Genomic DNA, 54,125 nt, shown 5'->3' with positions numbered 1-54,125 from the left:
CGGGCGACCGCCCGGGCGATCGTGCGCCCCTCCTCGAAGGCCGACACGACGCGCGGGTCGACGTAGGAGGCGCGAGCGACGGTCGGGGTGTTCCCGAGGAAGGCCGCGACATCGCGCATCGTCGCCGTGACCGCGCGCCGTCTGGCGGTGGTCGACATCCCGTCCTCGACGCGAGCGGCGAGGTTCCCGGCGGCGAGCACGGTCCCGTGCCACGTGCGGAAGTCCTTCGCGGTCGCCTCCTGCCGCGTGACGTCGCGCACGTAGTCGTTGACGAGCGCGGGCGTGAGGCGGCGCCATCCGCCGTCGTCGCGGAAGGCGAGAAGCGCCGGCGCCCCGTCGCGCCGGCGCCGCATGGTCTCGAGGGCCGCGCCGACGCGCTCGTCGGCGATCTCGATGCGGTGCTCGACGCCGGACTTGCCCGTGAACCGGAAGACGAGCGCGTCTCCCGCGCGGCGCACATGCCCGCGCTCGAGCGTCGTCAGGCCGAAGCTGCCGTGGCGATCGGCGTACACGTCGTCGCCGATGCGGAAGCAGCCCAGGTCGAGGAGGCGCGCGGCCGTCGCGCACGCCCGCTCGACCGGCATCCCGTCACGGCCGAGGTCGTCGAGCAGTCGAGGCCGGGAGCGCCCGAGCGCCTCGCCGAAGTCGAGCACGCGGTCGAACTTCGCCGCGTCGCGACGCGCGCGCCACTCGGGATGGTAGAGGTACTGCCGCCGCCCCGCGTCGTCGGTCCCGACGGCCTGCAGGTGGCCGTTCTCGTGCGGGCTGATCCAGACGTCGCGCCACGCCGGCGGGATGACGAGCGAGCGGATGCGCGCGACATCGGCGGCGGGCAGGCGTGCGCCGTCCGCATCGAGGTAGGCGAAGCCGCGTCCGGACCGCCGACGCGTCCACCCCGGCTGATCGGGCGAGGTGCGGCGCAGGCGGACCATCCCGTCAGTCTGCGGCGCGCGGCCCCGTGCCCGTCAGGCCTTGACAACCTCCCGGTCGGCGCGTGCGATGACCGGCTCGACGGGCCGGGGCAGCACTCCCGTGCCCCACAGCGCCCCCGTCGCGAGCCACATCGGCGCGGCGAGGCCGAACACGGGGATGAGGCCGGGCGCGAGGTAGTACGCGCACAGCACACCGGCGAAGACGGCGAGGTGCACGAGTGCCGCGACGGGCCGTCCCGCGAGGAGCAGCGCGCTGCGCCGGACGACGGCGAGCGGCCGCTCGTCGAAGTGCGCCGCGAGCGGCCACGCCGTCACGCCGATCGCGAGGACGAGCACGACGAGCATCCACAGCATCCCGCCGACGAAGGTCGAGAAGGCGTCGGCGCCGAGCGCGCGCACGAGGCGCTCCTCGACGACGAGCACGACGACGGCGCCCGCGAGCATCCACCCCAGCGCGTTCGCCTGGCGCGCCTCCGCGTGCCGGGCGGCCGCGAACTCCCGGCGGAGCGCCCGCCATCCGGCGCGGTCGTCGTCCACGCCATCGATCGCGTCGCGCCGGGCGACCGCGGCGAGCGCAGCGGTCGCGGGGAAGGCGCCGGCGACGACGACGCCGCGGAGCGTCCATCCCCACCACAGCAGGTTGAGCCGCACGAGCCGGAGGACGACGTCGACGAGCCGCAGGTGCACGGCGAGCAGGCGCTTCATCCCTTCACCGACCCGATCATGACGCCCTTGTCGAAGTACCGCTGCAGGAACGGGTACAGCACGATGAGCGGCAGGGTCGACACGACGATGACGCCGTACTTGATCTGGTCGGCGTACTGCTGGCCGTAGCCCGCGCCGGATCCGCCGGCGCCGCCCGCCCCTCCCGCGAACGCCTGGTTCGACAGCAGGATGTCGCGCAGCACGATCTGCAGCGGCTGCTTGTCGGCGTCGCGCACGAAGATGAGGCCCGTGAAGAAGTCGTTCCAGTGCTGCACGAGGTAGTACAGCGCGATGACGGCGATGATCGCCTTCGACAGCGGCAGGGCGATTCGCACGAAGAACTGGAGGTAGTTCGCGCCGTCGATCATGGCCGCCTCGAACAGCTCGTTCGGCAGGGAGTGCTCGAAGAACGCGCGCGCGATGATGAGGTTGTAGACGTTGAGCGCCGAGGGCAGCACGAACACGAGCCAGTTGTCGAGCAGCCCGATGTCGCGGTACAGCAGGTAGGTCGGGATGAGGCCGCCCGAGAAGAACATCGTGAACGCGAAGAACAGCATGAGGGGCCGGCGCCACACGAACTCGGCGCGCGAGAGTGCGAAGGCCGCCGGCATGGTGACGACGAGGTTGAGCGCCGTCCCGACGAGGCTGTACACGAGGGTGTTGCGGTATCCCGTCCAGATGCGCTCGTCCTGGAGGATCTGCTCGTACCCGAACCAGCTGATCCCCTGTGGGAACAGCACGACCTGGCCGGTGGCCACGAGCGAGGGGTTGCTGATCGACGCGATGACGACGAAGTACAGCGGGTACAGCGTGACGACGAGGACGATCACGCACAGCGTCGCGATGACGAGCGTGAAGAAGACGTCGAGCGGGCGCTGGTGGCGCAGGCGCGCGAAGCGTGACATCGGATGGGCCCCTCTCACCACAGGCTCGTGTTCGACACGCGCTTGGCGATGTGGTTCGTCACCACGAGGAAGACGAAGTTGATGACGGTGTTGAACAGGCCGATGGCCGTGGAGTAGCTGAACTGGCTGCTCAGGATGCCGATCTTGTAGACGTAGGTCGAGATGACCTCGGACACCGGCAGGTTGAGCGTGTTCTGCATCAGGAAGATCTTCTCGAAGCCGGTCGCGAGCACGCCGCCCATGTTGAGGATGAGGAGCACCACCATGGTCGGCACGAGCGCGGGCAGATCGACGTGCCGGATGATCTGGAAGCGGTTGGCGCCATCGATGCGCGCCGCCTCGTAGAGCTCCGGTGCGACGCTCGAGAGCGCCGCGAGGTAGATGATGCTGTTCCATCCGCAGTGCTGCCACACCTCGGAGATGACGTAGACCGGCACGAACGCGTTCGGGTCGCCGAGGAAGTTGGCGTCCTCGACGCCGAAGAGCCCGAGGAACCGGGTGATGATGCCCGTCGTGGGCGAGAGGAACACCTGCAGCATCCCGACGATCACGACGATCGAGATGAAGTGCGGCATGTAGGTGACCGTCTGCATGAACCGCTTGCTGCGGTCGCGCGCGATCTGGTTGATGACGAGCGCGAGGCCGATGGGCGCGAGGAAGCCGACGACGAGGGTCGTCAGGCTGATGACGACCGTGTTCCGCATGAGCGTCCAGAACATGGGGCTCTCGAAGAACTGGATGAAGTACTTCAGCCCCACCCAGTCGCCGCCCGTGAGGCCCTTCGCGAAGTCGAACTCGCGGAACGCGAGCTGGATGCCGTACATCGGCACGTAGGCGAAGAGCGCCGTGAACCCGATGGCGGGCAGCAGCATGAGCCACAGCTGCCACGTGCGCGCCGTGTTCAGACGCGACCGCCTCGGGATCCACGGGAGCCGACGGACCCTGCCGCCCTCCGGCGGCAGGGTCGTCACGATGCGCGTCGTGGTCATCCGGCGATGAAGTCGTCGTAGTACGACTGGTGGATCTCGATGTTCTGCACGAGACCGGCGCCCTCGACCTGCGCGACGTAGTCGTCCCACTGGTCCTCGATCCCGCCCTGCGTGACCCACTCCGCGAACTTCGTCTGCGTGAGGTTGAGGATGGTCGTGTTGTTGAGGGAGATCGTGTTGAGGTCCTCCGCGCTCATCTTGATGAACTGCGTCGGGTAGACGTCCTCCTCGAGGTCCATGTTCGCGAGGGCGTCCTCGAGCGGCACCGTCTGGTCACGGGCCTCCTGCAGGTCGGTGGGCAGCTCCACCTCGATGTCGTCGCGGATCCACATGGGGCCGTTGTCGGCGAGCGACGACGTCCACTTCCACGTCGACGGGTCGCTCGTGCCGTCGGCCGGCGGCAGCACGCGGTACGTCGTGTCGTCGACCTTCTCGACGTTCGTGCCGAAGTCGCCGAACAGCACCTGGATCGACATGTCCTGGTCGTAGAACGCGTCGATCGCGGCGAGCGCCGCCTCCTTGTTGTCGGAGCTCGCCGACATCGCGATCTGGTTCGCGGGGAAGTTCTCGCCGTACCCGTCGTAGCTCCAGGCGACGGGCTCGGACTGCCCCTCCTCCGCGAGCAGCGGCGCCATCGCGGCGTACTGCGGGGCCAGCTGCGCGCCGAACCGGTCGGACGCCGTCCATCCCCAGCTGAAGCCGACGGCGGCGGTGTCGCCGTCGCCGCGTGCCGTGGACTGGTACGCCGAGTAGTCGTGCGTCATGACCTCCTGCGAGATGAGGCCCTCCGCGTAGGCGCGGTGGAGGAACTCCACCATCTGCCGGTAGCGGTCGTCGACGAGGAAGTTGCCCACCTCGCCGTCCTCGAGGAAGTAGCCGGCGCCGCCGCCGCTCGAGATCGGGAGGCCGAGGCTGCCGAGGAGCACGGAGGGCTGGAAGTAGCCGAAGCCGCCCGTGCCGACGGCGCTCCAGTCCCACGGGATCTCGTCGGACGGGTCGCCGTCGCCGTTCGCGTCCTCGTCGCGGAACGCGACGAGGACGTCGAAGAGCTCGTCCCACGTCGTCGGCATCTCGAGGCCGAGCTCGTCGAGCCACTGCTGGTTGATGTACTGGTGGATGACCGTCTCCGGCCAGAAGCGCTTGTAGCCGGGCACGCTGTAGATCTCGCCGCCCGACTGCGTCGCCATGTCCTGCAGGAGCGGCTGCGCCTCGAACATCCCCTGGACGTTCGGCAGGTCGTCGAGGTGGGCGGAGAGGTCCTCGAACAGCGTGCCGTAGGTCGCGAGGTCGGAGTCGGTGATGGCGTTCGTCCCGACGATGAGGTCGGGGATGTCGCCGGAGGCGAGGATGGCCGACTTCTTCTGATCCCAGTCGGCAGACACCTCCTGCCATTCGATGTCGACGCCGAGCTGCTCCTCGAGGTCGGCCGCCCACTGCATCTTCGACATCTCCTGCGTGAGCGGGTGCTTGATGACGAGGATCTGCAGGGCGCCGTCGTCGGAGCCGCCGCCGTCGCCGGCCGAGCACGCGGTGAGCGCGAGCGACGAGACGGCGACGACGGCGCCCGCCGTCGCGATGGCCCGGCGCCGCCGGGATGGGCTGCGGAAAGCACTCAGGTGCACGGAATCCTCCTCGATCGGGTGCAGGGGGCGGCCGTCGGCCGCCCCGCCGGTCAGCATAGGGAGACAGATTCAACGTTGTCAACGACAAGACAGGAATGGATGTGAGCGCTCACCGGGGAGCGGTCCCCCGGAGCCCGCCGCCCTCAGCGCGATCAGGCGGAGGCGCGGACGACGAGGTCGGCGCCCGTCTGCACCTCGCGGAGCGGCCCGTCGTAGCCCTCGATCCGGTCGACGAGCATCCGCACGGCCGCCTCCACCATCTCGTCGCCTCGCGGGCTCGCCGAGGTGAGGGCCGGCACGAGGAACGCGCCCTCGACGGTGTCGTCGAACCCCGTCACCGCGACGTCGTCGGGCACCCGCACGCCGCGTGTGCGGAGCACGCGCATGGCGCCGATCGCCATGGCGTCGTTGACGCAGAGGGCGGCGTCGAATCGGCGCCCCGTGGCGAGGAGCGCCGTCATGGCCTCGAACCCCGACGCCCGCCTGTCCCAGTCCGAGCCGAACGCGACGAGCTCGGGGGCGTGCCGGATGCCGGCGTCCGCGAGCGCGTCGCGGTAGCCGTCGAACCGCGGCCCACGGGGCGCCGAGCCCTCCTCCCCCGACCAGATGAGCGCGATCCGACGTCTCCCCTGGGCGAGGAGGTGCTCCGCGAGGCGGCGGAAGCCCTCGTACTCGCCCATCACCACGCGGTCGAAGTGCCGCGATGCGGACGCCCCGAGCTGCACGGTGGGCCGGTTCGGAGGCGTGACGTCGAGCATCTCGTCCGTCACGGCGTGCGGGCAGAGGATCACGCCGTCGACGTCGCGCGCCGCCGTCACGGCGCGCAGCTCGGTCTCGAGATCGTGGGCGACGACGAGGGTCGAGGTCATGCCGCGGCCCTCGATCTCGAGCACGAGCCGCTCGGCGGTCTCCGCGAAGTAGGGCTGGTAGAGACGGGGGACGACGATCGCGACCCGCCCCGTGCGTCCGGATGCGAGCTGCCTCCCGGCGGGGTCGCCGACGTAGCCCAGCCGGGAGACGGCGTCGAGCACGCGCGCCCTCGTCTCGGCGGAGGCTCCCGCTCGCCCGAGCACGACGTTCGACACGGTCTTCGCGGAGCACCCCGCCTCGCGGGCGACGTCGGCGAGCGTGACGCGGGTCATCCGATCACCGCCCCGAGAGTCGACTCCCTGCGCACGAGCTCGACCGGCAGCACACGGCGCGGCTGCGGCGGCCCGCCCGCGAGCCGCGCGTCGAGCGCATCGAGCGCGGCGCGGGCGAGGGCGCCGTAGCCCGGATCGACGGTCGTGAGGCTCGGCGTCGTGTACTGCGCGTCGTCGGTGCCGCCGAACCCCGTGATCGCGACGCGCCCCGGCAGGGGGACGCCGCGGCGGGCGAGCGCCGACAGCAGGCCGAGGGCCACCTCGTCACTCTCGCACAGGACGGCGTCGGCGTCGGGGTGGTCGCCGAGGATGGTCTCAGCGGCATACTCCCCGGCCTCGCGGGTCGAGGCCGGCACGTCGATCACGGCGAGGGGTGCGCTCTCCATGAGGCGCAGGGCCTCGGCGACGAGACTCGGGCGCGCGGCGTCGTGCGCGACGCCGACGAGAACCACGGCTCGACGGCGCATGTTGGCGAGGTGGCGCACGAGCACCCCCGCGGCGCCGGCGAGGTCGGAGCCGACCTCGTCGGCGCCCCCTCGCCCTCCCTGCACCGCGACGACGGGCCCGGTCGCGGACGCGGAGTCGGCACCCGCCCCCGCGTCGCCCAGCAGCAGCACGCCGTCATGGAGGACCCCGCAGGAGGCGAGGATGCGCGCGGCCCGCGCCGGGTCGCCGTGCGTCGGCTCGAGCGAGACCGCGAGGCCGCGGCGTCCCGCCTCGGCGACGAGGGCCTCGGCGAGCATGGCCGTCGTCGGCCCGTCGAGCGCCGTCACGCCGATCGCGATGCGACCGGTCCGGCCGGTGCGCATGGCGCGGGCCCCGCCGTTGGGCACCCAGCCGAGCTCCGCGATCGCGTGCGTGACGCGCTCGACAACCTCGGCGCGCGTGTGCGGCTCGCGGTTGACGACGCGGGAGACGGTCTTCACGGAGACGCCGGCGGCGCGCGCCACATCCGCCATCGTCACCGCCATCCGCTCAGCGTATTGCGTGCACGGAGGGTTTGTGATTGACAACGCTGAACCATACACTCGGTCGCGACCCGCCCACACCCCGGGAGCCACGATGAAGTTCTTCCCCGCCGACGCCGTGCGCGTGACCGACGGCCCGTTCGCCGCGGCCATCCGCACCGACCTCGCGTACGTGCTGTCTCTCGATGCGGATCGGCTGCTCGCGCCGTTCCTGCGCGAGGCCGGGCTCGCGCCCGACGCCCCGCCCTACGGCAACTGGGAGGACTCGGGCCTCGACGGCCACACGCTTGGGCACTGGCTGTCGGCGCTCGCGCACCTGCACGCCGCGACAGGGGATCCCGAGCCGCTGCAGCGCCTGACGGCGGCGCTCGACGTGCTCGAGCGCGCACAGGACGCGGTCGGCACGGGATGGCTCGGCGGCGTGCCCGGTGGGGCGGCGCTCTTCGAGGCGCTCGCCGACGGCGGGGTCGCCGCCGCGCGCTCGCTCGGCGCGAGCACGCACTGGGTGCCCTGGTACAACCTGCACAAGACGTTCCAGGGGCTCGTCGATGCGCACGTCGTCGCGGGCGACACACGGGCGCTGCGGATGGCCGTGCGGCTCGCGGACTGGTGGCTCGCGATCTCGCGGGGGATGGACGACGACGCCTTCGAGGCCATGCTCGACACCGAGTTCGGCGGCATGAACGAGGTGTTCGCGGAGCTCGCGGCGCTCACGGGCCGGGACGATCTCGCTGCCGAGGCGCTGCGGTTCGCGCACCGCGCCATCCTCGATCCCCTGCGCGGGGGCCGAGACGACCTCACGGGGCGCCACGCGAACACGCAGATCCCGAAGGCCGTCGGCTACGCGGCGACGCACGACGCCGAGCAGATCGCCGCCGCCGACGTCTTCTGGCGCACGGTCGTGGAGAGGCGCAGCGTCGCGATCGGCGGCAACAGCGTGCGCGAGCACTTCCACGACCCCGCCGACTTCGCGCCGATGATCGAGGATCGCGAGGGTCCGGAGACGTGCAACACCTACAACATGCTCAAGCTCACGCGCGCGCTCGCCGAGGGGCGGCCGCGACCCGAGCTGCTCGACTACGCCGAGCGCGCGCTGTTCAACCACGTACTGTCGGCGCAGCATCCGGACGGCGGCTTCGTCTACTTCACCTCGATGCGGCCGCGCCACTACCGCGTGTACTCGCAGCCGCATGAGGGGTTCTGGTGCTGCGTCGGGACGGGCATGGAGATGCAGGCGCGCTACGGGGAGTGGATCTTCGGCGTCGAGGACGGGGCGCTCGCCGTCAACCTCTTCGCGCCGGCCGAGCTCGACGCCCCTGCGTTCGGTGCGCGACTGCGGATGACGACGGCGTTCCCCGCGGACGGCCGGGTGTCGGTCGCCGTCGCTGCCGGGGCGCCCCGCTCGTTCGCGTTGCGGCTGCGGGTGCCGTCGTGGGCGGGGGCGCTCGACGACCTCCGCGTGGACGGCGAGCCGGTCGAGGCCGCGGCCGTCGACGGCGCCGTGATCGTCGAGCGCACGTGGTCGGATGGCGACGAGCTGACGTTCGGCGTGCCGATCGCGGTGCGCACGGAGCGGCTGCCCGACGGGTCGCCATGGCAGGCGCATCTCGCGGGGCCGCTCGTGCTGGCCGCGCGTGATGACTCGGGCGAGCTCGTCGGCCTGCGTGCCGACGGCGGCCGGATGGGGCACATCGCGGCCGGGCCGCTGCGGCCCTTCGCCGATCTCCCCCTCGTGGCGGACGGCGCGGGCGGCGTCTCGGCGGACGGCCCGCTGCGATGGCGGCTCGCGACGTCGGATGGCGACGTGGTGCTGGAGCCGTTCGCCGGCATCCACGACAGCCGGTACACGATCTACTGGCCCGTCGACGAGCCGGGGCGGCGGGAGGCGCTCGAGGCACAGGACGCGCATCTCGCACTGGATGCCGCCACGGTCGACGTCGTCGCGTTCGGCGAGCAGCAGCCCGAGTCGGATCACAGGTTCGCGGGCGACGGCTCCGCGGTCTGGAGCGACGGCGACGCGCACGGGCGCACGCTCGGCTCGGGGGTGACGGTCGTGCTGAACGATCCGGCGTGGCAGTCGCGGAAGCTGCGGGTCGGTGTGCGCTCGGAGGGCGGCGCAGCGCTCGCCATCCGTCTGGGCGACGCGCTCGTCGCGGAGGCCGACGTCGCCCCCGGTGAGGGGGTGCTCGAGTTCGTCATCGCCCCGCCCGCCGCGGGTGCGCGGCTGTCGCTCGCCCCCGTGCCGGGGCGCCCCGCTCCGGTCGTGACCGAGGCGCGCCTGCTGCGCTGATCCCGGTCGTCGCTCACCGACCGGAAGCGGGCCGCTGCAGCTCCAGCCGCTGAAGCAGCGGCACGAGCTGCGCGACGGCGACCGCCGGATGCTCGGGGTGCCACTGCACGCCGGTGATCGGCGCCGACTCGTGGACGACCGCCTCGACGATCCCGTCGGACGCGCGCGCGACCACACGCAGGCCGTCGCCGACCCGGCCGATCGACTGATGGTGCGTGCACAGCACCTCTCCCGCCGCGACGCCGGCGAGCGGGCCCTCGTGAACGAGCGCGGTCGTCACATAGGGGTCGGCGCCCGGAACGCCGCGGTGCCCGTCGTGGTCCTGCACGAGCGTGCCGCCGAGCGCGACGTTGAGCACCTGCGCACCGCGGCAGATGCCGAGCAGGGGCGTGCCGGTGCGCAGCGCGTCGTGCACGATCGCGATGTGCGCCTCATCCGACGCCGGCTCGTGATGCCCCGACCCGGGGTAGTCGACGGCGCCGCCGTATCGCGCGGGGTCGACGTCCTCGCCGCCGAGCAGCACGATCGCGTCGGCGGCGCGCACCGCGTCGAGCACATCGCCCAGCGGTCGCTCGGACGCGGCGATGAGGTCGGCGTCGCCTCCGAGCGCGTCGACGGCCGCGAGCGCGCCCGCGTTGAGGGCGTCGAGGTCGGCCTGGAAGCCCGGCGCGTGCGGGCGGGAGGTGCGCAGGTGGACGAGGGCGATGCGGAGGCTCACGCGTCCATCATCGCGCGGCCGCTCACGCCTCGAGCGCGATGCTCCACGCGGGCTCGGCGGGGCGCTGCGCCGCGAGCGCATCGGCGAGCGCCGTGCGGAACGCGCGAACGGCGGGATGGCCCGCGCGGCCCGACCGCACGGCCGTGTAGAGCATCCGGTGCGGGCCGCCCGGCAGGCTCGCGAGCGGGAGCCCGTCGAGGTGCGGCGAGGCGAGCAGGGCGGGGATGAACGCGACGGCGTGGCCCGTGCGGACGAGATGCGCGTGCAGGAGCGGGTCGGGGCTCTCGAAGCGCACGCGCGGTTCGAAACCGGCGCGCCGGCAGACCGAGCGGCCCCACAGCCCCGTCGGCGTGTCGTCGGGGTCGAGCGCCCACGGCGCTTCCGCGAGGTCGCGGAGACGCCGTGGGCGGGTGCCGATCACCCCGCCGGGAGGGATGACGAGGCACAGCGGGTCGGCGAGCAGATCGGCGCGGTCGACGCCGTCGAGCACCCGCTCGGGGATGCCGGGGTACTCCTCTCCGAGGATCAGGTCGAACTCGTGCGACAGCAGCCCGTCGTAGGCGGGCCCGTGATCGCGCTGGGTGATGTCGACGGAGAGCTCGGGATGACGGTCGGCGAGGAGGTCGAGGGCCGCGGGGGCGAGCGCCAGCACGACGCTCTGGAAGGACGCGACGTGCAGGCGTCCGCGCAGCACGCGCTGGCCGGCGGCGAGCTCCGCCTCTGCCTCCTCGAGCCGCGCGAACGCGGCCTCCGCATGCGCGACGAGGGCGCGGGCATCCCCCGTCAGGCGCACCGTGCGCCCCGTGCGCTCGAGGAGGGCGACACCGGTCTCCCGCTCGAGCAGGGCGAGCTGCTGCGACACGGCCGACGGCGTGAACGCGAGGGCCCGCGCCGTCTCCGCGATCGTCGCACGGCGCCCCAGCTCGCTGAGCAGGCGCAGACGCGGCACACTGAGCATCAGTTCTCCTTATGTGTTCTCGTCAGAAAGCGTTGCTGGATTGACGATACGCGGCGCGCGAGACTGGTGTCATGACGTCCGCGACCCGTGCCCGCTCCGGCGTGGGCGGCTCCGTCGCCCTCATCATCGGCTCGTGCGTCTCGCTGCAGTTCGGAGCGGCGCTCGCCATCCAGCTGTTCCCGGCGCTCGGCTCGTGGGGCGTCACGGCCCTGCGCCTCACGATCGCGGCGCTCATCCTCGTCGTGGCCGTGCGCCCGCGCCTCGGCAGGTGGACCCGGACGCAGTGGCTCGCCGTCGTCGGATTCGGTCTCGCGCTGGGCGCCATGAACGGGTTCTTCTACGCGGCGCTCGAGCGCATCCCGCTCGGCACGGCGGTCGCCATCGAGTTCCTCGGGCCGCTCGTGCTGGCGGCCTGCCTCACGCGGCGCGGCTCCGATTTCGCCTGGGTCGGCGTCGCGCTCGCCGGAATGGCCCTGCTCGGCGTCGACAGCGCCGTCGGCGCCGACGCGCTCGACCCCCTCGGCGTCGTGTTCGCGCTCGTCGCGGCGGCGTTCTGGGCCCTCTACATCCGCACCAGCGCCCGCGTCGGCCGGCTCGTGCCGGGGCTCGGCGGGCTCGCCATGGCGCTCGTCGTCGCCTCGGTCGCGCTGCTGCCGTTCGGCGTCCCCGCCGTCGCCGATGTGGCGCTCGACCCCGGCCTCCTCGCTCTCGCGATCGGGACGGCCGTGCTCGCGTCCGTCGTGCCGTACGTCCTCGAGCTGCTCGCGCTGCGCCGGCTGCCGCAGCGCGTGTTCGGCGTGCTGCTGAGCCTCGAGCCCGTGATCGCCGCGCTCGCGGGATGGCTGCTGCTGTCTCAGGCGATGAGCCCGCTGCGGATCGCCGCCGTGGCGCTCGTCGTCGCGGCGAGCGTCGGCACGGCTCTCGCCGCCCGGCGCACGGCGGAGGCCCCCGCGCTGACGGGGGCCATCCCGGTCATCCCCGACTGACGCGCGGCAGCGCGTGGGCGGTCTCGGCCGCTCCGCCGGCGGGAAAGCGGGCGTTTCCCCCCACTCGCGCGCCTGAGTGATACCTAGCGGGCCCGCAGCGTGAGGATCTGATCCGACGTCCCCACGGGACCGCGGCGGTCGTGCAGCACGGTGTGCGTGAGGCCGGTGCCCGTGCGGCCGAAGCCGACGACCGTGTCGCATCCGATCCATTCGCCGACGGGGTCGTCGATGAGGTGCACCGTGACGTCGAGGTTCGGGAAGGCGAGCTCCTGCGGGTGAGCGCGCGGCGTCACCCCGTTGGCGACGTCGATCACGCCGATGAGCCGCGCCGTGTCGCTCGCCTCCTCGTCCGCCACGAGCGCGAGCCGCGGCCGCAGCCAGAAGCGCGAGCGCCCGGGCGCGATGTGCTCGCGCCGCACGTCGACCGTGCGCACGAACTCGCCCGCCCAGATCGACGACGGCTCCCACGCCTCGAGCCCCTCGAGCGGAGGCAGCGGGAGGTGGTCTGCTCCCGCGATCGCCGACGTGTCGCTCGTCTGCATGAGCCACGCGCGCAGCACGATCGCGGTGCGCCCTCCGTGCGCGAGCGTCGCCTCGACGAGCTCGATCGTTCGGCCGGGGCGGATGGTCGTGACCGCGATCTCGACGTCGCCGATCGCGTACGGGCCGAGGATGTCGAAGCTCAGCCGCGCGAGTCGCACACCCGCGGATCCGCGGCGCGCGAGCTCGCGCTCGACCGCGTGCACGAGCAGTCCGAGCGATGGCGCGACGTGCTGCTCCGCGGGGTTCCAGCCGCCTCCGACCGCCGGGGTCGCCCGGTAGCGGTGCGCGTCGAGGCGCTCGAAGTAGGCCGTCACGCGTCGAGGAAGGTCGTCGGGTCGAACTCCTCGATCGGCACGACGCGCATGCGCGGCAGCCGCGCGTCGAAGACGGCGGCGTCGAACTCCAGGTCGAACTTCTCGAGTCCGGGGACGGAGGCGTAGCCGGCGTTGCGGAACTCGGAGAACGAGACGATGCCGACGCGACGGCCGTCCGTCGTGAGCGCGCTCAGGTCTTCGAGGAAGTCGCCGTCGTGGCTCACGAGCATGACGTCGGCCTCGCGCGCGGCGAGGGCGCGCAGCGTGCGCTGGATGGCGATGTCGACGACCTTGTCGTCGGGCCCGCCCGAGAGCAGCACGACCTCGTAGTCCATCGCCTTGAGCGCCTGCACGAAGCTCTGCGGCAGCACGGTCGTGGCGTTGATGAAGAAGACGCCGCGCGCGGTCTTGTTCCATTGCCGCGCGGCGAACGAGATGAGGCGGTCCCAGCGCGGGCGCTCCTCGGGGAGGGGCCGGCGGCCGATGATCGACGTGCCGAGCGTCGCGTCGATGTTCTCTCCGTCGACGAGGACCCACGTCACGTCCGCGCTCATGCGCACCTCCATCCGGCGGCGTCCCGAGCGGACGCCCCCGGCTCGATCCTAGGGCGGCTCAGCCGCAGAGCGCGTCGACCGAGCTCTTGGCCTGCTCGACGGCCTCGATCGTCTCGGGCGCGCGGAGGTCGCTCGTCTGCGCCAGCTGCTCGGCGTTCGCGCGCACGAGGTCGCCCACCTGGCCGCCGAGGTCGTCGGCGAGCCCCTCGAGCGTGGCGACGAGGTCGTCGCGCCCCGCGGAGAGCTGCTCCTCGGTCGTCGCGCCCTGCTCGAGGAGCGCCTGGTACTGCGCGTACGCGTCGTCGGCCGTCGCGCACAGCTCCGCCACGGGGATGCCGAGGGCCTCGCCCGCGGCCTGGGTCGCCTGCGCGCAGCCCGCGAGCGAGGACGCGGTCAGGAGGGCGAGGACGACGGCGAGGGCGGGACGACGCATGCTGCGAGCGTAGCCATGGCGCCTGGAGAAGCGGCGGGACGCCTGTGCGTAACGCAGATGCGGAACTATTGTGATCACCTAGCCGCATACGCGTTGGGAGTCGCCATGTCCGTCATCCGCATCCGCGACGCTGCGCGCTTCCTCGGCGTGAGCGACGACACCGTCCGCCGCTGGGTGGAGGGCGGCACGCTGACCGCGCACGCCGACGCGGCAGGACGCAAGGCGGTCGACGGGCTGGAGCTCGCCGAGCTCGCCCGCAGACAGGCCGAGCTCCCCGAGGACCCGACGACGGGCGCCACCTCGGCGCGCAACCGCTTCGTCGGGCTCGTCACCGCCGTGACGAGCGACACCGTCATGAGCCAGGTCGAGATGCAGTGCGGCCCGCACCGCGTCGTCTCGCTCATGAGCACGGAGGCCGTCCGCGAGCTCGGGTTGGCCCCGGGCTCGGTGGCGGTCGCCGTCGTGAAGGCGACGACCGTGCTCGTCGAGACCCCCTGACCGCCCTCCCCCGATTCGGAGCCCCCCATGCGCCGCACCATCCTCGCCCCCGCCGCCCTGCTCGCCGCCCTCGTCGCGACCGGATGCGCGGGCGCCCCCGCCGCGGCACCGTCGACGGCGGCCGAGCGCGAGCTGCAGGTGTTCGCCGCGGCATCGCTGACCGGCACGTTCACGGAGCTGGCCGAGACCTTCGAGGCGGATCACCCCGGCGTGAGGGTGCAGCTGAACTTCGACGGGTCGTCGGGGCTCGCGACGCAGATCGTCGAGGGCGCGCCCGCCGGCGTCTTCGCCGCGGCGAACACGACCACCATGGAGCAGGTGGTCGATGCGGGTCTCACGGCCGGCGATCCCGAGCTGTTCGCCCGCAACGTGCTGGAGATCGCCGTCCCCGCCGGCAACCCGGCCGGCATCGAGGGCTTCGCCGACCTCGCCTCCCCCGACGTCGTGCTCGTCGTGTGCGCCGTCGAGGTGCCCTGCGGCGCCGCCACCGCCGCCGTCGAGGAGGCGACGGGCGTCGTCCTCACTCCCGTGAGCGAGGAGAACGCCGTGACCGATGTGCTCGGCAAGGTGACGTCGGGCGAGGCGGATGCCGGGCTCGTCTACGCGACCGACGTGCGCAGCGCCGGCGACGCCGCCGAGGGCATCCCCTTCGACGAGGCGGACGAGGCACTGAACGACTACCCGATCGCGGCGCTCTCAGGCGCGGACGACGCCGCACTCGCGCAGGAGTTCGTCGACTTCGTGCTCGGCGACGAGGCGCAGGGAGCGCTGACGGACGCCGGCTTCCTGTCGGCGGAGTAGCCCATGGCTCACGCCGCTCGCACCCGCACCACGGTGACGACCGACCTGCCGCGATGGGTCTGGATCCCGGCGGCGGCGGGGTTCGCGTTCCTCCTCGTCCCGCTCGCGGCGCTCGTCGTCCGGGCCGACTGGGGCGGGTTCTGGGGGCTGCTGACGAGCGAGGCCGCGCTCGACGCGCTCGGGCTGAGCGTGCGGACGGCGCTCGTGTCGACGGTGCTGTGCCTCGTCATCGGCATCCCGCTCGCGACCGTCTTCGCACGGGCGCGCTTCCCCGGTCTGCAGGTCGTGCGCGCGCTCGTGCTCGTGCCGCTCGTGCTGCCGCCCGTCGTGGGCGGCATCGCACTGCTGTACGCGTTCGGACGGCGCGGGCTCGTCGGCCAGGCGCTCACGCCGTTCGGCGTGCAGATCCCGTTCACCGAGGTCGCCGTCGTCATGGCGCAGACGTTCGTCGCGCTGCCCTTCCTCGTCATGAGCGTCGAGGGGGCGCTGCGGTCGGCGGGCACGCGCTACGGAGCCGTCGCCGCGACGCTCGGGGCGTCGCCGGGGCGGGTGCTGTGGCGCGTGACGCTCCCGCTCATCGCCCCCGGGATCCTGTCGGGCGCCATCCTGTCGTTCTCGCGCGCGCTCGGCGAGTTCGGAGCGACGCTCGCCTTCGCCGGCAGCCTGCAGGGTGTGACGCGCACCCTGCCTCTGCAGGTGTACCTCGTGCGCGAGAGCGACAGCGCGTCGGCCGTCGCGCTCTCACTCGTGCTCATCGTGCTCGCCGTCGTGGGCGTCGTGCTCGCGTACCGCCCGCGACGGGTGGCGACGTGACGTCGGCGGATGGCGGCGGCGCCTTCCTCGGGATCCGGGCGCGGGTGGATGCACGGGGGGTCGACGTCGATCTCCGCGTCGCGCACGGCGAGACGGTCGCGGTGGTCGGCCCGAACGGGGCGGGCAAGTCGACGCTGCTCGCCGTGGCGGCGGGGCTCCTCCGTCCAGACGCCGGGACGGTCGTGCTCGACGGCGTCGAGCTCGCCGGCCCGCGGAGGTGGGTGCCGCCGCATCGCCGGGGCATCGTGCTCATGGCGCAGCAGACGCTGCTCTTCCCGCATCTCTCGGTGCGTGACAACGTCGCGTTCGCCCCGCGGGCATCCGGCCTGTCGCGTGCCGCGGCTCGCGATGCGGCCGAGCGGTGGCTCGTCGAGACGGGGGTGCGGGCGCTGGCGGAGCGCCGCGCCTCCGATCTCTCGGGCGGCCAGGCGCAGCGCGTCGCCCTCGCCCGCGCGCTCGCGGCGGAGCCGGCCGTGCTCCTCCTCGACGAGCCGATGGCGGCGCTCGACGTCGACGCGGCCCCCGAGCTGCGCGCGCTGCTCGCGCGTGCGCTCGGGGGCCGCACGGCCGTGCTCGTGAGCCACGATCCCGACGACGTCGCCGCGCTCGCCGATCGGTCGGTGCGGATGGCCACCGGCCGAGTCTCGGGCTGAGGCGGGTCAGGGCACGCGGTGCCCTGCCGCGCGGACGAGCTCGTACCACTCGGCGCGCGAGAGCTCGACGTCGGCGCCGGCCGCGGCGGCCGCGACGCGCGCGGGCGTCGTCGTGCCCAGGACGACCTGCATCCCGGCGGGGTGCCGGGTGATCCACGCCGTCGCGATGGCGATCGGCTCGACGCCGTACTGCGCGGCGAGGCGGTCGATGACGGCGTTGAGCTCGGGGAACTCAGGGGATCCGAGGAAGACGCCCGTGAAGAAGCCGGACTGGAACGGCGACCACGCCTGGATGGTCATGCCGTTGAGGCGGCTGTACTCGACGATGCCGCCCCCGTCGAGCACGGCCGACTGCTCGAGTCCCTGCATGTTCGCGGCGATGCCCTGCGTGATGATCGGCGCGTGGGTGATCGACAGCTGCAGCTGGTTCGCGACGAGCGGCTGGCGCACGGCGGTCTTGAGCAGGTCGATCTGGCGCGGGGTGTGGTTCGAGACGCCGAAGGCACGCACCTTGCCGGCGGTCTCGAGCTCGTCGAACGCGCGGGCGACCTCGTCGGGTTCGACGAGCGCGTCGGGTCGGTGCAGGAGGAGCACGTCGATGTAGTCGGTGTCGAGCGCGCGGAGCGAGCCCTCGACCGATTCGACGATGTGGGCATGGGAGAAGTCGAAGTGGGGGCCGTCCGCACCCGGCACGATGCCGCACTTCGTCTGGATGGTGAGCTCGGCGCGCTCCGACGGCGTCAGGCGCAGGGCCTCGGCGAAGCGCCGCTCGCAGCGGTGCAGCTCGCCGCCGTAGATGTCGGCATGGTCGAAGAAGTCGATGCCCGCGCCGCGGGCGGTGTCGACGAGCTCGCGGATCTCGGCGTCGCTCTTGTCGGCGATGCGCATGAGGCCTGCGACGACGGCAGGAGCCTGGAGGGTGCCCAGGGCGACGGTCTTCATGGTGTCCTCTCCGGCCGGCGGCGTCGCCGGCGCGCTCCTACGATAGGGAGCGCGCCGGCAGAAATCCAACAACTGGCGCTCATGAGCTTCAGAAGCGGGAGTGATGAATGGATCTGCGGCAGATGGAGTACCTCGTCGCCCTCGCGGACGAGCGGCAGTTCACGCGCGCGGCGGCCGTGTGCGGCATCTCTCAGTCGGGGCTGTCGGCCGCCATCCGCGGGCTGGAGGAGGAGCTCGGCACCGCGCTCTTCACGCGGTCGACACGCGGCGTGGAGGCGACGGCGGCCGGGCGGGCGCTCCTCCCCCACGCGCGCACGATGCTCGCGCAGGCGGCGTCGGCGCGCGACGCCGTGACGCGCGCGAGCGCGGAGCTCACCGGGAGGCTGCGGATCGGAACGGAGCAATGCCTGGGAGTCGTCGACGTGCACGGCCTGCTCGAGCAGGTGCACCGGCGCCATCCGCTCGTCGACCTCGAGTTCACGCAGGCGGGCTCGCACGATCTCGTGACGCGCACGCGCGACGACCAGCTCGATCTCGCCTTCGTCGCTGCGACGGAGCACGCGGGCGCACTGCACGCCGTCGAGCTGGGCCGGCTCCCGCTCGTCCTGCTCGCCCCGCACGGCCATCCGCTCGCTCAGGAGCGTGAGGTCGGATGGCGCGCGCTCGACGGCGCGGACTTCGTGGACTTCCCGGAGTCGTGGGCCATCCGCTCGCTCAACGACGCGGTCTGCGGGGCGCGCGGCGTCGAGCGCCGCGTGCGATGCGCCGTGAACGACGTGCACGCGCTCATCGACCTCGTGCGCCGCGGGCTGGGCGTCGCCATCGTGCCCGCGCACGTCGCGGCCAAGCCCGAGGCACGCGAGCTCGCGACGCTCGCGCTCCCCGTCGACGCGCCCGCGTGGGTCGTCTCGGTCGTGGCCCGGAGGCCATCCGCTCCCGCGACGGCGCTCGCACTCGAGATCATCCGATCGTCGCCATCGTGATGTGTACGCTCGTACACATGCGTGACCACTTCGCCGGAGACACCCGGAGCAACCACGACCGCATGCGCGCGGGCGACCTGTACATCGCCCACGACCCCGACATCGCCGAGGGACTGCGGCGCGGAGCGCGGCTCGCCGAGCAGTACCGACGCGCCTCGTTCGACGACTCCGATTTTGCGGGCGCCGTGCTCGCGGAACTGCTGGGCGCGCTCGGCGACGAGGCCTTCGTGCGCCCGCCGATCACGGTCGACTACGGCTCGAACATCCGCATCGGCGCACGGACCTTCATCAACGCCGGCCTCACCGCGCTCGACGTCGCGGAGATCGTGATCGGCGACGATTGCCAGATCGGGCCGAACGTGCAGCTGTTGACGCCGACTCATCCCATCGAGCCGGAGGCGCGGCGCGACAAGCTCGAAGCCGCGCGGCCGATCACGATCGGCGACAACGTGTGGCTGGGCGGCGGCGTGATCGTCTGCCCCGGCGTGACCATAGGCGACAACACCGTGGTCGGCGCAGGCGCGGTCGTGACGCGCGACCTGCCAGCGGACGTCGTCGCCGTCGGCAACCCCGCACGCGTGGTGCGGACGGTCTGAGGGGGCGGGCGTCCCGCCCCCTCGGTCCGTCAGGCCGCCTGGAGCGACGCGGCGAGCTCGCGACCCGCCGTGCGTGCCGCGTCCTCGGCCGTCCGGCGGAGGTCGGCGGCCACGTCGGCGAAGGCGTCGAGCGCGGGGTTCACGCCGACGAGCGTGAACGGGCGCTCGACGACGCGGAGGTCGAGACCCCAGACATCCTCGAGGACGCGGCGGAGCCACGCGGTCGAGTGGTCCCATCCATCCTTCGGGGTGCCGGGGGCGTAGTTGCCGCCGAGCACCGTGACGAGGGTGGCGGGCTTGCCCTGCAGCGCGGTGCCCTGCGGGTCGATGCGCGGGTCGGTGTAGGCCACGTCGAACCACGTCTTGAAGTGCTGCGAGACGCCGTAGTTGTAGAGCGGCACGGTGAAGAGGAGGGCGTCGGCGTCGACGAGCTCGTCGGCGAACGTCGCGGCGAGTGCCTGCGCGGCGCGGTGGCCGTCGGTGCGGTCGCCCTCGGGCACGAAGCCCGCCGTGACGGCGTCCTGCCACGCGGTCGCGGGGACAGGCTCGGCGGCGAGGTCGCGGCGCACGATGGCGTCGGCGGGATGGGCAGCGGTCCACTCGGCCTCGACGAGGTCGCCGAGCGCGCGGCTAGCGGAGGTCGCGGGGAGGATGCTCGCATCCAGGCGGAAGAGGGTCATGGGTCTCCTGTCAGGTTCGATGAGTCACTCTGAAAAAGAGAGCGGCTATCGGGACAGTAGCACAGGTAGGATGGGGTCGTGGCGGAGATCGAGCATGGCGGACCGGCGTGCGACGCCGCGATCTCGCTCGCCTTCTCGGTGCTCGGCAAGCGATGGAACGGGATGATCATCGACGCTCTGAGCGGCGGGGCGCTGTCGTTCGTGGCGCTGCGCCGTGCAGTGACAGGGATCAGCGACGCGGTGCTGTCCGACCGCCTGTCGGAGCTCGCGGGGGTCGACCTGGTGTCACGCGAGGTGCACGCGGGGCCGCCCGTCTCGGTGGACTACGCGCTGACTCCTGCCGGAGAGGCGCTCGTTCCGGTACTCGCGCAGCTCGGCACGTGGGCGTCGGAGAATCTGCGCGTCGTCCGCTGACGGTTCTCAGGGGCGGCGATCATCAGGTGCCGCGGGAGACCACGTCCGTGACCGTCGCGGTCTGCGGTGCGAGGTCGATCCAGTGGTCGACGGGCAGGTCGAGGACGGCGAGGGTCGCGGTCGGAAAGTCGAGGGGCACGCGGGAGCGCTGGTCGGGCGCGGCGAGGGTGTCGACGAGATCGTGGATGCCCGGGTTGTGGCCGACGAGGAGAAGGGTGCGGACCGAGCCGCCGTGCTCGCGGACGACCTGGAGCAGGCGCCGCGATGAGGCGAGGTAGACGTCGTCGACGATGGACGACTCCGGTGCGGCGGGCCATGCGGCACTCGCGAGGCTCCAGGTCTCGCGCGTCCGGCGGGCGGGAGAGACGAGCGCGGCATCCGGCGTGAACCCGCGGGCGAGGATCACTTCGCCGACGGCTCGCGCATCGCGTTCGCCGCGGGCGGTGAGCGGCCGGTCGCCGTCGCCGACGCCCTGCGGCCAGTCGGACTTCGCGTGTCGGAGCAGGAGGAGCCGCAGCATCACCCTTGCGTATCATCCGGGGAGCATCGCGGCAAGGGTGTCGCGAGGGACCGCGGGGCGCCCTAGGTTCTGTGGGGTGCGATGGCACGCGTCCGCAACGGAGCGGCGCAGGATCGCGCACCGCAGCATCGAGGAGACACCCCATGACCATCGCCGACGACGTCACGCACACCACCTGGAGCCGGGTTCAGTCGGGTCTGCACGTCGGGAACCGCGACGGAGAGTTCCTGGGGTTCGTGGAGAAAGGGCCGGATGGTCGCTTCGTCGCGTTCGACGGGCACGCCGAGCCGGTCGGCACGTTCACGCGGCTGGAGGAGGCGGAGGGCGCGGTCGAGCACGGGTGAGCTCAGTCGCGCCGGCGCGTCGGCGGCGTCCGGCTGGGCGGGGTCGTTCGGCTGGGCGGGGTCGTTCGGCTGGGAGGGGGAGAATCGACGTCAGCCCGCTGCGCGGGCGGCCCGGTTCGCCGCTCGGACGGTCGGGACGCCGCTGAGGAGGACCGCACCGTACCCGCCGAGCACGACCGCGAGCGCGGCGAGATCGGGCAACCGGTCGCCGAACGCGATGAGCAGGACGACGCCGACGAGGATCGCTGAGCCGCAGCAGGCGAGGGTGCCGACCATCCCGGGCACCGCCGCACGGTGCCCGGCGTCCCATGCGGCGTCGGAGGCGAGCGTGTGTCGGGTGCGGATCCCGATGCGCCCGTTCCGTTCGAGATCACCCCGGCGCGACGGGCCGATCAGCAACGCCATGACGACGCCGACGATCGCGAAGCCGAAGAGACCGGGGACGAGGCTCGTCATGCCCTCCAGTCAATCAGAGGCGGTCAGGGGTGACGGGGGCATCTTCGGCGTCGGTGCCCGTGTCGGGTCGCTCCCGGGGTCGAGGTCGTCGTCGGGTGGTCAGAATGCGCGCACGTCTCGGTCGTCCTGCCATGGCCGAGGGCCGGGGTCGGGGTGCCATCCGGGTGGGGGTTGGTCGGTGAGGCCGTTCTCGTACTCCCACAGCCAGTTGTCGTCGAGGTCTGCTTGGGTGATCGGCGAGTATTCCCACTCGGGTATGCACGGGTTCGGCGGAGCCGGTGCGTGCGCTGCCGTATGCGCGGTCTGCGGGGGTGGAGCGGTGGCGTACTCGTGTCCGAGGGGGCTGGTCCAGACGATGACGCCGGGTTCGGGTTGTTGGATGTGCCACGGGGTGTGGTGTCGGAGTTGGTGGTGGGTTTTGCAGAGGGCGGAGAGGTTGCCGGCGCAGGTGGGGCCGCCTCGTTCCCATTCCCGGGTGTGGTCTTTCTCGCACCGTGACGCAGGCTGGGGGCAGCCGGGGGCGCGGCAGGTCCCGTCGCGCAGCTCGATGAGCCGCCGGATCGCGGCGGTCGGGGTGTAGTGGTCGACCGTGTGGAGGGCACCGGTGTCGGGGTCCTGGAACAGGCGCTCCCACCCGGGGGCGTCTTTCGCGAAACGACGGGCGATATCGGCGGGGATGGGCCCGTAGCCGGCGAGGAGGGCGGGGTGGTCGTCGAGGCCGGCGAGGGTGGTCGCGGCGATCGTGACCGCCACCGTCCCCCGGATCGCGGCGACCTTCTCCGTCGACCCGTCGATCGTGTGGGAGGTGGGGGTGCCGGTGAGGAGGAGGTCGGAGGCGAGGTCCGCGCGGATGTGATCCCGCGTGCGGGCATCCCGCCCCCGCTCCACGGCTGCGGCGACCTGCTCCTGCGTGGGGTGGAGGGGCAGGGCGGGGTCGTGCGGGTACCAGGTGCCGTCGTGGAACACCTCGACGTGCTCGCGCATCATCGAGCATCCCGGAATGGTGGAACGGATGGTCCGCCGGTCACCGTTCACCGGGCCGTGGGGGTGGGTGGCGTACCCGTTCGCGTCGACCGCGACACCGTCACCGTTGACCCGCATCCCGAACGCATTCCGCGTCACACGACCCGCCCCACCCCCTCCCGCACCCGCATTCCCTCCCGCACCCGCATTCCCTCCCGCACCCGCAGCAGCACCAGCAGCGGCGCCGCGGCGCTCGGCCGCGTCGCGCCGCTTCTTCTCTTCCGCGGCGAGTCGCTTCTCCTCTGCGGCGATGGGTTTGGCGATGGTGGTGAGGCGGTCCTGGATCGCGGTGATCTTCGCGGCGTCGTCGGTGAGGACGAACTCCGCCAGGCCGTCGTCGAGAGCCCGCACCCTCGTGCCCCTCCGGTCCAGGGCGCGCCGGTGCCGTTCAGGCAAGGGTGCCGGGTCGAGTTCCGCCGCGAGGCCCTTCGCGAACACCCGCACCTGCCCCGGTGTCGCGTCCTCCGCATACGCCACCGCACGACGCGAGTACTCCTCCACCACCTCGTCCGGCAACCGTTCCCCGTGTTCGCAGATGATGTCCGCCTGACGACGCGTGATCACCTGACGACACAACGCCTCCGCCACCACAGGGAACCGGTCGGTCAGGGCAAGATCCTGCCGCAACCGCGCCTCCACCTCACCCGGAGACAGACGCAGGGCCGTGGCGAGCTCCAACGCGATGGACCGCCACGGGAACCCGTACCCGGACGCGTCCCCGCACCGCGCCGTCTGCGCTTCCGCGACCCGCGCGGCCGCAGCGAACGCTCCCGCTTCCAGCCCATCGAGCCGGGCACGGTCGGCACGCAGCTCCAGGATCAGGTCGCGCACGTTCCCGATCGTGCGCACCTCCGCGGGGGTCGCCTCCCACGACGACCCTCCCGCGAACCTCGGCTTCCGTCCTGCCATACAACCATCATCAGACCAGCCACCGACATTCGAACACCTGAACGAGACCATCCCGACCCCGCCGAGGTCACGGAAAGGTCACGAAACGGCCGGAGCGGGAGGGAGATCACCGTTCCGTCTCGCTCCGCTCGCTCAACGACCCGGAGGAGGGGGCGCGGGCGGGAACCTCGCGACGTTCCGACTCGCTCCGCTCGCTCGACGACCGGAAAGGAGTGCGGGCGGAGAACCCCACCACGTCTCGACTCGCTCCGCTCGCTCAACGACCCGGAGCAGGGGGCGCGGGCGAGAACCCCGCGACGTTCCGACTCGCTCCGCTCGCTCGACGACCGCGAGGGGTGGCGAGGAAGAGACAGGTCGCCTCGCCTCGGCTCGCTTGGCCTGCGCCACGATCACCAGCCGCAGCGCGGGGCTCCGCTCAGACGACGCGATTCCAGGTGAGTCGCAGCACGTCGACGAGCTCGTCCAGGTCGACCCGCGCTGACCGGGCATCGTCGACGAGCTGGCGAATGCGGCGGACGACGGGCGCGGGCAGCGCGCCCGCTGTCGCTGCGACCCTGGTGCCGGCGGCCGTACGCGTCACGACGAGCCCCTCCTCCTCGAGCCTCCGATACGCGCGCGCCGCGGTGCCGGGCGCGACCCCGAAATCACCTGCCGTCTGCCGCACGGTCGGCAGCCGCTCGCCGACCCCGAGGAGTCCCGACCGGATGAGCCCCCGGAACCGGCGATGGATCTCGTCAGCCGAGACGGGAGCAGCGCCGGGAGCTCCTGACGCGCTCTCGCTCACGCCGGCACCGTGGCGCGCTTCTCGACATGCGACGCCGCCGGCAGCACCCGCGCCGTGAAGAACAGCAGGACGAAGCCGATGATCTCGAGCACCGGGGCGATCGCACCCGCGATGACCGCGTACTCGCTCCAACGCCACGTCGTCTCGTAGACGACGGGATCGTCACCCACCGTGAGCGTGGCAGGGCCGCCGCTCTCGCCGATGAAGCGCCATGCGCCGCCGAGCACGACGAGCACCGCCCCCGTCGCGAGCCGCCCCATCGCCGTGCCGATCTGCGCGCGCTGCGCTCTCTGTCCGCCGATGTCGTCGGCTGCGAAGGGCCGGAGCGCGTTCTCGCGCAACGCGAGCCAGACCGCGAGCGCGAGCAGCGCCATCCCGATGAGCACGGGGATGCCGTACGTCCATCCGAAGAACCACGGTCGCAACGGCTCCTGCCGCGTGTTCGCGACCGGCAGGTCCAGCAGCACGTAGCGGCCCCGGTCATCCGATGTCGACACGAGCCCTGCGGCGAGCGTCGTCGCGAGCAGCACGCCCGTGAGGACACCGCCCGACACGAACAGTGCCTTCGAGCCGAAGGACGTCCAGGCACGCCGCGCCGACGGGCCGGCAGGCGTGGACGGTGCGGGTGCCGACCGGATGACGATGAGGGAGGCGACGAGCACGAGCGCTGACGTGACGAGCGGAACGGGATAGTGCCACCACGCGGCGACGTCGGCGAGCGGAAGCACATGATCGCGAAGCGTCGTCTCCGCCGCAGTGACGATCACGACCGTGAGCGCCCCGTAGCCGAGCACGCGTCGTTCGGCGAGGTAGCGCTCACGAACGGGGGCGCCCGACCGGAGCACGAGGAAGAGACCGGCGACGATGGCCGCGAGCACGACCGAGACGATGGGCAACGACAGCGCACCGCGGAGCAGGTCGACGATGCCGAGTCCGTCGATTCGATCCATGCGCTTCCTCCCGGCCGCTCTCCGACATACGACGCTTGTATCAACAGGATGACACAAGTGGCCGGAATCCGCGCGCACGTGGCGGCTCGTGCCCTCGCGCGCAGACGTCGCGAGCGCGAGAGTCGGGGGCATGACCGACATCGACGCACTGCTCGCGCCGCCCACACCCACCGCGCGCCTCGCGCTCGAGACCGTCCAGGCGTGGTCGACACCCGACCTCGCGAACCACTGTCTGCGCTCCTGGGCCTGGGCGTCGACACTGGGCGACGAGCTCGGTCTCGCCTACGATCGCGAGCTGCTCTTCGTCGCGACGATGCTGCACGATCTCGGCGTGGCTCCCGCGTTCGACGCGCATGCCATCCCCTTCGAGGACGCGGGCGGCGCGGTCGGATGGGCGTTCGCGGCGGGGGCGGGATGGCCGGAGCAGCGCCGGACGCGCGTGCGGGAGATCATCGAGCGCCACATGTGGACCGAGGTCGACCCCGAAGAGGACGCCGAGGGCCACCTCCTCGAGGTCGCGACGAGCCTCGACGTCGCGGGCGCCGCCCCCGAGCGATGGGATGGCGCGCTCCTGCGGGCGGTGACCGAGCGCCTGCCCCGCGGCGGGTTCTCCGAGGCGTTCGCCCGGCTCATCCACGACCAGGCGACGCGGAAGCCGGCATCGACAGCCGCCCGCCTCGACGGCTCGGGGCGCATCGCCGCGGGCGCCGAGACCTGGCGCGGCATCGCCGATCCGTCGACCTGATGTCAGGAATCGGCGTCTCGCGACACATCCCTGGTGAAGACCGCCGACGACTGGAGAAACGATGCGCCTTCCCAAGATCGAGCCCGGATCTCGATCCTGCAGGTGAAGGCGCTGCAGACGGCGGGGAGTCCGGTGCCGGCGCTGCGGTGTGCGGGACGCAGTCCTGATGGCGTCGAGTGCCTGGTGCGCGGGCGCGAACGTCAGATCCGGCACTCACACCCCATCGTGCAGCACCTCGAGCTGCGCGCGAGCACCTTCCGCCCCCGGCTTGGACCTGTTGACGCACCGGTAGACAGCGTGACCGACCGCAGGAGCGGGAGCACTGCGCGTCACGGAAGAGCCGCGTACAGCGTGCGACAGCAGAGAGGACGCCACGGCGGATGCGTGGAGACTGTGAGACCGTTCGTGATCGCCCCACTACCACTCGCGTAAGGGCGAAGGTGATGACTGCCCAGGATGAACCGAGCGGCGGTGATTCCGAGTGCTAGAAGTCCCATGACTGCATACCCGAGCGACGAGAAACTGATGAGGGCGTGGGCTCCTGGTGCCCACGCCCTCTTCGGTTGGCGCCTTTGTAGTGAGGTACTGTCGCTGGCGGTTAAGCCGGATCCTCGCTGAGTACGACGCAGTAATTCGGGCCGAGCTCCTGCTGGACCCGTTCGCGCAACTCTTGGCCTGACCGTGCATGTGCGGCCTGTAGGGCGGGTGAAGACCAGCCCTTCTCTTCATCGAATTCGACGTTGAACTTCCTTGCCCATTCCTCGAGGTCGCGGGCGAGGTCCGGACTGACGATGCCGGTGCCGAATTCGTAGTCAGTGCCGACTCTCATTGGCCATCCCGTGTACGGGATACCCAGTTCGACGATCACCACTGCCATGCTGCCTGCCTCCGGCAATCCTCATTGGTCGTCGGGTAGCTGGTTATCACCCGGTTGTTGGTCATAGACACGATAACGGTCGGGTTGAACTGGTACTTCAGGTTTCCCTTGGTGTCCCAGATCTGAATGAGGGCCGTGTAGCACCGCTTCCCTGAGTACTGGACTGTGTAACGATCAGGCCACTCGAGAATCTGGGACGTGATGTCGGCCATGAAGTCGTCCCACGCGATTGCACCTGGGACTCCCGAGGCGTTATCCGCGCGAGTCTGCCACTGGGCCTGGTGGTTTTTCTGGATGTGATGCCACCCGTAGGACTTCGTGTCGTGCGGCCCACACTGCAGGTACACCGTGTCAGTCGCCTGGGGGACCCAAGCGAATGACCGAAGAGGGTATGTCGCGTTGTACGTGGGCCCGAAGCAGGACGCCCATGCGACGGGGGCGTTGATGAGGTACGGAGTCACCTGCCCCGGTTCGGGCTCACTCGGCTCGGGAATGAGCGCTTCGAAATCGGAAGAGTGGGTCTTCTTGCCGCTGGCGACGTGAACCACATAGAAGCCGCCATCGTCCTCGGTTTCGGGCGCTTCTGGCGCGGCTCCCATCAACATCGGCGTGAGCAGCGCTGCCAACGCAATAACTCCGGCGATACCTTTTCGTTTCATCGTGCCCCCCTCAGGACGTTGCATTTACGTCAGGATGCCTGACGCTGTCTCACCACGAAAGGGATATCGGAGTGTCGTTATATTGTCGGTGCTTGTCGGAATCGTGGTGGTCTTGACTGGACAGGCCCACAGGCCCTCGGCGCCGCGTTGCTGTTCGGACCAGGCCCATCCGATGACGTCGCGGGTGTCCTCGCCTGCGGGCTTGTCGGTGCGCTCGGTGATCGCGAACCGGTGGGCGTCCTCGGCGTAGAGCACCAGGTGACCGGGTCCGAAGGTCTCGGGGTCTTCTTCGCGAAGTTCGAGGGTGGTGTGGGTGCCGACCAGCTCGGCGAGCTCGAAGGTCATCGCGGTGTGCGTCCGCCCTGCTGCTGCCGCCGCAGTCGGTCGCGATCGAGACGCCGACCACCGCACCCGCCGCCGAGCGCCCGATCCGCTGAACGCGGGCCGGGCGCGCGACCTCAGCCCTCTTCGAGGATCTCGCGCGGGGTGACGAGGATCTCGGCGATGCGACGTCGGTCCATGGCCGCGACCTGCAGCGTGCCGCCGTCGACCTCGACGATGTCGCCCACCGTCGCGAGCCGCCCGAGCCGCTCGACGACGAATCCGGCGACGGTGTCGGAGGCGCCGCGCGGAAGCTCGATGCCCGTAGCCTCCTCGAAGTCCTGGAAGTTCAGCCGGCCGTCGACGATGCCGCCCTCCTCCTTCAGCGACTGCGGCGCGGTCTCGGTGTCGTACTCGTCGAAGATCTCGCCCACGACCTCCTCGACGAGGTCCTCGAGGGTGACGATGCCGTCCGTGCCGCCGTACTCGTCGACGACGACGGCGATCTGATCGCCCGCCGCGCGCATCGCCGTGAGCGTCGGCAGGACGCCCGCCGTGGACGGCAGGTACGGGATGGCCCGCACGACGGCCTGCACGGGCGACGTCGACGCGCCAGCTTCGTACAGGTCGCGCACGTGCACGAAGCCGACGATGTCGTCGATCGACTGGTCGACGACGGGGTAGCGCGAGTACGGCAGGTCCCGCACCTTGGAGATGGCGTCGGCGGTCGTCTCGTCGGCGCCGAGGGCGACCACCTCGGGGCGGGGACGCATGACCTCGCTCACCTGGCGGTCGCGCAGCGACAGCACGTCGTCGAGCATTCGACGCTCGTCCTCCGGCAGCCCCTCGTGACTCGTGACGATGTCGCGCAGCTCCTCGTCGGAGAGCTCCTCGCCCGACTTGTCGGGGTCTCCGCCGAGCAGGCGGACGAGCACGTTGGTCGAGACCGAGAGCAGCCAGATGACGGGCCGCATGAGCTTCGCGAACCCGTTCAGCACGGGCGCGACGGCGTAGGCGAACTGCGCGTTGCGCTGGATGGCGAGCCGCTTCGGCACGAGCTCGCCCAGCACGAGCGACAGATACGCGATGAGCAGCGTGAGGATGATCGTCGCCGTCGTCGACGCGGGGCCCTCGGCCATCCCCCACGACACGAGCAGCGGCGCGACCGACGGCGCGATCGACGAGGCGCCGTACGCGGCCGACGCGAAGCCCGCCACGGTGACGCCGATCTGCACGGCGGAGAGGAACGTGTTGGGGTTCCGTGCCAGATCGGCGATCTTCCGCCCGCGCTTGCCGCGCTGGGCGATCGCGTTGATCTGGCTCTCGCGGAGGGTGACGAGCGCCATCTCGGTCGCGGCGAAGACGCCGCCGATGAGCACGAACACGATCACGAGGGCGATGTTGAGAAGGAGGTCGCCGTTCATCGGCGGACCTCCGTCGTGCAGGAAGGCGCGCCCGGGGTCACCCGGGCGCTGGGACTATGGCAGTCGGAGTCTGCAGAGCGTCTCATGGTTCGAGCATAGGGAGCGTCCCTCGGAGGATGCCCGGGAGACGCCCCCTGCCCGTTCGTCAGACCGTGAGCAGCACCTTGGTCGCGCGCCGTTCGTCCATGGCGCGGTAGCCCTCCGCCGCCTCGTCGAGCGGGAGCGTGAGGTCGAACACCTTGCCGGGATCGATCCTGCGGTCCCAGATCAACTGGATGAGCTCGGGGAGGAAGCGGCGCACGGGGGCCGGACCGCCGAAGAGGTGCACCTCGGCGAAGAACAGGCCGAGCCCGTCGAGCGTCACCCCGTGGGTGACGCCGACATAGCCGATGTGGCCTCCCGGACGCGTCGCGCCGATCGCCTGCTCCATGGACTCCTGCGTGCCGACCGCCTCGACGACGGAGTGCGCGCCGAGCCCGTTCGTGAGCTCCTTGATGCGCGCGATGCCCGCATCGCCGCGCTCCTCCACGATGTCGGTGGCCCCGAACTCGCGCGCGAGCGCCTGCCTGTCGGCGTGGCGCGACATCGCGATGATGCGGTCGGCGCCGAGCTGCTTCGCGGCGAGGATGGCCGAGAGGCCGACGGCCCCGTCGCCCACGACCGCGACGGTCTTCCCGGGACCGGCCTCCGCCGCCACCGCGGCGAACCATCCCGTGCCGAGCACGTCGGAAGCTGCGAGAAGAGACGGGATGAGGTCGGCGTCGGGTACGCCGGGGGTCGCCACGAGGGTGCCGTCGGCGAGGGGGATGCGGATGAGCTCCGCCTGGGTGCCGACCGAGCCCATCATGACGTTGTGGACGCAGCGCGACGGGTAGCCGGCCTGGCAGATCTCGCACGTGTTGTCGGAGGCGACGAACGATCCGACGACGAAGTCGCCGACCTTCACGTTCCGCACGTCGGCCCCGATCTCCTCGACGACGCCGACGTACTCGTGGCCCATCGGCGTCGGCCCGTGCAGCTCCTCGATGCCCCGATACGGCCAGAGGTCGGAACCGCAGATGCAGACCGCGGAGGCGCGGATGATCGCGTCGGTGGGCTCGAGGACTGTCGGGTTCGGGCGCTCTTCGACCCGGACGTCGCCGGGGGCGTGCATGATGACTCCGCGCATGGTGTGCTCCTTCGTGTCTGACCTCATCCAAGCCGTGGCGCGCCGAGCGGGGGAGTCCCTTGCGAGACGTGTACCGACAGGGCACCTCTTCGCGCGGGAAGCCGCCCTAGCCTGGGGGAATGGACAACAAGGCCGAGGTGCGCGAGTTCCTCATGTCGCGACGGGCGAAGGTGTCTCCCGAGGCCGCGGGACTTCCCGCCGGGCCCAATCGGCGCGTTCCCGGCCTGCGGCGGGCGGAGGTCGCGATGATCGCCGGCGTGAGCGTGGAGTACTACGCGCGGCTCGAGCGCGGCACGATCGCGGGGGCGTCGGCGTCGGTGCTGGAGGCCGTCGCGCGGGCGCTGCAGCTCGACGACACCGAGCGCGCGCATCTGTTCGATCTCGCCCGGGCGTCCGACGGCATCCCGGCGTCGGGTCGCCCGCGGCGGCGTGCGACGGCGCAGGGGGCCGGTCGCCCCAGCCTGCAGTGGGCGCTCGAGGCGCTGACGGGCGCCGTCGCGTTCGTCCGGGACCCGCGCCAGGACATCCTCGCCACGAACGCCCTCGGCCGCGCCTTCTACTCGCCGCTCATCGGCGACGGCGGCCGCACGCCCAACCTCGCGCGGTTCCAGTTCCTCGACCCCGCCGCACGCGACTTCTACCCCGACTGGGAGCTGTTCGCCGAGATGTGCGTCGCGATCATGCGCGCGGAGGCGGGGCGCGACCCGCACGACCGCGGCCTGCAGGATCTCGTCGGCGAGCTCTCCACGCAGAGCGACCTGTTCCGCCGCCTGTGGGGCGCACACGATGTGCGCACACACGGTGCGGGGACGAAGCGCTTCCGCCATCCCGTCGTCGGCGAGGTGACGCTCGCCTACGAGGAGCTGGCGGTCACGGCCGAGCCCGGGGCCATCCTCATGGTGTACACGGCCGAGCCGGGGTCGCCGTCCGCAGACCGGCTCGCGCTCCTCGCGAGCTGGGCGGCCGAGCACGCCGACGCCCTGCGGCCGTAGGTCACCGCAGCTGCGCGAACGCCTCCACCCGCTTGGTCGCGCCGACGACGAGGATGACGTCGCCCGCCCCGAGCACGGTCTTGCTGTCGGCGTTGCGCCACTCCCCCGCCTCGGGGCGGTATGCGGCGATCGTCACTCCGTGACGCTGCCGCAGATCGGTCTCGCCGAGGGCGACGCCGTGCAGCTCCACCGGCGCGAGCGCCTTGACCATCGCGAATCCGCGGTCGAGCTCGAGGTAGTCCGATGCCGCACCGCGGACGAGGTGCGCCACGCGCCTGCCCATCGCCCGCTCGGGATACACGACGTGGTGCACGCCGAGCTGCTCGAGGATGCGCCCGTGCCGCTCATCCAGGGCCTTGGCCCAGATGACGGGCACCTTCAGCTGGAGCAGAAGCGAGGCCACGAGGATGGACGCCGTGATGTCGGTGCCGATCGCCACGACGACCCGGTCGAACTCGTCGATCGCGAGCTGGCGCAGCACGTCCTCCTTCGTCGCGTCGGCGCGCACGACCTGCGTGAGGCGCGCGTTGTGCTCCTGCACCACCTCCTCGTCGCCGTCGATGCCGAGCACCTCGGTGCCCGACTCCATGAGCTCGAGGGCGAGAGCGCTGCCGAACCGGCCGAGGCCGATGACCGCGACCGAATCGGCCTCGGCGATGCGGCGCGACGTCTCGCCGAACGAGAGGAACTTGACCATGGGCGGTCCTTTCTGCGGCGGTCAGCCGATGGCCGGCCGCTCCTTGGGGAGCTCGTAGGAGACGCGGCGCTCGCGGAGCGCGAGCGCCGACCCGAGGGTCAGCGGCCCCACCCGGCCGAGGAACATGAGGGCGACGAGGATGAGCTGCGCGAAGTCGGGCAGCCCCGCCGTGATGCCCGTCGACAGGCCGACGGTCGCGAACGCCGACACGGCCTCGAACAGCACGACGTCGAGATCGAGATCGGTCGTGGCGAGGATGGCGATGACGCCGGCCATGACGGCCGCGATCGCGACGAGCACGACCGAGATCGCCTCGCGGTGCACGGCGCGGGAGAGGCGCTTGCCGAAGATGTTCACCGCGCCGCCGCCGCGCAGCTCGGTCCAGAGGATGAAGAGCAGCACGGCGAACGTCGTCACCTTGATGCCGCCCGCGGTGCCGGCGGGACCCGCGCCGATGAACATGAGCACGTCCATCCCGAGCCACGTCTCGTCGTGCATCTGCCCGATGTCGACGGAGTTGAAGCCGGCGGTGCGCACCTGCACGGCGTGGAAGAACCCCGCGAGGATCCGCGCGGCGGGGTCGAGCGGCGCGAAGGTGCCGTCGTTGTCCCACTCGATGACCGTGATGTACACCGTGCCGATGACGAGCAGCGCGAGCGTCATGACGAGCACGATGCGGGTGTTCATCGTCCAGTGCAGGGGGCGGCCGAGCTCGCGCCTCAGCTGGCGGAGCACGGGGAAGCCGAGACCGCCGAGGATGATCGCGGCGCACAGCGGGAGGCAGATCCACGGATCGGCGACGAACGACGTGAGGTTGTCGCTGTAGAGCGCGAAGCCGGCGTTGTTGAACGACGACACGGCGTGGAAGACGGCGTGCCATGCGGCCTCGGCCGCCGAGTAGCCGTAGCCGAGCAGATAGCGCAGGAACAGGGCCAGCGAGACGGCGCCCTCGATCGCGATCGACGTCAGGAAGATGCCGCGCGCCAGCCGCGCGACGCCTCCGCCCTCGTCCGCCTTCGTCTCGGCGAGCGTGTTGAGACGCGTGCGCACGGAGAGGCGGCGGGCGAGCACGACCCCGACGAGCGCCGCGAGGAGCATGATGCCGAGGCCTCCCGTCTTGATGAGGAGGAGGATGACGACCTTCCCGAAGGGGCTCCAGAAGGTGGCCGTGTCGACCACCGTGAGCCCCGTGACGCACAGCGCCGACGTGGCCGTGAAGAGCGCGTCGACGGGATCGGCGAACGTGCCGTCTGCCGTGGACACCGGGAGCCACAGCAGCAGCGACCCGAGCGCGAGGACCGCGCCGAATCCCCCGACGACCGCCTGTGCGGGGGCGAGATGAAGCCCGCTGCGCCGCACGCGCGCGGCGCCGTGGAGCCTGATCACGGAGCGAGACCCTATGCCCGCTTCCCCGCCGTCGCGCCGTCGCCGCGGGCATCCTCACGGTTTCCATACGACCGCGGGCCGCGATCCTGACGGAATCCTCACGCCGTCGCGGCCTCCAGCAGCTCGCGGCTCGTCGTCCTCAGATCGCGCGGAGTGCCGCGCCAGAGCGCCGAGATGGGGCGCGAGATCGCGGGGCCGTCGATCGCGATGCGGCGCAGCCTGCCGAGCGCGAGGTCGTCGGCGACGACGTGGGCGCTCAGCACGGCGGGTGCGAGCCCCGAGGCGACGGCGGATCGGATGGCCGCCGACGTCGACAGCACCAGTGCCGGCTCGACGGGAGTGCCGCCGAGCCGCTTGCGCACCGTCGACTCCCACGCGCGGCGCGTGCCGCTGCCGTCCTCGCGCGCGATGAGCGGCGTCGCGGCCACCTCCTCGAGCGTCACGGACGCGCGCGCGGCCCACGGGCCGTCGGGCGTCGTCACGAGCACGAGCACGTCGTCGGCCACCGTCGTCGACGAGAGGTCGTCGGGGATGTCGGGGCTCTCGATGATGCCGAGGTCGACGGCGCCCGCGCGCACGAGGTCGGCCGTCTGCTCGCTGTTCGCGGTGATCAGCCGGACCTCCGTCGGCGTACGGCCGTCGGCGAGCTGGCGGGCGCGGAAGGCGAGCAGCCAGCGCGGCAGCAGGTGGCCGGCGACGGTCTGGCTGGCGGCGACGGAGAGCTCGCGGCTGCTCTCGCCGCGGAGCGTCTCGACGCCGGCGGCGAAGCGCTCGGCGGCGGCCAGCACGTCGTCGGCCCATGCGACCACGAGCTCTCCGGCGTCCGTGAGCATCACGCCCCGCGGAGAGCGTGTGAGGAGCTCGAGGTCGAGCGTGCGCTCGATCGAGCGCAGCCGCGCCGACGCCGACTGCTGCGTGCACCCCGTCTCGCGGGCGGCGGCCGAGACGGAGCCGAGGCGCGCGACGGCACGGAGCAGCTCGAGGGCGTCGATCGGGGGGACATGTCGCATCGTCCCCACAGTCTCGCCCTGTACCCCCACGCACGGCAAGCGGATACCGCCGCGCGGCGCGCGGGGGCACCGTGGAGGGGTGTTCCGCTCGCCGCGCCCCGACATCGCCCCCGGTCTCGCCGCGAGCATCGCGATCGCCGTCGCCGCGACGGCGATCGGCGCGATCGCCCCCGTGGCCGGCAGCGCCGTGCCGGCCATCGTGCTCGGCCTCGCCATCGGCATCGCGTGGCCCGCCAGGTCGCGTATCGGGGGTGCTGCCGCGTTTCGAGCCGGAGGTGCCGCCGCGAGCGGCCCGCTGCTGCGGGTCGCGATCGTGCTGCTGGGCACGCAGCTGCCGCTCGACGCGATCGCCCGTGCCGGTGCGGCCGCCCTGCCCGTCATGCTCTCGTCGCTCGTCGTCTGCTTCGCCTCAGCGCCGCTCGTCGGCCGCCTGCTCGGCGTGGGCAGACGACTGCGGCTGCTCATCACGGCCGGCACGGGCATCTGCGGCGCCTCGGCCATCGCGACGATCGCGCCCGTCATCGGCGCGACGGGGGCAGAGGTGGCATACGCGCTGTCGACCATCCTCGCGTTCAACCTCGCGGCCGTCGGCGTCTTCCCGCTGCTCGGGCACGCGCTCGGGCTCGACGCGAACGCGTTCGCGCTGCTCGCCGGCACGGCCGTGAACGACACCAGTTCGGTCGTCGCCGCCGCTGGCGTCTTCGGGGGCGGCGCCGTCGGTGCGGCCGTCGCGGTGAAGCTCGTGCGCATGCTCGCCATCGTGCCCGTCGCCGCCGCGCTCTCGGTCGTCGAGGCACGTCGCGCCGGTGCCGCGCGGATGACGCCGCGGCGCGTCGCGCGGCTCGTGCCGTGGTTCCTCGTCGGGTTCGTGCTCGCCGCGCTCGCGCGGTGGGCGGGATGGCTGCCCGCGGTCGTGCAGGACGCGGCGGGTCAGACGAGCGGCTTCCTCATCGCCGCCGCGCTCGCGGGCATCGGGCTGTCGACCGACCTCGGCGCCATCCGGCGGGCGGGATGGCGGCCGCTCGCGCTCGGCGGCATCCTCTCCGTACTCGTCGCGGTCACGACGCTCACCGCGATGGCCGCGACGGGGGCGATGTAGGTCAGGCGACGGTCTCCTCCGCCGGGAACACGAGGACCGACCGCCCCTCCGGCACGGCGACCGGCGCCGCGCCAGGGGCCGCGAACTCCGCCGCGACACCCGGCGGCACGTCGACCGTCACCTCGATATCGTCGCCCGTCCGTTCCCAGGCGATCGCGATGCGCCCGCGCGGCGACTCGATGGCGGCGCGCGCCCACGTCAGCCCCCCGCCGGGGCGCGGGGCGAAGCGCACGCTCCGCCATCCCTCGCCGCGCAGCTCGAGACCCGCGATCGTCGTATGCATCCAGTGCGCGACCGCGCCGAGCGCGTAGTGGTTGAACGACGTCATCTGGCCCGGGTTGACGGTGCCGTCCTCGAGCTGGCTGTCCCAGCGCTCCCATACAGTCGTCGCGCCCTGCGTCAGCGGATACATCCACGACGGGCAGGTGTCCTCGAGCAACTGCCTGTAGGCGGTGTCGAGCGACCCGGTCTCGGTGAGCGCCCGCGAGATGATCGGCGTGCCGACGAACCCCGTCGCGATGCGGTGGCCGGCCGCCTCCACGAGGGCGCGCAGACGTTCGCCCGCCCGCTCACGCAGCCGCCCGTCGACGAGCTCGAAGCAGACGAGCAGGGCGTAGCCCGTCTGCGATTCGCGCACGAGGCGGCCGTCCGCGTCGAGGTGGCGGGCGCGGATGGCGGCGGCCACGTCATCGGCGAGCGCACCGTAGTGCTCGGCTTCGGCACGCATCCCGAGCTCGCTCGCCGTGCGCGCGAGGATGCGACTCGACCAGGAGAGGTATGCGCTCGCAACGAGGTCGCGGTCGGTCATCGCCTCGGCGGGAGCGTCGGGCGGTGCCGAGGGGTCCAGCCAGTCGCCGAGCTGGAAGTCGCCCGTCCAGAGGCCGTCGGCGTCGCGTCGGCCCGCCATGAGGTCGACCCACGACCGCGCGCTCGGCCACTGCCGCTGGAGGAGCGCGCGATCACCGCTCGCCCGCCAGAGGTCCCACGGGGTGAGCACGGCGGCGTCGCCCCATGCGGCACCGGGCCGGATGGGCGTCCACATCGCGCGCCCGGGCACGACGGGCACGTACCACGGCACGGTGCCGTCGGGCAGCTGCTCGACGGCGAGGTCCTTGAGCCACGAGGAGAGCATTCCGGTCGTGTCATACAGGAAGGAGGCGGTCGGCGCGAACACCTGGATGTCCCCTGTCCAGCCCAGGCGTTCGTCGCGCTGAGGGCAGTCCGTTGGCAGGTCGACGAAGTTGCCGCGCATCGACCAGACCACGTTCTCGTGGAGCCGGGTGATGCGCTCGTCCGAGCAGGCGAACTCGCCGATCCGGCGCATGTCGGAATGGAGCACGCGCGCCACGAGGTCGATGCCGTCGAGCACGTCGGGGTCGGCAGAGACCTCGGCGTATCGGAACCCGTGGTAGGTGAAGCGCGGCTCCCACTCGACGCGGCGGTCGTCGGCGAAGACGTACGTGTCGGTGGCTCGAGCGAGCCGCAGCGGGCGCGTGTAGAGCTCGCCGCCCTGCAGGACCTCGGCATGGCGGAGCACGACGGCGGTGCCGGCCCTGCCGGCCGCCGAGAAGCGGACGCGGCCGGCGAGGTTCTGCCCGAAGTCGACGAGCAGCCGACGCGCGTCGAGGCGCGTCACGGCAGCGGGCACGAGCTCCTCGACGACGCGCACGGGCGGACCGTCGGGGGCGACGAGGCTGCGGGGATCGCGCTCGCCCACGACCACGGGGAGCCACCCGGAGTCGTCGAACCCGGGGGACGACCATCCCCGCAGCTCCTCGCGCGCGTCGTGCGTCTCTCCGTCGTAGATGCCGGAGAACAGGATCGGACTGTCATGCGCACGCCACGCGTCGTCGGTCGCGACGACCACCTCGCGTCCGTCGGCGTAGCGGAGCTCGAGCTGCGCGATGAGCGACAGGTCGGAGCCGTACAGGTTGCGGTTGCCGCCCGAGAAGCCGATCCGTCCGCGGTACCAGCCGTCGGCGAGCCAGACGCCCAGCACGTTGGCGCCCGGCTTGAGGTGCGCCGTGAGGTCGTGGGTCGCGTACTTCAGACGCTCGCCGTACACGGACCATCCCGGTGCGAGCTCGTCGCGGCCGATGCGCGCGCCGTTGAGCTCCGCCTCGTACAGCCCGTGCGCCGTGATGCGCAGCAGCGCCCGCACGAGCCCGTGCTCGACGGCGAACTCCCTCCGTACGAGCGACGGTCGACGATCGGAGTCCGGATCCTCGGCGGCAGACGAGGAGACGGGACGCGCTGCCCAGTCCTCGGGCGCCGGTCCGCGCTCGATCGGCAGCGGGTCGCTCCAGGGCGATGGCGACCCGTCTGCTCCGCGCACCCGGATGCGCAGCGTCGCATGGGCGCGATGTCGCAGCGGGCGGAAGGGCCAGGTGAGGTAGACGCCGTCCTCCGCAGCGATGGGCCCGACGAGGTCGACCGCTCCGTCGTCGTGACGCAGCTCGACGTCGACGGAGCGCTGCCTCCATCCGTCCGGCGCGATCACGCGGAACGACAGGCGCGGCTCCGCCTCGTCGATGCCGATGGCGCCGTCATGGTTCTCGATGCGGACGTCGCGCACCGCGATGTGCGTGGCCACCCTCATCGGCCGTTCGCCTTCGCGGTCGGGACCGCGTCGAACGTCCCCGTCGAGCTTCCGGGCACGCGATGGAGCCGGACGAGGAACGATCCGATCACGGCGGCCGCCGCCGCGAAGCCGACGAGCAGCCACAGGATCGCACCGGGGCTCGCGTTGACGATCGTCGGGGTGACGAACGCGAACCCGGCGACGATGAAGCGGGATGCCGCGTAGGTGATGCCCTGCACGGTGGCTCGCGCGTTGACGGGGAAGTTCTCCTGCGTGGCCACTTTGTAGAGGGCCTCGCCGGCGAAGGGATACGCGAGGCTGTAGATGCTCAGCCACGCGATCATGACGATGAGGAATTGCCCCATCGTGATCGCGCCCAGCGCCATCGCGATGATCTGCGCGATCGCGCCGACGAAGAAGAGCGGGGCGCGCAGGCGCGTGTCTGCGATGCGCGCGAAGAGGAAGCCGCCCACGATGGAGAGGAGCGTGGCGCCGAACGAGATCGCCGTCGTCGCGCTCTGGTCGGCCCCCGCGATCGTGATGAGCATGTACGCCTTGAACTGGCCGATCGTGTTCGCCATCAGGTTCCACGCGACGTAGAAGCCGCCCGTGAGAAGGATGGCCGTGACGAAGGTGCGGTTCCGGAAGATCTCGCGCAGCGGCAGCGCGATCGCCGCGGATCCGGTCGTCGTGCTGAGGTCGTTCCGCGCGGAGGCCTCCTCCTCCATACGGCGCACCTCGGGGTTGAACACGCGCAGGAGCCAGGTCACCACGCCGATCACGGCGAGGTGTCCGAAGATGATCCGGATGCCCGTGATGCCGAGCGTCGAGACGGCGAACCCGATGAGGGTCGTCATGGCGATGCCGATGCTCCACATCACCTGCGTGAAGGCGACGAGACGCCCCTGGCCGCCCTCGGGTGCCGCCTCCGCGACGACCGCGACGGAGGTCGGCAGATCCGCTCCCGCCGCGAGGCCGGCGACGACGACGCCGACGAGCAGGAAGGCGAAGTCGTTCGCGAAGACCATGAGCGCGACCCCGACGACGTAGACGAGCACGTCGATGTTGAAGACGCGTCGGCGCCCGAACCGGTCGGCGATCCGGCCGCCGAACAGCGCGCCGATCGCGATGCTGAACGTCAACGTCGAGCTGATGACACCGAGCTGGAGGGGGTTCCACCCGAACGTCGCCTGCCAGATCGCGAGGCTGAGCCCCGTCGCGATGATGACGCCGGAGTCGAGGTAGCTGGCCATGCCGGAAATGACGGCGAGCCGCCAGTGGCGGGCTTCCAGCCGGGGTGATGCGCTCATGCGAGACCTCCTTGTCGGTGCGAGCACACTCGTCTGCGAGAGGCTCGACTCCATGATGTCGACATGTCGACAATTACGCAAGCCCGTTGTCGACATGTCGACCTCGCTACGCTGAGGGGATGGTCCGCTCCCTCGACTCCGCCCCGCGATCGACGCTCCGCAGCGCCGTCGTCGACAGCCTGCGCGGCGCGATCGACGAAGGGGAGCTGCCTCCTGGCACGCACCTCGGGGAGGTCGAGCTCAGCCAGCGGCTGGGCGTCAGCAGGGCGACGCTGCGCGAGGCGATGCGGGAACTGCAGCAGGAGGGCATCCTCGTGCAGGACGGCCGCGGCAGGGTCTCCGTCCGCGAGATCGACGAGCAGCAGATCCGCGACCTGTTCGAGGTGCGCTCCCACCTCGAACAGCTCGCACTCCGCCGCCTGTGTTCGCTCGACGACCGCTCCGAAGCGGTCCGCGCGCTGCGGGCCATCCTCGGCGGGATGGCGTCGCCCGCGTCCGTCACGGACGGGATCCGCGCCGATCTCCGTTTCCACGAGGCGCTCCCGCTCCTGGCGGGCAACGACATCCTACTGCGCACCTGGCAGGGCCTCGCAGGGCTCATCCATCTGACGATGACGTCGTCGGGGATCGCGCCCTCCCGCGCGGAGCAGACCGTCGAACGCCACGCCCCCATCGTCGACGCCGTGGAGGCGGGCGACGCCGAAGCGGCCTGCGACCGGCTCTCCGCCCACATGGCCGACGCACTCGCCTATATCGTCGGGCAGCGCGCCGATCGGGATCAGACCAGCCGGTAGCCCGTCCCGCTGCGGCCGACGCACGCAGAGGCTCCGCCTGCCGTGCTCCTCGGTGTCGCGGGGGCGCCGTCGGCCGCAGGTCGGCACCGGCCGTCACCGCCGCGGCGAGGTGCACGGCGCCGGCCGCGCGGAGGCCGCATGCCGCGGCGAGCGCCGTCGCGAGCCGGGCTGCGGCGGTCGAGCTGGGCGGGCAGCGTCTGACGGGCGACGCTCGCGCTGATCGACTCTCCGGGCGAGATCGTACGCTCTCGTCCATTCTCTGTCGCCGTCATTCGGCGAGCCAGGCCGGCGTGAGCTCCGAGAGCCGGATCGACAGCCCGTAGGCGAGCTCGTGGCGGGGCTCGATGCGCGCGGCCTCGGCGAGGCGCAGCATGGCTTCGCCCCAGCGCCCGCGCGCCCAGTGCAGCCACGCCGACGTGCACAGCAGCGGCGGCCGCTGCAGCGTCGGGACGAGCGCGAGCGTCTCGTCGAGAACCGTCAGGCCGCGTTCGATGCGCTCCTCCGACGGCGCCCGCCGCGTCTCACCCCGGAACATCCGCACGAAGGGCGACCGGGGCATCGCGTCGGCTTCGCGGAGACGCGCGATGTACTCGTCGAGCGAGAGCCCGCGCGCCCGTGCCCGGGCGTCGAGACGCAGCATGTCGAGCCGGTTGCGATCCGCGGCAGCCCGCCCGAACGCGATGCCGATCGCGAGCATCTCGGGGATGCCGGGCCAGAGGGCCATCCACGTCACCTGCGCCTGCAGCGCCGTCGTCACGTCGCCGTCCACCAGCTCCTCGGCGACGATCGACACGAGCGACATCGACGCGAGGTGGCCGGTCGCATCCGACGTCGGGTGCTCCGACGACGCGGCCGCTTCATAGTCGAGCTGGATGCCGACGATCTGATCCAGGACGGCTGCCCGTGCGTCGGCCCTCACGCGAGGAAGGGGGATTCGTCCGCCGTAGTCGATGTCCGTCCGGGTGCTCATCCCGCCATCCTGATCGTCGGATGGCCGCGCGACGCGGCCTTCCGACGATCTGTGGACGGCGACACGCCGAGCCTGTGGAGAACCGCTCAGACGAGCCGGTAGCCCGCCCCGCGCACCGTCTCGATGCGGTCGGCGCCGAGCTTCTGACGCAGGTACCCGATGTAGACGTCGGCGACGTTCGAGCCGGGGTCGAAATCGAAGCCCCACACGCGGCTGAGGAGCTGCTCGCGACTGAGCACCTGGCCCGCGTGCCGGATGAGCTCCTCGGCGAGCGCGAACTCGCGCGCCGAGAGGTCCACGGCCGCGCCGCCGTCGACGACCGCCCGCCGGGTGCGCACATCCAGCGTCAGGTCCCTGTGGCGGAGCACACCGGCCGGCGCGGCCGGCTCGTCCTCCCGCCGCATGCGCAGGCGGATGCGGGCCAGCAGCTCGTCGAACCGGAACGGCTTGCCGAGATAGTCGTCGGCGCCGCCTTCCAGCCCCGCGACGGTGTCGCCGACGTCGGTGCGCGCCGTGAGCATGATGATCGGCATGCGCGAGCCGGAACCGCGCAGGTGCTCGAGCACGGCGAAGCCGTCCATCCCCGGCATGTTCACGTCGAGCACGAGCAGGTCGAACTCGTCGGTCTGCGCGAGCGCGAGCGCCTCGTCGCCGTCGGACGCCACGCGCGTGGCGAAGCCGGCGGCGCGCAGGCCCTTCTCGATGAACCCCGCGATCCGCTGCTCGTCATCGGCTATGAGGATCGACGCCACGTCCGCCCCTTCCTGTCGTCATCTCGTCGTCCGCGCCGTCGAGCGGCACGGTGATCGCGAACACGGCTCCGCCGCCGGGTGCGTCCGTCACACGCGCCGCTCCGCCGTGGGCGCGAGCGATGACCTGCACGATGTTGAGCCCGAGACCGCTGCCCGCCGTGCCGTCCGAGCCCCGGTGGAAGCGCTCGAAGACGGCCTTCCTCTCGCCGTCCGGCACGCCGGGGCCGTAGTCGCGCACCCACAGCGCGAGCCGATGCGCGTCGACGTCGCTGCCGATGACGAAGCGCCCCCCGCCGTGGGTGACCGCGTTCTGCGCGAGCTGCAGCATCGCCTGCGTGATGCGGGCGGCGTCCAGCGAGACGACGACCTCGGCGACGGGCCCCGCGGCGACGTCGGCGCCCTCGATCGCCTCGGCCTTGCGCACGATCTGCGCGACGAGGTCGGCCGCATCGGTCGGCACGGGCGCGACGGGGGCAGGGCCGTGCAGCGAAGCCGCCGACGAGAGGTCCTGGACGAGCCGGCTCATCCGGTCGAGCTCGTCGACCGCGAGCGCGCGGGTATCGCGGACGTCGTCGGGATCGGCCGGGTCCATGAGCTCGACGTGGCCGCGCACGATCGTGAGCGGCGTCTTCAGCTCGTGGCCGACGTCGCTGAGCAGCTGGCGCTGCGAGTCGAGCGCGCCGTCGAGCCGGTCGAGCATGGCGTTCATCGTCGCGGCCAGCTCCGAGACGTCGTCGCGCCCCTCGATGGGGAGGCGCTCCGAGAGCGACTGGGCCGACACGCGCTCCGCGGTCTCGCGCATGCGGCGCAGCGGCCGCAGCAGCCGGCCGGCGGCGATCGTCGCGACGCCCGCGATGATCACGATGACGACGCCGCCCGCGAGGAGGAACACGCGGGCGGGGCCGTTGATCTCCGAGAGCTCGGCGTCGATGTCGTACGCCATGACGAACAGCACGCTCTCGGTCTCGGGCGCTCCCGGCACGTCGACGGGCGTCGCGAGGAAACGCCACACGACCCCCTCCTCGGCGTAGGTGCCGAGCACGGGATCACCGCCCGCCGCCGTCTGCGCGGCGAACGGCACGAAGCCCGGCGCGCTGCGCAGGTCGACGTCGAGCGCGACACCGGGGATGTAGGCCGTCTCGCCGTCGACGACGCCGACGACGCCCGTGTTGTCGTCGGGGCTCATGCGCCGCACGATGTCCTCGACCGCCTCGCGAGACGATCCCCAGGCCTGCGGCTGCTCGTCCGTCCCCGCGACGATGAAGCGCGCGGAGTCGAGGTTGGCCCGCAGCCGGTCGTCGATCTGGCCGAGGATCGACGCCTGCTCGACGATGTACACCGCCGCGCCGACGGCCGCCATCCCGATGGCCGCGACGAGAGTGATGACGGCGACGAGGCGCACGCGCACGGAGACGACGGGCATGCGCCGCCGTCGTGCCCTGCTCGTCCCCGCCACGCTCCCAGTATCGCCGCGCGGCGCCGCGCGCACCGGCCGATCGCGAGACCATAAGAGTTGTCTCATCGACCGCTGCCCCGCCGCTTACCGGCCCCGGTCATCCTGGACGCGAGGAGGACCCCATGCCACGCAGAGCAGTGACCTACACGATCATCGGCGGCCTCTCGCTGGCCGCGCTCCTGGGCGGCGCCGCCGCGACGGCCGCGGCGCTCGAGCAGCGCACCGACGGCGGCCAGATCCTCGGCGGCGGGGCCGTCACGGGAGCGTACGCGGGCGGCGAGATCGGACGCATGCTCGGCACCGTGTCGGCGACGCCGGAGCCCACCCCGACGCCGACCCCGACGACCGAGCCGACGACCGAGCCGTCGACCGAGCCCGCTCCCCCCGCCGTGCCTCCCGCGAGCGGTCCCGAGTCGGTTCCCCCCGCCGCGCCCGTCGAAGTCGACGACGATCTCGACGACGACTCCGACGACCTCGACGACGACATCGAGGACGACGACGGCGGAGACGACGAGGACGACTGAGCCCGGTCAGCCGTCCGCCACGGCGGCGAGCATCGCCTCGGCGACACCGCGCCAGCCGTCGCGCACGGCGTAGACGCCGGCGAGCCGCAGGCGGGTCGCGGCCTCGTACGCGGGGACCCGGCCCCACACGGGCCCCTCGCCCACGCCGTCGCGCAGCGCCTGGCCGGCCTCACCCGCACGTCCGGCGTCGAGCAGCCCCTGAAGGACCCTCAGGTCGAGGTGCACCAGCAGGTTGGCGATGTCGAGGGCGCGTTCGCCGACCGCCATCGTGTCGACGTCGATGACGCCGACGCGCTCGCGCCCTGCGGCCACCCCGGCGGCCGTGACGCGCCCGGCGGGGAGCAGCAGCTGCTTGTCGTGCAGGTCGCGGTGCAGCACGCCGAGGGGGCCGGGGGCCGCCCGCAGCCCGTGCTCCACCACGGCGAGAGCCGCCTCGACGCGCGCGGTGTCGAGGAGTCCGGCCGCGACGGCCGGGTCGACGGCGCGGCGGATGGCGGCGAGCTCGTCATCCGCCCCGTGACGCGGCAGCCCCTCGGGATCGAGGTCGTGCAGCTCGGCGAGGCCTCGCCCCACGCGTCGCCACACTGCGCGGACGACGGGCATCGGGAGCGCCGGCCCGGCGTCGAGAAGGGTGCGGTCGCCGACGCCCGAGAGCCGCAGCGTCGCGGTAGCGTCGTCCCGCTCGAGCACGGTCGGGGCCTCCAGGCACCGCAGCCCCGAGACGCGCTCCGCCCGGTCGGCGACCCCGGCGAACCGCGACGGGCGCACGAGCTTGACGTAGCCGTCGGAGGTGCGAAGCACGGCCCGCCGGCCCGGCCGATGGGCGACGACGGACGTGTCCGCGTCGGCGCGCCGCCGTCCCGGCAGCGCATCGTCACGGCGGACGCGGGCGAGGGCGAGGAACGCCTCGGCCTCATCGGCGAGCGCGGCGCACCGCGACGGCCAGTCGACCGCTCGCTGACGGAACGGCTCGACCGAGCGCCGCAGCAGCGCCGCCGCCGTATGCGCGATCAGGGCGGTGCCGTCGATGCGGCCCCCCGCCGCCTCATAGCCCTCCCGGAGCGCGACGCCCGCAACGGACCGGGAGATGCCGCGCGCGATCTCGTCGGCCGTCCACGATCCGAGGTCGGCCATGGGATCGCCGACGCCCGCGCGGTCGAGGTCGATGACGCGCACGCCGCCGGCCCCGACGATGACCTGGTCGGCCGAGAAGTCGCCGTGCACGGGGGTCGTGACCGCACGTCCTGCGAGCAGCGTGGCGGTCTCGGCCGAGAGGCGCGCCATCCGCGTCGAGAGGCCGGGAAGCACGTCGCCCGTGCCCGCTGCGATCGGCGCGCCGGCGACCGACGGCGCGCCGTCGGGGCCGGGCGACGCATGCAGACGGGCGAGGACGGCTCCTGTCGCGCGCACCGCCTCGCCAGCGGCGGCGCCGCTGTCGAGGTGCAGGAGCGCCGTCCCCGGCAGCAGCCGGTACTCGACGAGTCCGTCGACGCCGCGGTGCGTGATCGGCGCGGTCGGCAGGAGCGCGGCGACGGCGTCGTGGCCGCGCAGGGCGCGCGCGGCGCGGGAGGGCGCATGCGCCTTCGCGATGACGCCGCACTCGACACACCGGCCCACCCACCGCCGCCCCGGCTTGTACACGAGGGTCTCGGCGCGCGGATGACGCGCGAGTGCGGCGCGGATGCCGGGCAGCGCGCGATCGCCGGGCGCCGCGACGACCGCGAGCCCCCGCGCGTCGTCGAGGAGCAGGAGGTCGTCGCCCGCCTCGGTCGCGAGCCGCGCGAGCTTCCCGTGCACGCCGACCGGGTAGGCGACGGCCTGAGCCGCGCGCCCGTCGACGCGGATGCCGGCGACGGCCGACGTCGCGGGCTTGTAGCGCAGGTACCCGGTCTCGACGCGATGCGCGGCGAGCACCCGCCGCAGCCGCCCGGCGTCGAGCACGTCGATGAGCGCAGGGAGGGCCTCGTCGCGGGCGACGAGGCCCTCATCGCCGTCACGCACGGGCGTCCTCCCGGCGGTTGAGGATCGACAGCCGCGATTCGGGTCGTGCGAGCAGGTCGTCGGGCGCGCCCTGCTCGACGACGCGCCCGCGGTCGAGCACGACGACGCGGTCGCACGCGAGGGCGTCGTCGAGGGCGTGCGTCACCACGAGCGTCGTGCGGCCCGCGCTCAGCCGGTCGAGCGCCTCGCGCACGGCCGCGCCGCTCGCGGCGTCGAGGCCCGTCGTCGCCTCGTCGAGGATGACGATGCGCGCGTCGCGCAGCACGGCCCGCGCGATCGCGATGCGCTGGCGCTGCCCGCCCGAGAGCGTGTCGCCGCGCTCGCCGACGATCGTGTCGAGTCCGTCGGGCAGGCGCCCCGCGAACTCGTCGACGTTGGCGACGCCCGCGGCCCACTCCACGTGCTCGTCGGTCGCGTCGGGACGGCCCATCCGGATGTTGTCGCGGATCGTCCCTGTGAAGAGCACCGACTCCTGCAGCACGATCGCGATCCCCGCGCGCAGCGAGGCGAGCGTGTACGCGCGCAGGTCGCGTCCGTCGATCCGCACGGATCCCGCCACCGGGTCGTGCAGTCGCAGCAGCAGAGCCGCGAGCGTCGACTTGCCCGACCCCGAGTGGCCGACGAGCGCGACCCTCTCGCCCGCGGCGATCTCGAGGTCGACCTCGTGCAGCGCGGGCTCGCCATCGCCGTACGCCGCCGAGACGCGACGGAACGACAGCGCGCCCTCGACCCGGCCCATCCGGTGGGCGCCAGGCAGGTCGCCCAGCTCGCTGCGGGTGCCGACGAGGTCGACGATGCGCTCGCCGGACGCGGCCGCCTTCGCGATGCGCCCCGTGTACTTCGCGAGATCGCGCATGGGCTTGAAGGCGCCCTTGAGGTACTGCACGAACACCACGAGCTCGCCGGGCGTCAGGTGGCCCTCGAGCACGCTCCAGCCGCCGACGAGCAGCACGGCTCCCGTCGCGACCCCCACGAGCACGTCCGTCCACCGCTCGAGGCCGGCGGCGAGCCGCGTCGCGCGCACGCCCTCCGTCAGCTCGCGCTCGTTCGAGCGGGCGAAGTCGCGCTCGAGCTCGGATTCGAGGGTGTACGCCTGCACGACCTTGATGGCGCCGAACGACTCGCCGGCGGCGCCCGCGAGCTCGCCCTCGCGGGCACGCTGCACGCGCGCCGCGTCCGTGATGCGCCGCGACGCGCGGCGCGAGTGCAGGAGGAAGACGGGCAGCGCGGCGGCGACGACGAGGCCGAGCCGCCAGTCGAGCACGAGCATGACGACGAGCATGGCGACGAGGGTGACGACGTTGCCGATGAGCGGCATGGCGGCCGTCACCGCGACGTCGCGCAGCTTGCCGATGTCGGAGACGAGCCGGTTGATGAGATCGCCCGACCGCGTGCCGGTGTGGAAGCGCAGCGGCAGGCGCAGCGTGTGCGCGTAGACGTCGCCGCGCACGGCGTTCATCGCGCGCGTGCCGGCGAGCGAGAAGCAGACCGTCATGAGGTACGACGACAGCGCCCGCAGCGCGGCGGCAGCGACGACGCCGACCGCGCAGACGACGAGCAGGGCGGGGATGCCGGGATCGGCGGCGGCGCCGGGCGCGATGACGGCGTCGATGACGAACTTGAGCGGCCACGGCTCGAGCAGCCGGAACGCGACCTCGGCGAGCATGGCGGCGAAGCCACCCGCGATGAGGGGCCGCTCCGGACGGAGGTAGGGGGCGAGGAACGACACCAGGCGGCGACCCCGGCGCTCGCGACCGCGCGCGGTCATGCCGCGTCGCTCTCGTCGAGGCGCACGGCGACGCGCGCGAGGGTGCGCTCCAGCACGTGCCGCCAGGTGCGCGCGCGCTCCACGTCGGCCCGGCCCGCCGCGGCCATCCGCCGACGCAGGGCGGGGTCGTGCGCGAGCCGCGCGAGGGCGCGGCCGAGGGCGACGGCGTCGGACGGCGGCACGAGGAGGCCCGTGCGCCCGTCGTCGACGAGCGCCGGCAGCTGGCCGACACGCGAGGCGACCACCGCGGCGCCCGCCGCGAGGTACTCGAGCACCTTGAGCGGCGAGAAGTAGGGATCGCCCGTTGCCGGATACGGAGCCGTCGCGACGTCCATCATCCGCAGCCATCCCGGCACGTCGGCCGGTGCGACGGAGCCCGCGAAGAGGGTGCGATCGGCGATGCCGCGCTCGACCGCCCGGCGCTCCAGGGCCGAGCGCTCCGGGCCGTCGCCCACGATGACGAGACGGGCGTCCGGGCGCACGGCGGCGAGCAGCGCGAACGCGTCGAGGAGCGTCGCGGTGCCGTGCCACGGCTTGAGGGTGCCGACGAACCCCACCGTGTAGGGGCCCTCCTCTCGGCGCCTGTCGTCGAAGCGGTCGACGTCGACGCCGTTGGGCTCGACCGTGATCCGCGCGCCGGGCGCCTGCGCGCGCGCCCAGTCGGCGACCGGCTCCGACACGCAGACGGCGAGCGTCGCGTCGGAGATGACGCGCCGGGCGACGGCGTCGGCCGTGTCGGCGTGCACGAGCGTGCGATGCCGTACCTGCTCGATCGGCAACGGCGCGTTGACCTCGAGCACCGACGGGATGGCCGCCTCGCGGGCGAAGGACGTCCCGGCGATCGCGAACAGCGCGTAGCGCTCGTAGACGAGGTCGTAGGGGTCGCGCGCGTGGACGGCGGCGAGGGCGCGCCGCGTCGCCTCCTCCTGCGCCATGAGCATCCGCTCGCGCTCGGCCGGGCCCTCGCCCGAGGCGACGGGGAGCGCGTGCACGCGCAGCCGCCCGCCCTTGACGGCCTCGGCGAGGTCGCCGACGGGCTCCCCGCCCGTGCGGCGGCAGTGCAGGTCGACGCGGTGGCCGGCGGCGAGCAGCACGCGCACGACCTCCTGCACGTGCACCGACGCGCCCTTCGCGCCGAAGACGGGGATGCCGGGGTCGCCGCAGACGTACGCGATGCGCATCAGGCCGCCGCCTCGAGAGCGGAGGCGGACAGCGCGTCGAGCGCGGCGGCCTGCCGTCGCACATCGAACTCCGCCTCGACGAGCGCACGGGCGGCCCCGGCCAGGCGGCGTGCGAGGGCGCGATCGTCGAGCAGGCGGGCGAGGGCCGCGGCGAGCGCGCGCGGCGAGCGCTGGGCGACGACGAGGCCCGTCTCGCCGTCGCGCACGGCCTCGACGATGCCGGTCACATCGGTCGAGACGCAGGGCGTGCCGAGCGCCATCGCCTCCAGCAGCACGGTCGGCAGGCCGTCGGCGTTGCCGTCGGACCCCACCACGCACGGTGCGGCGAACACGTGCGCCCGCGCGAGCTCGGCGCGCACCTCGCGCTGCGGCAGAGGTCCCGTGAACGTCACGAGGTCCGCGAGGTCGAGCTGCGCGACGAGCGCGCGGAGCTCCCCGTCGCGCTCCCCCGCGCCGACGATGCGGCACGGCACGGCCCGGCCCGCGTCGCGCAGCAGCGCGACGGCGGCGATGAGGTCGTCGAATCCCTTCTTCTCGACGAGGCGGCCCACCGCGAGGATCGCCGGTGCGCAGTCGCGCGCCGGCTCGAAGGCGAACCGCTCGAGGTCGATCCCGTTGTAGACGCGGTGCACGGGGGTGCGGGCGGCGGCCTCGTAGCGCCCGCGCAGATGGCGCAGGTTGTAGTCCGACACCGTGACGACATGCGCCGCGTCGGCGATCTTGCGCTCGACGTCTCCCGGGTCGACGCTCTCGTGGAAGAGATCCTTCGCGTGCGCCGTGAAGGAGTACGGGATGCCCGTGAGGAGGCTTGCGAGGCGTGCGACGGTCGTCGCGAGGCTCGCGAAGTGGGCGTGCAGGCGCGTGATGCCGTCGCGGCGGATGGCGAGGGCGAGCTCGATCGCCTGTCCCGCATCGTCGTGGTCGGCGGCGAGCAGCTCACCGAGCGCGCCGTCGAGGAGCGGGAGCTCTTCCTCCGCCCTCCGCAGCAGCTCCCACAGCTCGCTCGCTCGGGAGGGCCTCGGCACCTGCTCCACGGGCGCCGCGACGAGCGACAGCGTGTCGTGGAACCGCGTGTCGGTCGTCGGGCGCAGCGAGAAGACGCGGATGTCGGCGCCCCTCCGCTCTCGCGCGACGAGCTCCGACACGATGAACGTCTCGGAGAAGCGGGGGTACATCTTGACGACGTAGCCGATGCGGTCAGGCGACATGGCGGTCCTCCGTAGGGGCGGCGTCGCCGACGAGCTCGGCGATGAGGGCGGGGATGCGGGAGAGCCCGTCGAGATCGACGGGGGACGTGAGGCGAGGGGGCCGGCTGACGGCCGCGGCCGTCCACTCCGCGATGCGTCCGGGAGAGAGCTCCTCCGGCAGCAGCAGGTCGACCGCCCCGCGGCGGACGAGCGCCTCGGCGCGGATGAGCTGCTCGCGTCGGGGCGCGAGCCGTGGGACGACGAGGAGCGGAGCGTCGGCTGCGAGCGCCTCGCAGACCGTGTTGTAGCCGCCCATCCCCACGACGGCCGCCGCCTCGGCGACGAGGCGCGCGCCATCCGGCACCGCGCGGTGCACGCGCAGGTCGTCGCGGGCGGCCGCGATCGCGCGCAGCTCCTTGACGGCGTCATCGGGCATGTGGGGGCCGGTCACGAGGACGCCCGTGAACCCGGCGGGCAGGGCGGATCGCGCGAACGCGAGGGCGACGTGCGCGCCGTCCTGCCCGGCCCCGACCATCCCGAGGAGGTACGGGCGCTCCACGCGCGTGCGGGCGCGATCCGCCGGGCGCCCTCGGGCGAGGTAGCCCGTCGTGCGCACGGCGACGCGCGAGGGGACTTTGAGCGGGGCGAGCGGATCGTGCACGCGCGGATCGCCGTAGACCCAGACCGCGTCGTACCAGGTCTTGAGGGCCTTCGCGGCGCGCGCCGACCGCCACTCCCTGGCCGCGGTCTCGTCATCGTCGAGCACGTCGCGGATGCCGAGCACGGCCCGGCCGCCCGCGGCCCTGACGGCGTCGAGGGCCGGTTCGAGCTCGCCGCGGAACCCGCGGGGGTGCTTGTCGACGATGAGCACGTCGGGCTGGAAGCCGGAAACGGCGGCATGCAGGATGGCGGAGCGCAGCGAGACGAGCTGATCGGGTCCGACGGAGAGATGGCGCGCCCCGTATCGGCCCTCGGCGTCCTTCGCGAGAGCGGGCAGCGACACGATGTCGCACCCCGCGGGACGTCCGGCGTGGGCGACGTCGGGCGCGCTCGTGAGCAGGAGGAGGTCGGGGGCCGCGTCGCTCCCGCTCAGCGCATGCGCGATCGCGAGATTGCGCCGGATGTGCCCCAGCCCCTGCGCGTCGTGCGAGTAGAGCGCGACGCGCAGGCGCCGGGGGGTGTTCGCCGTCTCAGTCACGTCCCCCACGATCGCGGGCCGCCATGAGACGGCCGTGACGCGTTCGTGAGGAGCGTCTTAGACGGCGCGGGTCAGATCAGCTCCAGTCGCGGCGGGCGGGGTTCGACACCTCGGGCGTGCGCCGCTCCCCCGGGATCGGCGCGGCCCAGCGCACGCCGTTGGCCAGCACGCGGCGCACCTGGGGGTGGAAGTACACGGGATACTCCTGGTCGCCGGGGCTGAAGTAGAAGACGCGCCCGCGCCCGCGCGTGAAGGTCACGCCGGAGCGGAACACCTCGCCGCCGGCGAACGAGCTGATGAAGACCTGGTCGTCGGGGTTCGGGATGTCGAAGTGCTCGCCGTACATCTCCTGGCGGTCGATGACGAACGGCTGCTCGACGCCCTCGGCGATGGGATGTCCGGGGGCCGTCGTCCAGACGATCTCCCGCTCGCCCTCGTTGCGCCAGGCGAGCGAGCAGGTCGTGCCCATGAGGCGGATGAAGATCTTCGAGAAGTGCCCCGAGTGCAGCACGATGAGGCCCATCCCGCCGAGCACGCGGCGCTGCACGCGCGCGACGATCTCGTCGTCGACCTGGTCGTGGGCGATGTGCCCCCACCACAGCAGCACATCGGTCTCGTCGAGTGCCGCCTCGGACAGGCCGTGCTCGGCGTCGGCGAGCGTCGCCGTGCGCACCTCGATGTCGTCGCCGAGCAGCTCCTCGAGGCCCGCGGCGATGGCGCCGTGGATCCCTTCGGGGTAGATCGCGCGGATGTCGTCCTGCGTGGTCTCGTGCACGTTCTCGTTCCAGACGAGTGCGCGGATGGTCATGCGGTGCCTCCCGTGATATCGAGGTTCTCGTCGAGGGCGACCTCGCGGCCCGCTGCCGCCGACGCGTACGCCGCGTCGACGAGCTTGGCGCGGCTGAGCCCGATCGTGCCGTCGTGCTCGCGCCACGACGCGGGGTCGCGCACGTGCTCGAGGAAGGTGTCGACGACGGCGGCGTGGCCGCGTCCGGGCGGCGCCGTGACGGGGGTGTCGAGGCGCTCCTCGCCGTCGCCCGTGAAGATCGTGAGCTCGCCGGCCGGCGCGTAGTCGATGACCGAGAGGTCGGCGCCGCCATCCGTGCCGTAGAGCGTGATGCCGAACTCGTCGGGGGTGGCGCGGTGCGAGGCCCAGCTCGTCTCCAGCACGATCGATCCGCCGCCTTCGAGGCGCAGCAGGACGGTGGCGAGATCCTCGACCTCGTACGCGGAGCCGGTGCCGTGCTTGACGCCGCCGGAGCCGCCGAGCCCGCGCGGACCGAGCTCGGCGTGGGTGACGGCCGACACGGCGGTGACCCGGGGCTCGCCCATGAGGTGCAGCGTCCAGTCGAGGACGTGCACGCCGAGGTCGACGAGGGGGCCGCCGCCCGACATCTCCGCGTTCGTGAACCAGCTGCCGAGGGCGGGGATGCCCGAACGCCGCAGCCACATGGCGCGCGCGTGGTACGGGCGGCCGATGGTCCCGTCGACCACGGCCGCGCGGATGGCCTCGATGTCGCCGCGGCGGCGGTGGTTGAACGTCACCTCGAGGATGCGGCCAGACTCGCGCGCGGCCTCGACCATCGCCATGCCCTCCGCCGCAGTGCGGGCGATCGGCTTCTCGCACAGAACGTGCGCGCCGGCTCGGAGGGCGGCGACGCTGATGGGCGCGTGCAGGAAGGTCGGCACCGCGACGCTGATGACGTCGAGGTCGCCGCGCGCGACGAGCTCCTCCCAGTCGGCGTATCCGGCCTCGACGTCGTACTGCGCCGAGAGCTCGGCGCGCACGTCGTCCTCCTTGCCGGCGATGGCGACGAGCTCCACCCCCTCCGCTTCGTGGAATGCCGCCATGTGCTGCTGTCCGGCCCATCCCAGGCCGACGACGCCGGCTCGGATCGTTCCGCTGTCTGGCATGCTGCTCTGCTCCTCCGCCACCTCGTCGAGGCGTTTAATTCAGGTTCCAAATCTAATGGACGGGAGCAACGCTACGGCAGGCGCTCGCGGGCGTCAACGCCATCCTCCCGCTTCCGGGAGAAGCCCTGTCAACCCGTTCCGCGCGTGCAGTCGCGTTGTTAGTCTGTCGTGTTATACGACAGACGAAGAGAATGAGGAGGCAACCGGTGAACGATCTCCTGGAATCCGACGTCGTGGTCGCGGCCACGGTCGACGAGGTCTACCGTCGCTGGTCGGATGTGACCGCACTGAGTCAGCTGCTCGGCCCCGTCGAGCACGTGCGCCCCATCGACGAGTACCGGAGTCGCTGGACCGTGCGGATGGGCGGCATGGTCGACGAGTTCTACGTCGATCTCGTCGACGCCGATCCGCCGTACCGCATCGCCTGGCAGAGCACGGATGGCCGCGTCCATGCGGGCGAGGTGAGGCTGACCCCCGTCGACGGCGGAACCCGCGTGCGCGTCCGGCTCCAGTGGGAGCTCGGCTCCGAGCTCGACGACGTGGCGGGCGAGCGACCGGCCGATCCCGCAGAGCTGGAACGCGACCTGCGCCGCTTCCGCGATGAGTTCTCCTCGCGAGACGCGCCGCCGGCGCCGCTCGCGACCGCAGAAGGCTGACATGCGGGCGCCGTCGGCTCGCGCCGACGG

55 protein-coding genes (1 of these 55 running past the window's edge) are annotated in these 54,125 nt (G+C 72.5%); 16 read left to right on the top strand and 39 right to left on the bottom strand.

Going from position 1 to position 54,125, the window contains the following annotated elements; all coding sequences use genetic code 11:
* The 7 genes from ACWGPF_RS02965 to ACWGPF_RS02935 form a co-directional block, all read right to left on the bottom strand.
* On the bottom strand, positions 1 to 932 hold the 5' portion of the coding sequence (locus tag ACWGPF_RS02965) for a DNA topoisomerase IB (RefSeq protein WP_452331403.1). Its footprint begins 70 nt before the window's first position; only the first 932 of its 1,002 coding nucleotides appear in the window; the start codon lies at positions 930 to 932; the stop codon falls past the left edge of the window.
* A gap of 33 nt (positions 933 to 965) precedes the next feature.
* Positions 966 to 1,637, bottom strand: coding sequence for a DUF624 domain-containing protein (locus ACWGPF_RS02960; protein WP_452331402.1), 672 nt, complete (start codon positions 1,635 to 1,637; stop codon positions 966 to 968).
* On the bottom strand, positions 1,634 to 2,542 hold the full coding sequence (locus ACWGPF_RS02955; RefSeq protein ID WP_452331401.1) for a carbohydrate ABC transporter permease: 909 nt from the start codon (positions 2,540 to 2,542) through the stop codon (positions 1,634 to 1,636). Before ACWGPF_RS02955 ends, ACWGPF_RS02960 begins: the two co-directional genes overlap by 4 nt.
* 14 nt (positions 2,543 to 2,556) lie before the next feature.
* Positions 2,557 to 3,531 carry an ABC transporter permease gene (locus ACWGPF_RS02950; RefSeq protein ID WP_452331400.1) on the bottom strand — a complete coding sequence of 325 codons (975 nt, stop codon included), beginning with the start codon at positions 3,529 to 3,531 and terminating at the stop codon, positions 2,557 to 2,559.
* The gene (locus ACWGPF_RS02945) at positions 3,528 to 5,153 is read right to left on the bottom strand and encodes an ABC transporter substrate-binding protein (RefSeq protein WP_452331399.1); all 1,626 of its coding nucleotides are present in this window, start codon (positions 5,151 to 5,153) and stop codon (positions 3,528 to 3,530) included. The genes ACWGPF_RS02950 and ACWGPF_RS02945 overlap by 4 nt, the downstream gene beginning before the upstream one ends.
* A gap of 152 nt (positions 5,154 to 5,305) precedes the next feature.
* Positions 5,306 to 6,295 (bottom strand): LacI family DNA-binding transcriptional regulator, encoded by a 990-nt coding sequence (locus tag ACWGPF_RS02940; RefSeq protein WP_452331398.1) that lies wholly within the window; start codon positions 6,293 to 6,295, stop codon positions 5,306 to 5,308.
* Complete coding sequence (locus tag ACWGPF_RS02935; protein WP_452331397.1) at positions 6,292 to 7,266, bottom strand: LacI family DNA-binding transcriptional regulator; 975 nt, start codon at positions 7,264 to 7,266, stop codon at positions 6,292 to 6,294. Before ACWGPF_RS02935 ends, ACWGPF_RS02940 begins: the two co-directional genes overlap by 4 nt.
* Positions 7,267 to 7,357: 91 nt before the next feature.
* Here ACWGPF_RS02935 and ACWGPF_RS02930 point away from each other — a divergent pair, with 91 nt between their 5' ends.
* A complete protein-coding gene (locus tag ACWGPF_RS02930; protein ID WP_452331396.1) occupies positions 7,358 to 9,553 on the top strand; it encodes a beta-L-arabinofuranosidase domain-containing protein in 2,196 nt (731 codons plus the stop codon).
* A 13-nt stretch (positions 9,554 to 9,566) separates the two neighbouring features.
* Here the strand turns inward: ACWGPF_RS02930 and ACWGPF_RS02925 are convergent, their stop codons facing one another.
* Both ACWGPF_RS02925 and ACWGPF_RS02920 read right to left on the bottom strand, forming a co-directional pair.
* The gene (locus ACWGPF_RS02925) at positions 9,567 to 10,271 is read right to left on the bottom strand and encodes a gamma-glutamyl-gamma-aminobutyrate hydrolase family protein (protein WP_452331395.1); all 705 of its coding nucleotides are present in this window, start codon (positions 10,269 to 10,271) and stop codon (positions 9,567 to 9,569) included.
* A gap of 22 nt (positions 10,272 to 10,293) precedes the next feature.
* The gene (locus ACWGPF_RS02920; protein WP_452331394.1) at positions 10,294 to 11,229 is read right to left on the bottom strand and encodes a LysR family transcriptional regulator; all 936 of its coding nucleotides are present in this window, start codon (positions 11,227 to 11,229) and stop codon (positions 10,294 to 10,296) included.
* 71 nt (positions 11,230 to 11,300) lie between these two features.
* Between ACWGPF_RS02920 and ACWGPF_RS02915 the strand changes: the two genes are divergently transcribed.
* Complete coding sequence (locus tag ACWGPF_RS02915; RefSeq protein ID WP_452331393.1) at positions 11,301 to 12,215, top strand: EamA family transporter; 915 nt, start codon at positions 11,301 to 11,303, stop codon at positions 12,213 to 12,215.
* An 83-nt stretch (positions 12,216 to 12,298) separates the two neighbouring features.
* On the opposite strand, the gene ACWGPF_RS02910 is transcribed toward ACWGPF_RS02915, so the two are convergent.
* Genes ACWGPF_RS02910 through ACWGPF_RS02900 form a run of 3 tightly spaced genes read right to left on the bottom strand, consistent with a single transcriptional unit; the run spans position 12,299 to position 14,059 of the window.
* Entirely contained in the window at positions 12,299 to 13,072 is a 774-nt protein-coding gene (locus ACWGPF_RS02910) for a thioesterase family protein (protein ID WP_452331392.1), read from the bottom strand.
* The gene (locus ACWGPF_RS02905; protein ID WP_452331391.1) at positions 13,069 to 13,626 is read right to left on the bottom strand and encodes an NYN domain-containing protein; all 558 of its coding nucleotides are present in this window, start codon (positions 13,624 to 13,626) and stop codon (positions 13,069 to 13,071) included. Before ACWGPF_RS02905 ends, ACWGPF_RS02910 begins: the two co-directional genes overlap by 4 nt.
* Before the next feature lie 58 nt (positions 13,627 to 13,684).
* Complete coding sequence (locus tag ACWGPF_RS02900; protein WP_452331390.1) at positions 13,685 to 14,059, bottom strand: hypothetical protein; 375 nt, start codon at positions 14,057 to 14,059, stop codon at positions 13,685 to 13,687.
* 105 nt (positions 14,060 to 14,164) lie between these two features.
* Here ACWGPF_RS02900 and ACWGPF_RS02895 point away from each other — a divergent pair, with 105 nt between their 5' ends.
* From ACWGPF_RS02895 to ACWGPF_RS02880, 4 genes are read left to right on the top strand one after another with little or no spacing between them, the layout of a single operon-like run.
* On the top strand, positions 14,165 to 14,557 hold the full coding sequence (locus ACWGPF_RS02895) for a TOBE domain-containing protein (RefSeq protein ID WP_452331389.1): 393 nt from the start codon (positions 14,165 to 14,167) through the stop codon (positions 14,555 to 14,557).
* A 27-nt stretch (positions 14,558 to 14,584) separates the two neighbouring features.
* On the top strand, positions 14,585 to 15,358 hold the full coding sequence (gene modA / locus ACWGPF_RS02890; RefSeq protein WP_452331388.1) for a molybdate ABC transporter substrate-binding protein: 774 nt from the start codon (positions 14,585 to 14,587) through the stop codon (positions 15,356 to 15,358).
* Positions 15,359 to 15,361: 3 nt separating this feature from the next.
* Positions 15,362 to 16,171 carry an ABC transporter permease gene (locus ACWGPF_RS02885; protein WP_452331387.1) on the top strand — a complete coding sequence of 270 codons (810 nt, stop codon included), beginning with the start codon at positions 15,362 to 15,364 and terminating at the stop codon, positions 16,169 to 16,171.
* Entirely contained in the window at positions 16,168 to 16,824 is a 657-nt protein-coding gene (locus ACWGPF_RS02880; protein ID WP_452331386.1) for an ATP-binding cassette domain-containing protein, read from the top strand. Before ACWGPF_RS02885 ends, ACWGPF_RS02880 begins: the two co-directional genes overlap by 4 nt.
* Before the next feature lie 6 nt (positions 16,825 to 16,830).
* Here the strand turns inward: ACWGPF_RS02880 and ACWGPF_RS02875 are convergent, their stop codons facing one another.
* Positions 16,831 to 17,766, bottom strand: a complete 936-nt coding sequence (locus tag ACWGPF_RS02875) for an aldo/keto reductase (protein ID WP_452331385.1) — start codon at positions 17,764 to 17,766, stop codon at positions 16,831 to 16,833.
* A gap of 107 nt (positions 17,767 to 17,873) precedes the next feature.
* Here ACWGPF_RS02875 and ACWGPF_RS02870 point away from each other — a divergent pair, with 107 nt between their 5' ends.
* Positions 17,874 to 18,749 carry a LysR family transcriptional regulator gene (locus ACWGPF_RS02870; RefSeq protein WP_452331384.1) on the top strand — a complete coding sequence of 292 codons (876 nt, stop codon included), beginning with the start codon at positions 17,874 to 17,876 and terminating at the stop codon, positions 18,747 to 18,749.
* Positions 18,750 to 18,766: 17 nt separating this feature from the next.
* The gene (locus ACWGPF_RS02865; RefSeq protein WP_452331383.1) at positions 18,767 to 19,345 is read left to right on the top strand and encodes a sugar O-acetyltransferase; all 579 of its coding nucleotides are present in this window, start codon (positions 18,767 to 18,769) and stop codon (positions 19,343 to 19,345) included.
* A 29-nt stretch (positions 19,346 to 19,374) separates the two neighbouring features.
* On the opposite strand, the gene ACWGPF_RS02860 is transcribed toward ACWGPF_RS02865, so the two are convergent.
* Positions 19,375 to 20,025: an FMN-dependent NADH-azoreductase gene (locus tag ACWGPF_RS02860; RefSeq protein WP_452331382.1), complete on the bottom strand. Its 651-nt coding sequence runs from the start codon at positions 20,023 to 20,025 to the stop codon at positions 19,375 to 19,377.
* Between the two features lie 78 nt (positions 20,026 to 20,103).
* Between ACWGPF_RS02860 and ACWGPF_RS02855 the strand changes: the two genes are divergently transcribed.
* On the top strand, positions 20,104 to 20,439 hold the full coding sequence (locus ACWGPF_RS02855) for a winged helix-turn-helix transcriptional regulator (protein ID WP_345440875.1): 336 nt from the start codon (positions 20,104 to 20,106) through the stop codon (positions 20,437 to 20,439).
* Positions 20,440 to 20,461: 22 nt separating this feature from the next.
* Here ACWGPF_RS02855 and ACWGPF_RS02850 read toward each other — a convergent pair whose 3' ends face one another.
* On the bottom strand, positions 20,462 to 20,959 hold the full coding sequence (locus tag ACWGPF_RS02850; RefSeq protein ID WP_452331381.1) for a SixA phosphatase family protein: 498 nt from the start codon (positions 20,957 to 20,959) through the stop codon (positions 20,462 to 20,464).
* Positions 20,960 to 21,102: 143 nt separating this feature from the next.
* Here ACWGPF_RS02850 and ACWGPF_RS02845 point away from each other — a divergent pair, with 143 nt between their 5' ends.
* Positions 21,103 to 21,303: a hypothetical protein gene (locus ACWGPF_RS02845; RefSeq protein ID WP_345440869.1), complete on the top strand. Its 201-nt coding sequence runs from the start codon at positions 21,103 to 21,105 to the stop codon at positions 21,301 to 21,303.
* A gap of 90 nt (positions 21,304 to 21,393) precedes the next feature.
* Here the strand turns inward: ACWGPF_RS02845 and ACWGPF_RS02840 are convergent, their stop codons facing one another.
* The 4 genes from ACWGPF_RS02840 to ACWGPF_RS02825 all read right to left on the bottom strand — a co-directional run bounded on the left by ACWGPF_RS02840 (position 21,394) and on the right by ACWGPF_RS02825 (position 25,425).
* Positions 21,394 to 21,759, bottom strand: a complete 366-nt coding sequence (locus ACWGPF_RS02840; protein WP_452331380.1) for an SdpI family protein — start codon at positions 21,757 to 21,759, stop codon at positions 21,394 to 21,396.
* Between the two features lie 99 nt (positions 21,760 to 21,858).
* Positions 21,859 to 23,691, bottom strand: a complete 1,833-nt coding sequence (locus ACWGPF_RS02835; protein ID WP_452331379.1) for a DUF222 domain-containing protein — start codon at positions 23,689 to 23,691, stop codon at positions 21,859 to 21,861.
* A gap of 415 nt (positions 23,692 to 24,106) precedes the next feature.
* Positions 24,107 to 24,475: a GntR family transcriptional regulator gene (locus tag ACWGPF_RS02830; RefSeq protein ID WP_452331378.1), complete on the bottom strand. Its 369-nt coding sequence runs from the start codon at positions 24,473 to 24,475 to the stop codon at positions 24,107 to 24,109.
* Positions 24,472 to 25,425 (bottom strand): hypothetical protein, encoded by a 954-nt coding sequence (locus tag ACWGPF_RS02825; RefSeq protein ID WP_452331377.1) that lies wholly within the window; start codon positions 25,423 to 25,425, stop codon positions 24,472 to 24,474. Before ACWGPF_RS02825 ends, ACWGPF_RS02830 begins: the two co-directional genes overlap by 4 nt.
* Positions 25,426 to 25,555: 130 nt before the next feature.
* On the opposite strand from ACWGPF_RS02825, the gene ACWGPF_RS02820 reads away from it, so the two are divergent.
* Positions 25,556 to 26,170 (top strand): HD domain-containing protein, encoded by a 615-nt coding sequence (locus tag ACWGPF_RS02820; protein ID WP_452331376.1) that lies wholly within the window; start codon positions 25,556 to 25,558, stop codon positions 26,168 to 26,170.
* A gap of 598 nt (positions 26,171 to 26,768) precedes the next feature.
* Here the strand turns inward: ACWGPF_RS02820 and ACWGPF_RS02815 are convergent.
* The 5 genes from ACWGPF_RS02815 to ACWGPF_RS02795 form a co-directional block, all read right to left on the bottom strand.
* Entirely contained in the window at positions 26,769 to 27,047 is a 279-nt protein-coding gene (locus ACWGPF_RS02815; protein ID WP_452331375.1) for a hypothetical protein, read from the bottom strand.
* Positions 27,035 to 27,706, bottom strand: coding sequence for a hypothetical protein (locus ACWGPF_RS02810; protein WP_452331374.1), 672 nt, complete (start codon positions 27,704 to 27,706; stop codon positions 27,035 to 27,037). The genes ACWGPF_RS02815 and ACWGPF_RS02810 overlap by 13 nt, the downstream gene beginning before the upstream one ends.
* 24 nt (positions 27,707 to 27,730) lie before the next feature.
* Positions 27,731 to 28,051: a hypothetical protein gene (locus tag ACWGPF_RS02805; protein WP_452331373.1), complete on the bottom strand. Its 321-nt coding sequence runs from the start codon at positions 28,049 to 28,051 to the stop codon at positions 27,731 to 27,733.
* Positions 28,052 to 28,164: 113 nt separating this feature from the next.
* On the bottom strand, positions 28,165 to 29,451 hold the full coding sequence (locus ACWGPF_RS02800) for a hemolysin family protein (protein WP_452331372.1): 1,287 nt from the start codon (positions 29,449 to 29,451) through the stop codon (positions 28,165 to 28,167).
* A gap of 145 nt (positions 29,452 to 29,596) precedes the next feature.
* Complete coding sequence (locus ACWGPF_RS02795) at positions 29,597 to 30,619, bottom strand: zinc-dependent alcohol dehydrogenase family protein (RefSeq protein WP_452331371.1); 1,023 nt, start codon at positions 30,617 to 30,619, stop codon at positions 29,597 to 29,599.
* Between the two features lie 119 nt (positions 30,620 to 30,738).
* On the opposite strand from ACWGPF_RS02795, the gene ACWGPF_RS02790 reads away from it, so the two are divergent.
* Positions 30,739 to 31,611, top strand: a complete 873-nt coding sequence (locus tag ACWGPF_RS02790) for a helix-turn-helix domain-containing protein (protein WP_452331370.1) — start codon at positions 30,739 to 30,741, stop codon at positions 31,609 to 31,611.
* Between the two features lies 1 nt (position 31,612).
* Here ACWGPF_RS02790 and ACWGPF_RS02785 read toward each other — a convergent pair whose 3' ends face one another.
* The 3 genes from ACWGPF_RS02785 to ACWGPF_RS02775 form a co-directional block, all read right to left on the bottom strand.
* Complete coding sequence (locus ACWGPF_RS02785; RefSeq protein ID WP_452331369.1) at positions 31,613 to 32,308, bottom strand: potassium channel family protein; 696 nt, start codon at positions 32,306 to 32,308, stop codon at positions 31,613 to 31,615.
* A gap of 21 nt (positions 32,309 to 32,329) precedes the next feature.
* Complete coding sequence (locus tag ACWGPF_RS02780) at positions 32,330 to 33,694, bottom strand: TrkH family potassium uptake protein (protein WP_452331368.1); 1,365 nt, start codon at positions 33,692 to 33,694, stop codon at positions 32,330 to 32,332.
* Positions 33,695 to 33,792: 98 nt separating this feature from the next.
* The gene (locus tag ACWGPF_RS02775; RefSeq protein WP_452331367.1) at positions 33,793 to 34,704 is read right to left on the bottom strand and encodes a LysR family transcriptional regulator; all 912 of its coding nucleotides are present in this window, start codon (positions 34,702 to 34,704) and stop codon (positions 33,793 to 33,795) included.
* Positions 34,705 to 34,783: 79 nt separating this feature from the next.
* On the opposite strand from ACWGPF_RS02775, the gene ACWGPF_RS02770 reads away from it, so the two are divergent.
* Positions 34,784 to 35,803, top strand: a complete 1,020-nt coding sequence (locus ACWGPF_RS02770; protein ID WP_452331366.1) for a YeiH family protein — start codon at positions 34,784 to 34,786, stop codon at positions 35,801 to 35,803.
* Position 35,804: 1 nt separating this feature from the next.
* Here the strand turns inward: ACWGPF_RS02770 and ACWGPF_RS02765 are convergent, their stop codons facing one another.
* Positions 35,805 to 38,402, bottom strand: a complete 2,598-nt coding sequence (locus ACWGPF_RS02765) for a family 78 glycoside hydrolase catalytic domain (RefSeq protein ID WP_452331365.1) — start codon at positions 38,400 to 38,402, stop codon at positions 35,805 to 35,807.
* Positions 38,399 to 39,694 (bottom strand): MFS transporter, encoded by a 1,296-nt coding sequence (locus ACWGPF_RS02760; protein WP_452331364.1) that lies wholly within the window; start codon positions 39,692 to 39,694, stop codon positions 38,399 to 38,401. Before ACWGPF_RS02760 ends, ACWGPF_RS02765 begins: the two co-directional genes overlap by 4 nt.
* Before the next feature lie 119 nt (positions 39,695 to 39,813).
* Between ACWGPF_RS02760 and ACWGPF_RS02755 the strand changes: the two genes are divergently transcribed.
* A complete protein-coding gene (locus ACWGPF_RS02755; protein WP_452331363.1) occupies positions 39,814 to 40,488 on the top strand; it encodes a GntR family transcriptional regulator in 675 nt (224 codons plus the stop codon).
* 268 nt (positions 40,489 to 40,756) lie between these two features.
* Here ACWGPF_RS02755 and ACWGPF_RS02750 read toward each other — a convergent pair whose 3' ends face one another.
* The 3 genes from ACWGPF_RS02750 to ACWGPF_RS02740 all read right to left on the bottom strand — a co-directional run bounded on the left by ACWGPF_RS02750 (position 40,757) and on the right by ACWGPF_RS02740 (position 43,633).
* The gene (locus ACWGPF_RS02750; RefSeq protein ID WP_452331362.1) at positions 40,757 to 41,458 is read right to left on the bottom strand and encodes a hypothetical protein; all 702 of its coding nucleotides are present in this window, start codon (positions 41,456 to 41,458) and stop codon (positions 40,757 to 40,759) included.
* 86 nt (positions 41,459 to 41,544) lie between these two features.
* On the bottom strand, positions 41,545 to 42,210 hold the full coding sequence (locus tag ACWGPF_RS02745; protein WP_345438216.1) for a response regulator transcription factor: 666 nt from the start codon (positions 42,208 to 42,210) through the stop codon (positions 41,545 to 41,547).
* Positions 42,185 to 43,633, bottom strand: coding sequence for an ATP-binding protein (locus ACWGPF_RS02740; protein ID WP_452331361.1), 1,449 nt, complete (start codon positions 43,631 to 43,633; stop codon positions 42,185 to 42,187). Before ACWGPF_RS02740 ends, ACWGPF_RS02745 begins: the two co-directional genes overlap by 26 nt.
* Positions 43,634 to 43,788: 155 nt before the next feature.
* Here ACWGPF_RS02740 and ACWGPF_RS02735 point away from each other — a divergent pair, with 155 nt between their 5' ends.
* Positions 43,789 to 44,190: a hypothetical protein gene (locus ACWGPF_RS02735; protein ID WP_452331360.1), complete on the top strand. Its 402-nt coding sequence runs from the start codon at positions 43,789 to 43,791 to the stop codon at positions 44,188 to 44,190.
* A gap of 6 nt (positions 44,191 to 44,196) precedes the next feature.
* Here ACWGPF_RS02735 and ACWGPF_RS02730 read toward each other — a convergent pair whose 3' ends face one another.
* From ACWGPF_RS02730 to ACWGPF_RS02700, 7 genes are all read right to left on the bottom strand, one after another.
* Positions 44,197 to 46,191 (bottom strand): phosphotransferase, encoded by a 1,995-nt coding sequence (locus tag ACWGPF_RS02730; RefSeq protein ID WP_452331359.1) that lies wholly within the window; start codon positions 46,189 to 46,191, stop codon positions 44,197 to 44,199.
* Positions 46,184 to 47,959 carry an ABC transporter ATP-binding protein gene (locus ACWGPF_RS02725; protein WP_452331358.1) on the bottom strand — a complete coding sequence of 592 codons (1,776 nt, stop codon included), beginning with the start codon at positions 47,957 to 47,959 and terminating at the stop codon, positions 46,184 to 46,186. Before ACWGPF_RS02725 ends, ACWGPF_RS02730 begins: the two co-directional genes overlap by 8 nt.
* Positions 47,956 to 49,140: a glycosyltransferase family 4 protein gene (locus tag ACWGPF_RS02720; RefSeq protein WP_452331357.1), complete on the bottom strand. Its 1,185-nt coding sequence runs from the start codon at positions 49,138 to 49,140 to the stop codon at positions 47,956 to 47,958. Before ACWGPF_RS02720 ends, ACWGPF_RS02725 begins: the two co-directional genes overlap by 4 nt.
* Positions 49,140 to 50,348 carry a glycosyltransferase gene (locus tag ACWGPF_RS02715; protein WP_452331356.1) on the bottom strand — a complete coding sequence of 403 codons (1,209 nt, stop codon included), beginning with the start codon at positions 50,346 to 50,348 and terminating at the stop codon, positions 49,140 to 49,142. Before ACWGPF_RS02715 ends, ACWGPF_RS02720 begins: the two co-directional genes overlap by 1 nt.
* Positions 50,338 to 51,525, bottom strand: a complete 1,188-nt coding sequence (locus ACWGPF_RS02710) for a glycosyltransferase family protein (RefSeq protein ID WP_452331355.1) — start codon at positions 51,523 to 51,525, stop codon at positions 50,338 to 50,340. Before ACWGPF_RS02710 ends, ACWGPF_RS02715 begins: the two co-directional genes overlap by 11 nt.
* Positions 51,526 to 51,601: 76 nt before the next feature.
* Complete coding sequence (locus ACWGPF_RS02705; protein ID WP_452331354.1) at positions 51,602 to 52,333, bottom strand: ThuA domain-containing protein; 732 nt, start codon at positions 52,331 to 52,333, stop codon at positions 51,602 to 51,604.
* A complete protein-coding gene (locus ACWGPF_RS02700; RefSeq protein ID WP_452331353.1) occupies positions 52,330 to 53,439 on the bottom strand; it encodes a Gfo/Idh/MocA family protein in 1,110 nt (369 codons plus the stop codon). The genes ACWGPF_RS02705 and ACWGPF_RS02700 overlap by 4 nt, the downstream gene beginning before the upstream one ends.
* A gap of 206 nt (positions 53,440 to 53,645) precedes the next feature.
* Between ACWGPF_RS02700 and ACWGPF_RS02695 the strand changes: the two genes are divergently transcribed.
* Positions 53,646 to 54,095: an SRPBCC family protein gene (locus ACWGPF_RS02695; RefSeq protein ID WP_452331352.1), complete on the top strand. Its 450-nt coding sequence runs from the start codon at positions 53,646 to 53,648 to the stop codon at positions 54,093 to 54,095.
* Positions 54,096 to 54,125: the final 30 nt, after the last annotated feature.

This window comes from Microbacterium sp. NPDC055683, from assembly GCF_053617895.1.
The sequence above is the reverse complement of the archived record's forward strand: the minus strand, read 5'-3'. Positions and strand labels throughout refer to the sequence as shown.

What these genes read in the sequence shown, in the direction of transcription:
- ACWGPF_RS02775 (WP_452331367.1), bottom strand. Translation starts at nt 34,704, where the DNA reads ATGCGACATGTCCCCCCGATCGACGCCCTCGAGCTGCTCCGTGCCGTC.
- ACWGPF_RS02950 (WP_452331400.1), bottom strand. Translation starts at nt 3,531, where the DNA reads ATGACCACGACGCGCATCGTGACGACCCTGCCGCCGGAGGGCGGCAGG.
- ACWGPF_RS02850 (WP_452331381.1), bottom strand. Translation starts at nt 20,959, where the DNA reads ATGCTGCGGCTCCTCCTGCTCCGACACGCGAAGTCCGACTGGCCGCAG.
- ACWGPF_RS02715 (WP_452331356.1), bottom strand. Translation starts at nt 50,348, where the DNA reads ATGTCGCCTGACCGCATCGGCTACGTCGTCAAGATGTACCCCCGCTTC.
- ACWGPF_RS02885 (WP_452331387.1), top strand. Translation starts at nt 15,362, where the DNA reads ATGGCTCACGCCGCTCGCACCCGCACCACGGTGACGACCGACCTGCCG.
- ACWGPF_RS02800 (WP_452331372.1), bottom strand. Translation starts at nt 29,451, where the DNA reads ATGAACGGCGACCTCCTTCTCAACATCGCCCTCGTGATCGTGTTCGTG.
- ACWGPF_RS02795 (WP_452331371.1), bottom strand. Translation starts at nt 30,619, where the DNA reads ATGCGCGGAGTCATCATGCACGCCCCCGGCGACGTCCGGGTCGAAGAG.
- ACWGPF_RS02900 (WP_452331390.1), bottom strand. Translation starts at nt 14,059, where the DNA reads ATGCGTCGTCCCGCCCTCGCCGTCGTCCTCGCCCTCCTGACCGCGTCC.
- ACWGPF_RS02895 (WP_452331389.1), top strand. Translation starts at nt 14,165, where the DNA reads ATGTCCGTCATCCGCATCCGCGACGCTGCGCGCTTCCTCGGCGTGAGC.
- ACWGPF_RS02815 (WP_452331375.1), bottom strand. Translation starts at nt 27,047, where the DNA reads ATGGCAGTGGTGATCGTCGAACTGGGTATCCCGTACACGGGATGGCCA.
- ACWGPF_RS02835 (WP_452331379.1), bottom strand. Translation starts at nt 23,691, where the DNA reads ATGGCAGGACGGAAGCCGAGGTTCGCGGGAGGGTCGTCGTGGGAGGCG.
- ACWGPF_RS02930 (WP_452331396.1), top strand. Translation starts at nt 7,358, where the DNA reads ATGAAGTTCTTCCCCGCCGACGCCGTGCGCGTGACCGACGGCCCGTTC.
- ACWGPF_RS02960 (WP_452331402.1), bottom strand. Translation starts at nt 1,637, where the DNA reads ATGAAGCGCCTGCTCGCCGTGCACCTGCGGCTCGTCGACGTCGTCCTC.
- ACWGPF_RS02790 (WP_452331370.1), top strand. Translation starts at nt 30,739, where the DNA reads ATGGACAACAAGGCCGAGGTGCGCGAGTTCCTCATGTCGCGACGGGCG.
- ACWGPF_RS02845 (WP_345440869.1), top strand. Translation starts at nt 21,103, where the DNA reads ATGACCATCGCCGACGACGTCACGCACACCACCTGGAGCCGGGTTCAG.
- ACWGPF_RS02735 (WP_452331360.1), top strand. Translation starts at nt 43,789, where the DNA reads ATGCCACGCAGAGCAGTGACCTACACGATCATCGGCGGCCTCTCGCTG.
- ACWGPF_RS02860 (WP_452331382.1), bottom strand. Translation starts at nt 20,025, where the DNA reads ATGACCCTCTTCCGCCTGGATGCGAGCATCCTCCCCGCGACCTCCGCT.
- ACWGPF_RS02820 (WP_452331376.1), top strand. Translation starts at nt 25,556, where the DNA reads ATGACCGACATCGACGCACTGCTCGCGCCGCCCACACCCACCGCGCGC.
- ACWGPF_RS02705 (WP_452331354.1), bottom strand. Translation starts at nt 52,333, where the DNA reads ATGACCATCCGCGCACTCGTCTGGAACGAGAACGTGCACGAGACCACG.
- ACWGPF_RS02700 (WP_452331353.1), bottom strand. Translation starts at nt 53,439, where the DNA reads ATGCCAGACAGCGGAACGATCCGAGCCGGCGTCGTCGGCCTGGGATGG.
- ACWGPF_RS02940 (WP_452331398.1), bottom strand. Translation starts at nt 6,295, where the DNA reads ATGACCCGCGTCACGCTCGCCGACGTCGCCCGCGAGGCGGGGTGCTCC.
- ACWGPF_RS02720 (WP_452331357.1), bottom strand. Translation starts at nt 49,140, where the DNA reads ATGCGCATCGCGTACGTCTGCGGCGACCCCGGCATCCCCGTCTTCGGC.
- ACWGPF_RS02765 (WP_452331365.1), bottom strand. Translation starts at nt 38,402, where the DNA reads ATGAGGGTGGCCACGCACATCGCGGTGCGCGACGTCCGCATCGAGAAC.
- ACWGPF_RS02920 (WP_452331394.1), bottom strand. Translation starts at nt 11,229, where the DNA reads ATGCTCAGTGTGCCGCGTCTGCGCCTGCTCAGCGAGCTGGGGCGCCGT.
- ACWGPF_RS02955 (WP_452331401.1), bottom strand. Translation starts at nt 2,542, where the DNA reads ATGTCACGCTTCGCGCGCCTGCGCCACCAGCGCCCGCTCGACGTCTTC.
- ACWGPF_RS02935 (WP_452331397.1), bottom strand. Translation starts at nt 7,266, where the DNA reads ATGGCGGTGACGATGGCGGATGTGGCGCGCGCCGCCGGCGTCTCCGTG.
- ACWGPF_RS02905 (WP_452331391.1), bottom strand. Translation starts at nt 13,626, where the DNA reads ATGAGCGCGGACGTGACGTGGGTCCTCGTCGACGGAGAGAACATCGAC.
- ACWGPF_RS02825 (WP_452331377.1), bottom strand. Translation starts at nt 25,425, where the DNA reads ATGGATCGAATCGACGGACTCGGCATCGTCGACCTGCTCCGCGGTGCG.
- ACWGPF_RS02870 (WP_452331384.1), top strand. Translation starts at nt 17,874, where the DNA reads ATGGATCTGCGGCAGATGGAGTACCTCGTCGCCCTCGCGGACGAGCGG.
- modA (WP_452331388.1), top strand. Translation starts at nt 14,585, where the DNA reads ATGCGCCGCACCATCCTCGCCCCCGCCGCCCTGCTCGCCGCCCTCGTC.
- ACWGPF_RS02805 (WP_452331373.1), bottom strand. Translation starts at nt 28,051, where the DNA reads ATGACCTTCGAGCTCGCCGAGCTGGTCGGCACCCACACCACCCTCGAA.
- ACWGPF_RS02750 (WP_452331362.1), bottom strand. Translation starts at nt 41,458, where the DNA reads ATGAGCACCCGGACGGACATCGACTACGGCGGACGAATCCCCCTTCCT.
- ACWGPF_RS02740 (WP_452331361.1), bottom strand. Translation starts at nt 43,633, where the DNA reads ATGCCCGTCGTCTCCGTGCGCGTGCGCCTCGTCGCCGTCATCACTCTC.
- ACWGPF_RS02755 (WP_452331363.1), top strand. Translation starts at nt 39,814, where the DNA reads ATGGTCCGCTCCCTCGACTCCGCCCCGCGATCGACGCTCCGCAGCGCC.
- ACWGPF_RS02865 (WP_452331383.1), top strand. Translation starts at nt 18,767, where the DNA reads ATGCGTGACCACTTCGCCGGAGACACCCGGAGCAACCACGACCGCATG.
- ACWGPF_RS02875 (WP_452331385.1), bottom strand. Translation starts at nt 17,766, where the DNA reads ATGAAGACCGTCGCCCTGGGCACCCTCCAGGCTCCTGCCGTCGTCGCA.
- ACWGPF_RS02785 (WP_452331369.1), bottom strand. Translation starts at nt 32,308, where the DNA reads ATGGTCAAGTTCCTCTCGTTCGGCGAGACGTCGCGCCGCATCGCCGAG.
- ACWGPF_RS02810 (WP_452331374.1), bottom strand. Translation starts at nt 27,706, where the DNA reads ATGAAACGAAAAGGTATCGCCGGAGTTATTGCGTTGGCAGCGCTGCTC.
- ACWGPF_RS02840 (WP_452331380.1), bottom strand. Translation starts at nt 21,759, where the DNA reads ATGACGAGCCTCGTCCCCGGTCTCTTCGGCTTCGCGATCGTCGGCGTC.
- ACWGPF_RS02725 (WP_452331358.1), bottom strand. Translation starts at nt 47,959, where the DNA reads ATGACCGCGCGCGGTCGCGAGCGCCGGGGTCGCCGCCTGGTGTCGTTC.
- ACWGPF_RS02760 (WP_452331364.1), bottom strand. Translation starts at nt 39,694, where the DNA reads ATGAGCGCATCACCCCGGCTGGAAGCCCGCCACTGGCGGCTCGCCGTC.
- ACWGPF_RS02915 (WP_452331393.1), top strand. Translation starts at nt 11,301, where the DNA reads ATGACGTCCGCGACCCGTGCCCGCTCCGGCGTGGGCGGCTCCGTCGCC.